Annotated in this window: 58 protein-coding genes, 1 tRNA gene and 1 riboswitch (1 of these 60 cut by a window edge); of the genes, 25 read left to right on the top strand and 34 right to left on the bottom strand. The window is 61.8% G+C overall.

What is annotated here, in order from left to right; all coding sequences use genetic code 11:
- A protein-coding gene (locus tag HY26_RS10600; RefSeq protein WP_158531472.1) for a lytic transglycosylase domain-containing protein crosses the window boundary here: on the bottom strand, positions 1-962 show its 5' end (the start). The gene continues 1,060 nt to the left of window position 1, outside the view; 962 of the gene's 2,022 nt are visible here — the first part of the coding sequence; it begins with the start codon at positions 960-962; its stop codon lies beyond the left edge, outside the window.
- 104 nt (positions 963-1,066) lie between these two features.
- Between HY26_RS10600 and dapA the strand changes: the two genes are divergently transcribed.
- Together dapA and smpB are read left to right on the top strand one after the other, a co-directional pair.
- Positions 1,067-1,948 (top strand): 4-hydroxy-tetrahydrodipicolinate synthase, encoded by an 882-nt coding sequence (gene dapA, locus HY26_RS10605; protein WP_034766343.1) that lies wholly within the window; start codon positions 1,067-1,069, stop codon positions 1,946-1,948.
- 9 nt (positions 1,949-1,957) lie between these two features.
- Positions 1,958-2,437 carry an SsrA-binding protein SmpB gene (gene smpB / locus HY26_RS10610; protein WP_034765996.1) on the top strand — a complete coding sequence of 160 codons (480 nt, stop codon included), beginning with the start codon at positions 1,958-1,960 and terminating at the stop codon, positions 2,435-2,437.
- A gap of 4 nt (positions 2,438-2,441) precedes the next feature.
- Here smpB and HY26_RS10615 read toward each other — a convergent pair whose 3' ends face one another.
- On the bottom strand, positions 2,442-3,098 hold the full coding sequence (locus tag HY26_RS10615; protein WP_112073559.1) for a uracil-DNA glycosylase: 657 nt from the start codon (positions 3,096-3,098) through the stop codon (positions 2,442-2,444).
- A gap of 71 nt (positions 3,099-3,169) precedes the next feature.
- Between HY26_RS10615 and recQ the strand changes: the two genes are divergently transcribed.
- Entirely contained in the window at positions 3,170-5,002 is a 1,833-nt protein-coding gene (gene recQ / locus HY26_RS10620; protein WP_034766000.1) for a DNA helicase RecQ, read from the top strand.
- Here recQ and HY26_RS10625 read toward each other — a convergent pair.
- The gene (locus HY26_RS10625; protein ID WP_146740207.1) at positions 4,999-5,799 is read right to left on the bottom strand and encodes a hypothetical protein; all 801 of its coding nucleotides are present in this window, start codon (positions 5,797-5,799) and stop codon (positions 4,999-5,001) included. The two genes, recQ and HY26_RS10625, sit on opposite strands and share 4 nt — an antisense overlap.
- Positions 5,800-6,018: 219 nt before the next feature.
- Here HY26_RS10625 and HY26_RS10630 point away from each other — a divergent pair, with 219 nt between their 5' ends.
- The 4 genes from HY26_RS10630 (at position 6,019) to HY26_RS10645 (ending at position 10,668) form a co-directional block, all read left to right on the top strand.
- Positions 6,019-6,627 (top strand): ATP-dependent Clp protease proteolytic subunit, encoded by a 609-nt coding sequence (locus HY26_RS10630; RefSeq protein ID WP_034766004.1) that lies wholly within the window; start codon positions 6,019-6,021, stop codon positions 6,625-6,627.
- Between the two features lie 108 nt (positions 6,628-6,735).
- Positions 6,736-8,364, top strand: a complete 1,629-nt coding sequence (locus tag HY26_RS10635) for an ATP-binding protein (RefSeq protein WP_112073561.1) — start codon at positions 6,736-6,738, stop codon at positions 8,362-8,364.
- Positions 8,365-8,547: 183 nt separating this feature from the next.
- On the top strand, positions 8,548-10,242 hold the full coding sequence (locus tag HY26_RS10640; protein WP_158531473.1) for a tetratricopeptide repeat protein: 1,695 nt from the start codon (positions 8,548-8,550) through the stop codon (positions 10,240-10,242).
- A 54-nt stretch (positions 10,243-10,296) separates the two neighbouring features.
- Positions 10,297-10,668, top strand: coding sequence for a DUF983 domain-containing protein (locus tag HY26_RS10645; protein WP_112073563.1), 372 nt, complete (start codon positions 10,297-10,299; stop codon positions 10,666-10,668).
- 52 nt (positions 10,669-10,720) lie between these two features.
- Here the strand turns inward: HY26_RS10645 and HY26_RS10650 are convergent, their stop codons facing one another.
- The 6 genes from HY26_RS10650 to HY26_RS10675 form a co-directional block, all read right to left on the bottom strand.
- Positions 10,721-12,208: a cobyric acid synthase gene (locus HY26_RS10650; RefSeq protein WP_112073564.1), complete on the bottom strand. Its 1,488-nt coding sequence runs from the start codon at positions 12,206-12,208 to the stop codon at positions 10,721-10,723.
- Complete coding sequence (locus HY26_RS10655) at positions 12,205-12,966, bottom strand: ABC transporter ATP-binding protein (protein WP_112073565.1); 762 nt, start codon at positions 12,964-12,966, stop codon at positions 12,205-12,207. Before HY26_RS10655 ends, HY26_RS10650 begins: the two co-directional genes overlap by 4 nt.
- Positions 12,959-13,948, bottom strand: a complete 990-nt coding sequence (locus HY26_RS10660; RefSeq protein ID WP_112073566.1) for an iron ABC transporter permease — start codon at positions 13,946-13,948, stop codon at positions 12,959-12,961. The genes HY26_RS10655 and HY26_RS10660 overlap by 8 nt, the downstream gene beginning before the upstream one ends.
- Positions 13,945-14,787 carry an ABC transporter substrate-binding protein gene (locus HY26_RS10665; protein ID WP_034766027.1) on the bottom strand — a complete coding sequence of 281 codons (843 nt, stop codon included), beginning with the start codon at positions 14,785-14,787 and terminating at the stop codon, positions 13,945-13,947. Before HY26_RS10665 ends, HY26_RS10660 begins: the two co-directional genes overlap by 4 nt.
- Positions 14,788-14,795: 8 nt before the next feature.
- Positions 14,796-16,643: a TonB-dependent siderophore receptor gene (locus HY26_RS10670; RefSeq protein WP_112073567.1), complete on the bottom strand. Its 1,848-nt coding sequence runs from the start codon at positions 16,641-16,643 to the stop codon at positions 14,796-14,798.
- Between the two features lie 165 nt (positions 16,644-16,808).
- Positions 16,809-16,997, bottom strand: a riboswitch (cobalamin riboswitch).
- A gap of 225 nt (positions 16,998-17,222) precedes the next feature.
- Positions 17,223-17,299: transfer RNA gene (locus tag HY26_RS10675), tRNA-Met, on the bottom strand.
- A 242-nt stretch (positions 17,300-17,541) separates the two neighbouring features.
- Between HY26_RS10675 and HY26_RS10680 the strand changes: the two genes are divergently transcribed.
- A complete protein-coding gene (locus HY26_RS10680) occupies positions 17,542-18,309 on the top strand; it encodes a hypothetical protein (RefSeq protein WP_112073568.1) in 768 nt (255 codons plus the stop codon).
- Positions 18,310-18,342: 33 nt separating this feature from the next.
- On the opposite strand, the gene trxB is transcribed toward HY26_RS10680, so the two are convergent.
- Together trxB and HY26_RS10690 are read right to left on the bottom strand one after the other, a co-directional pair.
- Complete coding sequence (gene trxB / locus HY26_RS10685) at positions 18,343-19,311, bottom strand: thioredoxin-disulfide reductase (protein WP_199288548.1); 969 nt, start codon at positions 19,309-19,311, stop codon at positions 18,343-18,345.
- 108 nt (positions 19,312-19,419) lie between these two features.
- The gene (locus HY26_RS10690) at positions 19,420-20,397 is read right to left on the bottom strand and encodes a cation diffusion facilitator family transporter (protein WP_112073570.1); all 978 of its coding nucleotides are present in this window, start codon (positions 20,395-20,397) and stop codon (positions 19,420-19,422) included.
- Between the two features lie 144 nt (positions 20,398-20,541).
- Here HY26_RS10690 and HY26_RS10695 point away from each other — a divergent pair, with 144 nt between their 5' ends.
- The gene (locus HY26_RS10695; protein ID WP_051599868.1) at positions 20,542-21,258 is read left to right on the top strand and encodes a VOC family protein; all 717 of its coding nucleotides are present in this window, start codon (positions 20,542-20,544) and stop codon (positions 21,256-21,258) included.
- Here the strand turns inward: HY26_RS10695 and HY26_RS10700 are convergent, their stop codons facing one another.
- Both HY26_RS10700 and HY26_RS10705 read right to left on the bottom strand, forming a co-directional pair.
- On the bottom strand, positions 21,259-23,193 hold the full coding sequence (locus tag HY26_RS10700) for a gamma-glutamyltransferase family protein (protein ID WP_081813065.1): 1,935 nt from the start codon (positions 23,191-23,193) through the stop codon (positions 21,259-21,261).
- Between the two features lie 134 nt (positions 23,194-23,327).
- Entirely contained in the window at positions 23,328-23,711 is a 384-nt protein-coding gene (locus HY26_RS10705) for a VOC family protein (protein WP_112073571.1), read from the bottom strand.
- 101 nt (positions 23,712-23,812) lie between these two features.
- Here HY26_RS10705 and soxR point away from each other — a divergent pair, with 101 nt between their 5' ends.
- Together soxR and HY26_RS10715 are read left to right on the top strand one after the other, a co-directional pair.
- Positions 23,813-24,262 carry a redox-sensitive transcriptional activator SoxR gene (gene soxR, locus HY26_RS10710; protein WP_034766037.1) on the top strand — a complete coding sequence of 150 codons (450 nt, stop codon included), beginning with the start codon at positions 23,813-23,815 and terminating at the stop codon, positions 24,260-24,262.
- Positions 24,263-24,282: 20 nt separating this feature from the next.
- Positions 24,283-24,717: a DUF123 domain-containing protein gene (locus HY26_RS10715; protein WP_081813066.1), complete on the top strand. Its 435-nt coding sequence runs from the start codon at positions 24,283-24,285 to the stop codon at positions 24,715-24,717.
- A 6-nt stretch (positions 24,718-24,723) separates the two neighbouring features.
- Here the strand turns inward: HY26_RS10715 and HY26_RS19020 are convergent, their stop codons facing one another.
- The gene (locus tag HY26_RS19020; RefSeq protein WP_158531474.1) at positions 24,724-25,128 is read right to left on the bottom strand and encodes a TIGR02301 family protein; all 405 of its coding nucleotides are present in this window, start codon (positions 25,126-25,128) and stop codon (positions 24,724-24,726) included.
- 66 nt (positions 25,129-25,194) lie between these two features.
- Here HY26_RS19020 and HY26_RS10725 point away from each other — a divergent pair, with 66 nt between their 5' ends.
- Positions 25,195-26,097: a D-2-hydroxyacid dehydrogenase gene (locus HY26_RS10725; RefSeq protein ID WP_158531475.1), complete on the top strand. Its 903-nt coding sequence runs from the start codon at positions 25,195-25,197 to the stop codon at positions 26,095-26,097.
- A gap of 17 nt (positions 26,098-26,114) precedes the next feature.
- Here the strand turns inward: HY26_RS10725 and HY26_RS10730 are convergent, their stop codons facing one another.
- Positions 26,115-27,098, bottom strand: coding sequence for a nitronate monooxygenase family protein (locus HY26_RS10730; protein ID WP_034766038.1), 984 nt, complete (start codon positions 27,096-27,098; stop codon positions 26,115-26,117).
- Positions 27,099-27,511: 413 nt separating this feature from the next.
- On the opposite strand from HY26_RS10730, the gene HY26_RS10735 reads away from it, so the two are divergent.
- Positions 27,512-27,826: a hypothetical protein gene (locus HY26_RS10735; protein WP_199288549.1), complete on the top strand. Its 315-nt coding sequence runs from the start codon at positions 27,512-27,514 to the stop codon at positions 27,824-27,826.
- A gap of 76 nt (positions 27,827-27,902) precedes the next feature.
- Here HY26_RS10735 and HY26_RS10740 read toward each other — a convergent pair whose 3' ends face one another.
- The 3 genes from HY26_RS10740 to HY26_RS10750 form a co-directional block, all read right to left on the bottom strand.
- Positions 27,903-28,688 carry an SDR family NAD(P)-dependent oxidoreductase gene (locus HY26_RS10740; protein ID WP_034766039.1) on the bottom strand — a complete coding sequence of 262 codons (786 nt, stop codon included), beginning with the start codon at positions 28,686-28,688 and terminating at the stop codon, positions 27,903-27,905.
- Positions 28,689-28,755: 67 nt separating this feature from the next.
- Entirely contained in the window at positions 28,756-29,196 is a 441-nt protein-coding gene (locus HY26_RS10745) for an NUDIX hydrolase (RefSeq protein WP_112073575.1), read from the bottom strand.
- Complete coding sequence (locus HY26_RS10750) at positions 29,193-30,464, bottom strand: class I SAM-dependent RNA methyltransferase (protein WP_112073576.1); 1,272 nt, start codon at positions 30,462-30,464, stop codon at positions 29,193-29,195. The genes HY26_RS10745 and HY26_RS10750 overlap by 4 nt, the downstream gene beginning before the upstream one ends.
- A gap of 72 nt (positions 30,465-30,536) precedes the next feature.
- Between HY26_RS10750 and HY26_RS10755 the strand changes: the two genes are divergently transcribed.
- Positions 30,537-31,541: a patatin-like phospholipase family protein gene (locus HY26_RS10755; RefSeq protein ID WP_034766042.1), complete on the top strand. Its 1,005-nt coding sequence runs from the start codon at positions 30,537-30,539 to the stop codon at positions 31,539-31,541.
- Here HY26_RS10755 and rsmD read toward each other — a convergent pair.
- The gene (gene rsmD, locus HY26_RS10760) at positions 31,538-32,098 is read right to left on the bottom strand and encodes a 16S rRNA (guanine(966)-N(2))-methyltransferase RsmD (RefSeq protein WP_034766043.1); all 561 of its coding nucleotides are present in this window, start codon (positions 32,096-32,098) and stop codon (positions 31,538-31,540) included. The genes HY26_RS10755 and rsmD overlap by 4 nt on opposite strands.
- 107 nt (positions 32,099-32,205) lie before the next feature.
- Between rsmD and HY26_RS10765 the strand changes: the two genes are divergently transcribed.
- The 3 genes from HY26_RS10765 (at position 32,206) to HY26_RS10775 (ending at position 34,229) form a co-directional block, all read left to right on the top strand.
- Positions 32,206-32,988, top strand: a complete 783-nt coding sequence (locus HY26_RS10765; RefSeq protein WP_112073577.1) for an enoyl-CoA hydratase/isomerase family protein — start codon at positions 32,206-32,208, stop codon at positions 32,986-32,988.
- A complete protein-coding gene (locus HY26_RS10770; protein WP_233351597.1) occupies positions 32,985-33,449 on the top strand; it encodes a nucleoside deaminase in 465 nt (154 codons plus the stop codon). Before HY26_RS10765 ends, HY26_RS10770 begins: the two co-directional genes overlap by 4 nt.
- A 102-nt stretch (positions 33,450-33,551) precedes the next feature.
- Entirely contained in the window at positions 33,552-34,229 is a 678-nt protein-coding gene (locus tag HY26_RS10775) for a crotonase/enoyl-CoA hydratase family protein (protein ID WP_034766044.1), read from the top strand.
- Here the strand turns inward: HY26_RS10775 and HY26_RS10780 are convergent.
- Complete coding sequence (locus tag HY26_RS10780; RefSeq protein ID WP_112073578.1) at positions 34,226-35,158, bottom strand: LysR substrate-binding domain-containing protein; 933 nt, start codon at positions 35,156-35,158, stop codon at positions 34,226-34,228. The two genes, HY26_RS10775 and HY26_RS10780, sit on opposite strands and share 4 nt — an antisense overlap.
- A gap of 120 nt (positions 35,159-35,278) precedes the next feature.
- A complete protein-coding gene (locus HY26_RS10785) occupies positions 35,279-36,025 on the bottom strand; it encodes a sulfite exporter TauE/SafE family protein (protein ID WP_034766048.1) in 747 nt (248 codons plus the stop codon).
- Between the two features lie 148 nt (positions 36,026-36,173).
- On the opposite strand from HY26_RS10785, the gene HY26_RS10790 reads away from it, so the two are divergent.
- Positions 36,174-37,475 carry an acyl-CoA dehydrogenase family protein gene (locus tag HY26_RS10790; protein WP_051599874.1) on the top strand — a complete coding sequence of 434 codons (1,302 nt, stop codon included), beginning with the start codon at positions 36,174-36,176 and terminating at the stop codon, positions 37,473-37,475.
- Positions 37,476-37,552: 77 nt separating this feature from the next.
- Here HY26_RS10790 and HY26_RS10795 read toward each other — a convergent pair whose 3' ends face one another.
- A complete protein-coding gene (locus tag HY26_RS10795) occupies positions 37,553-38,158 on the bottom strand; it encodes a 2-hydroxychromene-2-carboxylate isomerase (protein ID WP_112073579.1) in 606 nt (201 codons plus the stop codon).
- 68 nt (positions 38,159-38,226) lie between these two features.
- Positions 38,227-40,416: a sugar-binding protein gene (locus HY26_RS10800; RefSeq protein ID WP_146740208.1), complete on the bottom strand. Its 2,190-nt coding sequence runs from the start codon at positions 40,414-40,416 to the stop codon at positions 38,227-38,229.
- 264 nt (positions 40,417-40,680) lie between these two features.
- On the opposite strand from HY26_RS10800, the gene HY26_RS10805 reads away from it, so the two are divergent.
- Complete coding sequence (locus tag HY26_RS10805; RefSeq protein ID WP_139068832.1) at positions 40,681-41,352, top strand: hypothetical protein; 672 nt, start codon at positions 40,681-40,683, stop codon at positions 41,350-41,352.
- Between the two features lie 57 nt (positions 41,353-41,409).
- On the opposite strand, the gene nhaA is transcribed toward HY26_RS10805, so the two are convergent.
- The 3 genes from nhaA to HY26_RS10820 all read right to left on the bottom strand — a co-directional run bounded on the left by nhaA (position 41,410) and on the right by HY26_RS10820 (position 43,262).
- The gene (gene nhaA / locus HY26_RS10810; protein ID WP_112073581.1) at positions 41,410-42,633 is read right to left on the bottom strand and encodes a Na+/H+ antiporter NhaA; all 1,224 of its coding nucleotides are present in this window, start codon (positions 42,631-42,633) and stop codon (positions 41,410-41,412) included.
- Between the two features lie 203 nt (positions 42,634-42,836).
- Positions 42,837-43,046: a hypothetical protein gene (locus HY26_RS10815; protein WP_112073582.1), complete on the bottom strand. Its 210-nt coding sequence runs from the start codon at positions 43,044-43,046 to the stop codon at positions 42,837-42,839.
- A 33-nt stretch (positions 43,047-43,079) separates the two neighbouring features.
- The gene (locus HY26_RS10820) at positions 43,080-43,262 is read right to left on the bottom strand and encodes a hypothetical protein (RefSeq protein WP_112073583.1); all 183 of its coding nucleotides are present in this window, start codon (positions 43,260-43,262) and stop codon (positions 43,080-43,082) included.
- Between the two features lie 103 nt (positions 43,263-43,365).
- On the opposite strand from HY26_RS10820, the gene HY26_RS10825 reads away from it, so the two are divergent.
- A complete protein-coding gene (locus HY26_RS10825; protein WP_112073584.1) occupies positions 43,366-44,301 on the top strand; it encodes a LysR substrate-binding domain-containing protein in 936 nt (311 codons plus the stop codon).
- A 537-nt stretch (positions 44,302-44,838) separates the two neighbouring features.
- On the opposite strand, the gene HY26_RS10830 is transcribed toward HY26_RS10825, so the two are convergent.
- A complete protein-coding gene (locus tag HY26_RS10830) occupies positions 44,839-45,195 on the bottom strand; it encodes a VOC family protein (RefSeq protein WP_112073585.1) in 357 nt (118 codons plus the stop codon).
- 97 nt (positions 45,196-45,292) lie between these two features.
- Positions 45,293-45,442, bottom strand: coding sequence for a hypothetical protein (locus HY26_RS19235; RefSeq protein ID WP_233351598.1), 150 nt, complete (start codon positions 45,440-45,442; stop codon positions 45,293-45,295).
- On the opposite strand from HY26_RS19235, the gene HY26_RS10835 reads away from it, so the two are divergent.
- Positions 45,387-46,031, top strand: coding sequence for a helix-turn-helix transcriptional regulator (locus HY26_RS10835; RefSeq protein WP_370453442.1), 645 nt, complete (start codon positions 45,387-45,389; stop codon positions 46,029-46,031). The genes HY26_RS19235 and HY26_RS10835 overlap by 56 nt on opposite strands.
- Before the next feature lie 27 nt (positions 46,032-46,058).
- Here the strand turns inward: HY26_RS10835 and ttcA are convergent, their stop codons facing one another.
- Positions 46,059-46,952 (bottom strand): tRNA 2-thiocytidine(32) synthetase TtcA, encoded by an 894-nt coding sequence (gene ttcA, locus HY26_RS10840; RefSeq protein WP_112073587.1) that lies wholly within the window; start codon positions 46,950-46,952, stop codon positions 46,059-46,061.
- A 112-nt stretch (positions 46,953-47,064) separates the two neighbouring features.
- On the opposite strand from ttcA, the gene HY26_RS10845 reads away from it, so the two are divergent.
- Positions 47,065-47,847 carry a transglutaminase family protein gene (locus HY26_RS10845; RefSeq protein WP_034766066.1) on the top strand — a complete coding sequence of 261 codons (783 nt, stop codon included), beginning with the start codon at positions 47,065-47,067 and terminating at the stop codon, positions 47,845-47,847.
- Here HY26_RS10845 and HY26_RS10850 read toward each other — a convergent pair.
- From HY26_RS10850 to rnhB, 4 genes are all read right to left on the bottom strand, one after another.
- Positions 47,844-48,266, bottom strand: coding sequence for a GIY-YIG nuclease family protein (locus tag HY26_RS10850; RefSeq protein WP_051599878.1), 423 nt, complete (start codon positions 48,264-48,266; stop codon positions 47,844-47,846). The two genes, HY26_RS10845 and HY26_RS10850, sit on opposite strands and share 4 nt — an antisense overlap.
- A 52-nt stretch (positions 48,267-48,318) precedes the next feature.
- Positions 48,319-48,681, bottom strand: a complete 363-nt coding sequence (locus HY26_RS10855; protein ID WP_034766067.1) for a nuclear transport factor 2 family protein — start codon at positions 48,679-48,681, stop codon at positions 48,319-48,321.
- Positions 48,678-49,925, bottom strand: coding sequence for an NAD(P)/FAD-dependent oxidoreductase (locus tag HY26_RS10860; protein ID WP_112073588.1), 1,248 nt, complete (start codon positions 49,923-49,925; stop codon positions 48,678-48,680). Before HY26_RS10860 ends, HY26_RS10855 begins: the two co-directional genes overlap by 4 nt.
- Positions 49,926-50,024: 99 nt before the next feature.
- On the bottom strand, positions 50,025-50,609 hold the full coding sequence (gene rnhB, locus HY26_RS10865) for a ribonuclease HII (protein ID WP_112073589.1): 585 nt from the start codon (positions 50,607-50,609) through the stop codon (positions 50,025-50,027).
- 90 nt (positions 50,610-50,699) lie between these two features.
- Here rnhB and HY26_RS10870 point away from each other — a divergent pair, with 90 nt between their 5' ends.
- From HY26_RS10870 to HY26_RS10880, 3 genes are read left to right on the top strand one after another with little or no spacing between them, the layout of a single operon-like run.
- Positions 50,700-51,476, top strand: a complete 777-nt coding sequence (locus HY26_RS10870; protein WP_034766075.1) for a TerC family protein — start codon at positions 50,700-50,702, stop codon at positions 51,474-51,476.
- Position 51,477: 1 nt separating this feature from the next.
- On the top strand, positions 51,478-52,449 hold the full coding sequence (locus HY26_RS10875) for a quinone oxidoreductase (protein WP_034766077.1): 972 nt from the start codon (positions 51,478-51,480) through the stop codon (positions 52,447-52,449).
- Positions 52,446-53,060: a hypothetical protein gene (locus HY26_RS10880; protein WP_112073590.1), complete on the top strand. Its 615-nt coding sequence runs from the start codon at positions 52,446-52,448 to the stop codon at positions 53,058-53,060. Before HY26_RS10875 ends, HY26_RS10880 begins: the two co-directional genes overlap by 4 nt.
- Here the strand turns inward: HY26_RS10880 and HY26_RS10885 are convergent.
- Positions 53,041-53,922, bottom strand: a complete 882-nt coding sequence (locus tag HY26_RS10885; RefSeq protein ID WP_112073591.1) for a hypothetical protein — start codon at positions 53,920-53,922, stop codon at positions 53,041-53,043. The two genes, HY26_RS10880 and HY26_RS10885, sit on opposite strands and share 20 nt — an antisense overlap.
- Positions 53,923-53,986: the final 64 nt, after the last annotated feature.

A 53,986-nucleotide genomic window follows, 5' to 3' on the forward strand; every position in this document is an offset into this window, starting at 1 on the left:
CCGTGCGGCGATGCCAGCTGGTAGGCGCGGTTCCAGTTGCGATCCTTGAGATCGGTACGCAGCGCGATGGAACGCTCTTTCCAGAGTTTCGAACGGCCGGCGGCAGGAACATCCTTGCCGTCGATCTGGGTGAGCAGCGGAATGGCGCCTTCCTGGTTGCCATGGGTTCGGCGCCAGCGGGCCCGATCATACAGCAGGCCGGGATTGTCCTTCAGGCTGTCCGGCACGGCGTTGACCAGCGCATCGACGTTGCGCCCACGGCTCGCCAGCGCGATGCGGGCGTCGACCAGTTTGCGATAGTCGGAGCTGAGCAGGGATTTCAGGTTCGAGGCTGCGGTCCGCTGGTTGGTCCAGAGCAGGAATTCAACGCGGGCCTGATGATCGGCCTGGGTCAACTGGCCACCGAAGCGGGCCAGCACCTGGCGCTCCAGCGCGCGGTCCATGGAATTGTTGTGCCAGGCGTCGCGGACAGCCTCGACGGCTTCGTCCATCATGCCGACTTCGCGCAGGGCATTGGCCAGCGCCACTTTGCCTTCGCCGGTACGAGGGCCGGATTTCTTCAGCCAGTCGATCCGTTCTGCCGCCGACAGGGTTGATAGCTCGATGATTTCTTCGGCCCGGGCGCGCATATTTCCGGCCTTAGGCCAGTCATGCAGGCGGGTCAGGGCATCGTTGACCTCTTTGAAGCCCATGCCCGGAACACCCTCGCTGGCGCGTTTCCACATGATCAGGTCGCGCACGGCAGGATCGGTGGCCTGTGCCTGATAACGGGCGACTTCGTTCCACTGATACCGGCCCGCCGCGTCCAGCGCCTTGTGGAGGATCTCAGCGTTCCGCGAGTCGGTTGCCGTCGAGATGTAGGGACGATCAGGTTTCAGGCTGGGCGACTCCGGCAAACCGGCAGCTGCAGCACCGGAAACGGTTACGGCGGCAAACAGAGAAAGCGCGAAGGGTCGGATCATGTGAGTTGTCACCGGGTGTTTATTTATTGGCCAAAGCGTGGGAAGGCAGAGGCGATTCATATATGGATCATTCCAAACAACACCTGAATCGCGGCAAGAATACGATGTTTCATGGCTCAATCCCAGCGCTGGTCACTCCATTCAAGAACGGGGCCGTGGACAAGAAGGCGTTTGCTGAACTGGTGGAGCGCCAGATTGCCGGGGGCTCGGCGGGGCTGGTGCCTGTCGGCACGACCGGTGAAACCTCGACGCTCAGCACGGAAGAGCACAAGGCCGTCGTCTCGCTTTGTGTAGAGGTTGCTGCAGGCCGCGTGCCCGTGATTGCGGGGGCAGGCTCCAACTCCACCGACGAAGCGATCGACTTTGTCGGCCACGCCAAGGCCGCCGGGGCGGACGCGGCGCTGGTTGTGTGCCCGTACTACAACAACCCAAATCAGGATGGACTGTACGCCCACTTCAAGGCGATCAACGATGCCGTCGCCATGCCTGTGATCCTCTATAACGTGCCAGGCCGGACTATAGTGGACTTGCAGCCGTCTACAGTGGCCCGACTCGCGCGTTTGCCGAACGTGGTTGGCATCAAGGATGCGACCGGTGACATGGAGCGCGTCTCGCAGCATGCGGCCCAGATCGGCGAAGGGGAACAGTTCGTACAGCTTTCCGGCGACGACCCCTCTGCGCTCGGCCACCTGGCCATGGGTGGGGCGGGCTGCATCTCGGTGACCGCGAACGTCATGCCGGAGGCCTGTGCCGCCATGCACAAGGCGTTCAATGCCGGGGACTTCGAAACCGCCCAGACCATCGAACGCCGCCTCATCGCGCTGCACAAGTCGATGTTCTGTTCGCCTTCGCCGGGGCCGGCCAAATATGTGCTGCACCGCCTTGGCCTGTGTGAGCCGGACGTACGCCTGCCGCTGACCCCGCCGGACGCCGCCGCGCGCGAGCAGATCGATGCGGCCATGGCGCTTGCCGGGCTTCATGCCTAAATAGGGCCCATGTCTAAGAATACTCAAACCAAGGGCCGCTCCGACGGGATGATCGCGGAGAACCGCCGGTCCCGCCGCGACTATGAAGTGGAAGACACGCTCGAAGCCGGCATCGTGCTGACCGGCTCCGAGGTGAAATCCCTGCGCGAAGGCAAGGCCAACATTGCCGAGGCTTATGTCAGCCCCGAACAGGGCGAGCTGTGGCTGATCAATTGCGAGATCCAGACCTACAAGGGCGCCAACCGGTTCAACCACGAGCCGCGCCGCAAGCGGAAACTGCTCGTCTCGCGCCGGGAACTGTCGAAGCTTTCGCAGGAAGTTGAGCGGGCCGGGCGGACCATCGTGCCGCTGAAATTCTATTTCAACGACCGCGGCATCGCGAAACTGCTGATCGGTACCGCAACCGGCCGCAAGAATTACGACAAACGGAACGTCGAAGCGAAACGCGACTGGGCAAGGCAGAAAGCGCGGATCCTGAAAGAGGGGTAACGGCCTAGCCGATCGCCTCGCGCGCCATTGCGAACACATCCTCGAACATTTCCGCCGTCAGCCGTCCGGTGTTCGTGTTGTAGCGGGAGCAGTGATAGCTGGAGACCAGCGAATAGCCCCGTCCGCCGACAGTCACTTCATACCTTGTTCCGTGTCCAAACGGATGGTCCTTGAGCTTCAGACCGAGCGCGCGCACCGTCGAATCGTGCGAAATCTTCCCGAGGCAGAGCATGACTTTCAGCTTCGGCAGCGCCTCAATCCGGGAAAGCAGGAAAGGCCGGCAGGCATTGATTTCCGCCCCGACGGGCTTGTTTTCCGGCGGCACGCAGCGCACCGCGTTTGTGATCATCGCGCCGGTGAGGGCGAGACCGTCTTCCGGATCAGCGGCATAGGTGCCTTTGGAGAAGCCGAATTTGTCGATGGTCGCGTAGAGCAGGTCGCCTGCCCAATCGCCCGTGAATGGCCGCCCCGTCCGATTCGCCCCGGTCACTCCCGGCGCGAGACCGATGACCAGCAACTCCGCCTTTTCGTCGCCGAAGCTCGGCACGGCGCCATTGAACCAGTCCGGCTCCTTCACGGCGACAGCTTCACGGTACTCCACAAGGCGCGGGCACAGCGCACAATCCTTCGGGGCTTCGGGCGGGTAGGGCGTCTGTTTCATCCAGCCTATCTGGCCTGATTCGCGCACCCGCCCACTTGCCCCGACTCACGGGGCCCGCCACAACAAGAGCCATGTCTCCCACTCCCACTCTCGACGATGCCCGTGACCTGCTGAAACGGGTTTATGGCTATGAGGCGTTCCGGGGCCTGCAGGAGGATGTGATCTCCGATGCGCTGGCCGGGCGCGACGCGCTGGCCGTGCTGCCGACCGGCGGCGGCAAGTCGCTCTGCTACCAGATCCCGGCGTTGCTGCGCCCTGGCGTCGGCCTTGTCGTCTCGCCGCTGATCGCGCTGATGGCCGATCAGGTAGACGCGCTGAAACAGGCGGGCGTGCGGGCCGAGCGGCTCGACAGCTCGATGGACTTCACCGCACGCGCCGATGCGCTGGATGCGGCCCAGCGCGGCGAGATGGACCTGCTCTATGTTTCGCCCGAAGCGCTCGGCACCGGCCTCGCCGACCGGCTGGCGAAGATGGACATCTCCATCATTGCGGTGGATGAGACGCATTGCGTCAGCCAGTGGGGGCATGACTTTCGGCCGGACTATCGAGCCCTTGGCCGGCTGAAGGATTTGTTCCCCGGCGTGCCGCGCCTTGCGGTTACCGCGACGGCCGATGCGCGGACGCGGGATGACATCCTTGCCCAGCTGAACCTGACGAAACCCTCCGTCCACGTTGCAAGTTTTGATCGGCCGAATCTTGCCCTTGCCGCGGAGCCTAAAGAAGGCAATCGCACGCAGCGGGTGGTGTCGCTGGTGAAGGCGCGGCCGGGCCTCTCCGGCATCGTCTACTGCGCCACGCGCAATGCCACCGAAGATCTGGCCGAGGCGCTGGAGAAAGCGGGCATTCCGGCGCTCGCCTATCATGCCGGGCTTGAGGCGAATGTGCGGGCCGAGCGCCAGCGGCGGTTCCTGCTGGAAGACGGTCTGACCATGTGTGCCACGGTCGCGTTCGGCATGGGTGTCGACAAGCCGGATGTGCGTTTTGTGATCCATGCCGATCCACCGAAGACGATGGAAGCCTATTGGCAGGAAGTTGGCCGGGCAGGGCGCGACGGCGAGCCTGCGGAGGGTATTGCCCTCTACGGCCCGGCGGACATGCGCCGGTCGCTCAGCTGGACCTATGACGGCGACGCGCCGGACGAGGTGAAGCGGGTGCAGATCACCAAGACACGCCAGCTGTTCGCCTTCTTCGATGGCGATGAATGCCGCCGCCTGGCCGTGCGCCGCTATTTCGGGGAGGAGACGTCCGAAACGTGCGGGACGTGTGACATCTGCCGGGGCGAGGGCGGGGAAAGTCATGACGCGACCCGCTGGGCGCAGATGGCCGTGTCCGCCGTGCTGCGCTGCGGCCAACGCGTGGGGCGCGGGCGCCTGATCCAGCACCTGCTGGGGCAGGCGAAGGATGCCCTCGATGAGGAGCTCTCGGCGCAGTCCACCTTCGGTATCGGGGCGGAGCTGCCGAAGCAGGGCTGGAACCGGATATTCGATGCGCTGCTCTATGATGGCATGTTGGCCGAAGGCGGCGATGCGATGCGCCCCATCGTCATGGTGCCGGATGGCGACGCGGCCCGGGCCTTGTTCAAGGGTGAGCGGACGCTGTTCCTGCGGGCCGATCCTGTTGCCGCACGCCGCCGCAAGACGGGCCGGGTGGCTCGTGCTGGGGTGCAGGATAACCTTTCAGAGCGCGATCAGGTCCTGTTCGATGCCCTGCGCCTCTGGCGCACTGAAACAGCCAAGGCGCGCGGCGTGCCGCCCTACGTCATTTTCCACGACCGTACCCTCGCCGAAATCGCCCGCGAGCGCCCCGCGGACGCTGGAGCGCTGCGCGACATAAGCGGCGTCGGCGAGAAAAAAGCCCAGCGCTACGCCGAGGATGTCGCGAGAATCGTCGCGGAAGCGGCCTAGTCGAGTTGGGCTTCCTTTGCCGGGGCGACGCAGAGCGTCAGGCCGCCAAGTCGCAGGATCAGCGCATAAAGGAAATAGCCCGCGCCGACATATTCCATGCATTCCTGCGCGGTGGTCAGCATCGCTTGGCGGAGCGAAATATCGGCCAGTTTCTCACCGCCGGCCAGTAATTCGGGATCTGCCGCGCTGAAATTGGCGCTTTCAAGGATCTCGATGCCCAGTGCTCCCGAAACGAAGATTGAGCCCGCAACAACAAAGCGGATCTGCGAGGACCGTTCGATTTTCAGGAACCATGGCAGCAGCACAGCCGCTGCGATGACAAGCGCAACACTGTAAGGGATCATCCAGGCATATTCTGGCACCCATTCGGCCTGCAGCAGCTGTGAGGTCGGGCCACTGGTCATTTCGTGCAGGCCGATATTCTCGTCGAAACCGAGGAAGACGAAAATAGCGCAGAGGATCCACCAGCCTGGTACTTGTTCCAGGCTGCCAGGACGGAAATGAGCATTCACGGCCAATAAGGCACCGCAAGCCAACAGCTCAATCGTGGCGACAAGTGTGGGGAAGTTCATCTCTTTGTTCACATTGAACTTTTCCGCCAGGCCCCAAAGATAGTCCCGTCCAAAGCCGAAATTCATGACCAGCACGAACACGTGTGCCGATAGCAGCACGCCGCCTATCAGGAACAGGCCGCGCCCAACATGGCGTGGGCTGATGTGCAGCCCGGTTGCTGCATGTGCCGCTGATTGCGGAGAGAAATAACGGGTCTGCGAAGTCGTGGCTGAAAGTGTGGTCATGAAATAAGTTCGGTTCCAGTGTCCAAGTCTGTGGGCCAAAGCAAAAAAAGTGCCTGATTTGATACGATAGTCGGTCTTATTTCTGGACATCGGTTCCAGCTGCACACCCTTGGCATGCTTTGCAATTCTTCCCCAAGGTTCCCGCATCCCCGCCCTTGACCCGGGCCGCGTGGCACCGCACCTATGACTTCGTAAGAATCCCCGCGAACCGGAGACATCATGGACTATTCTGCCCGCGAGCCGCGCCTCGACGACGAGAATGACGAGAAAAAGGCTTCCGAGCCGAATGCTTTCCTTGAGGAAGCTCTGTTCAAGGCCCGCACGATCCTGCTGACCGGCGGAATCGACTTCCTGCAGGCCCGCCGCGTGTGCGAGCGTTTGCTGGCGCTGTCGTCCGAGAATGACAAGCCGATCCTGCTGGTCCTGTCCTCGCCGGGCGGCCATGTCGAATCCGGCGACATGATCCACGACATGATCAAATTCGTGCCGGCGCCGGTGAAAATCCTGGGCACCGGCTGGTGCGCCTCGGCTGGCGCGCTGATCTACGCCGCGGCGAAGAAGGAAAACCGGTACGCCCTGCCGAACACCCGCTTCCTGCTTCATGAACCGCGCGGCGGCGTCGGCGGCCAGGCAACGGACGTGGAAATCCAGGCCCGCGAAATCATCAAGATGCGCGAGCGCCTGAACCGCATTTTCGCTGAAGCCACTGGCAAGTCCTACGAGAAGATCAAGGAAGACACCGACCGCGACTTCTGGATGAGCGCCAAGGAAGCCGTCGAATATGGTCTCGTCCACAAGATCGTGAGCCATCACAGCGAGATTGTCTGAGCCTGTCAGAGCAGGGGCGGTTAACGCGCTGGTAACCAAAAGTTAGCGGCCTCTCAACAATTCCGGGCGATTGTTTCTCTTCTGTTTGACTGAAGAGAGACGGCCCGGATGCTCGCGCGCGTCGAAGACATTTCTTTGCCGATCCCGCCGGTTGCTGCGGATACCAATTGTGCCGCGGCGCTGAGCCTCTTCCTGTCCGATACGTCCCTGTTTGCCCTGCCGCTGCGGGACGAAGATAGCGCCTATTCCCTCGTGACGCGCGGTGCTGTGACTGAAGCCATGGTCGGCCCTGAAGGGCGTATGGTCTGGGCGTCCCAGCCGGTGTCGATGCTGGCAACCGGGTCTCCGTTCATCGTCGAAGCAAATACGCCCGCTGGTCTCGCTGCCGGGACGGCGGCCACGAAAAATCCGGCCGCCCTTTGCGAGGGCCTGATCGTCATGCGGGAAGGCGTCTATCTCGGCCTTGTCAGCCCGGCGGTCCTGAGCGCGACAATCGCGAAGGAAAATGCCATGCGTGCCCGTACGCTGGGCCAAGCGGCCCGGCGGATGGAGGCCGCCAGGGCGAAACTGAATTCCGCTGCTCGTGAGAAGGCCGATTTCCTCGCTTTCCTGGGGCATGAAATCCGCACGCCGCTGACCGGCATTCTGGGCGTCGCAGACCTGCTGCAGGACAGTGTGTCCGGCGGTGAGCCGAAGCGTCTGGCGCGGACCATCTCCGAAAGCGGCCACCACCTTGAGCGCCTGCTGAACGATCTGCTGGACCTGTCGCGTCTCGAAGCCGGCAAGATGCCATTGCGCGCCGCGCCTTTCGATCTGGATGAGTTTGCCTCCGAGGCCCGCGATGTCTGGCAGCCGCGCACCGAAGGCAAGCGGGTCGCCCTGCGCATCCATGTCGAAGACGGGACGCCGAGGATCGAGGCCGACGCCCTGCGCCTGCGCCAGATCCTGTTCAACCTGCTCAGCAATGCGCTGAAATTTACAGAGCACGGCCATGTCGATGTATCGCTCGCGACATGGCGCGATGAGTCTTCGCTCCGTTTACGAATGAGCGTGTCGGATACCGGCTGCGGTATCTCGGACGAAGACAAGGCGCGCCTGTTTGAGGCCTTCGAACAGGCGAGCGCCACAACCGTGCATACGCATGGCGGATCCGGGCTTGGCCTCGCGATCGCGAAATCTCTGGCGAAAGCCATGGGCGGCGAGATCACGCTGGCCGACAATCCTGACGGTGGCAGCGTGTTCATGGTGGACATCCCAGTCCGCAAAGCCGGACCTCGCCTCGTTGCCAGCCCCGCGCCGGAGAAAACAATCCGGCCTCAGATGGGTAAATTCGATCTTGGCCGGATCCTGGTGATCGAGGATCACGCGGCCAGCGCTCTTGTGATCACCGAAGCGCTGCGCGCAGCCGGTTGGGAAGTTGATCATGCTCCCAATGCTTCGGCGGCCCGGGAATATGTGTTCGATGTCGGATATCAGGCGATCCTGACCGATATTCACCTGCCGGATGAAAGCGGGGACATGATCCTGCGTACCTTGCGCATGACACCGGGGCCGAACTCGGAAATCCCGGTATTGGCCGTGACGGCGGACCTGACCGATGCCCGCCGTATGGCTTGCAAGGCAGCCGGCTTCATCGCCATGATCGAAAAGCCGATCCGTCCCCGTGCGCTTGTCGCAACGCTGGCTGACATCCTGATGATGGGCGATAGCCCCGATGCCTGGGCAAGGGTCGGCTAAGCAGCGCGTTCCCCCTATGTGTTTCTCGCTTCACGGTGTGGTTTTTTGATCACACCGGTTCATTTGCGATCGATCTGACGCGACGAAAAAACTAGCCATCTTACGCCGCATGCGCTGCAGTTTGCGTTTTGGACTGTGGGGATTCTGATGTCAGAAAAAAAAGGCTCACATACTGCGCTCATCGTGACCGGTATTAGTGTTATCAGCGGAATGGTCGGTATCTATGTCTTCCTGAATGACGAGATTCGGGGACGCCTTTTTCCCGACCAGCAGGTAGCGACAAGAAGCGATATCAAAGAACAGTTCCAGCTGAGTGAGGAGCGGATTGCGACGGTTGTGGCCGCTTCGGTTGCTGATGCGATCGGCAAGGCGCAGGCCCGCGGCGACGAAGTCTCTCAGGACGAGCAGGTGCAGTATGAAGCTGCGCTTACCAAACTGCTGACATCAGACGACCCGGCACTGAATGACGCGAAATTCCTCGCGGTTTCCGGAGACGCGGAAGCAGCTGCAGACAACATCGTCACCAGCGCCGGCGCGCCGGCTGAGGCGAGCGATACAGTGCCGGCGAAAACCCGGGCAGAACTGCTACGCAGCGCCGGTGACATTCTCGCCCCGTCCGACGCAGCCAAGGCGCTGGCCGCCTATGAGAAGGCGCTGGAGCTCGATCCCGACAATCAGGTGCTGCAGACCCGCATCCAGAAACTGAAAGCCGCCACCGCCGCGAAGAATGAGGTAAAAGCCATCCCGCGAGCGAGCTTCGAATTTGGCGGCTTGCAGTTCGAATTTCAGGGCTGTGACCAGCCCGAAACACCGCGCTGCGTCTTTTCGGTGATGAACCCGACACCGGATCCGGTCTACCTCAGGCTTGGTGAGCAGTGGGGGGTCGATGAGTTCGGTCGCTGGACGGAAGGAAATCGGAAAAAGATCGAAGCCAATTCGAACGATAATTGGACCGTTCCATCTCTGGAAACGACGCAGATCGAAATCACATTTCGTCGCGCGGCGAATATTTACCAGCTGCTTCGCTTCCGCTTCTCGGTTGGCGGTGTCGATTACAAGAAGGAGTTTCGCGACATTGCGGTTCGTGGTGGCAAGCAGGTCGAGATCAAGACCATGCGCCCGGTCGATCCTGCTCACCCGGAATACGCATATGAGGTCAACGGCCTGCAAGTACATTTCCTGGGATGCTCCAATCCCGACGCCCCCATTTGCCGGTTCGACATGATGAATACCGGAACCGACAATGTGAATGTGAATGTGAGCGACGGCATCATTGCCTATAATAGTCAGGGTGTCAGGGTCACTGCCGCAAAATCCTTGCTGAGCTTGGAAGGCAAGAATGAATCCAACGCCCCACAAGGAGTTGCGTTCACTTGGGAGGTTTCCTTCAATCGCGAAGCCGAAATGTTCCAGTCCTTCTGGCCACAATTGCGGCTGGACTATGATTCCTATGAGCGGGAATTCCGAAATATCATGATCGGGGATTCGCCCCCGGCAGTGAGAACGCCGCGTTATGATCAGGTTGCTTCGCCAGACGACATTTTTGATGTCGGTCCGCTCAAATTTGTCTTTCTTGGCTGTCGTAATCCCGTCAATCCGACCTGTACATTCGACATCGAAAATCCGTCTGATGAGGGCGTCCGGCTTAATATTGATCGACCCAAAGCAACTTTGGCTGATGGAAGCAGCGTCAATGCAAACTCCAGCGTTCTGGAAATGAGGCCGTCAGGGGACGTCTATTTTCCGGCAGGTCTGACGACGACCTATGAAATCGCATTCCGTCAGGAAATGGCTCACATGGATGCGTTGAAACTGGATATGTCGATTGACTATAAGGGGTATCATCCGGAGCTGACGGATATCACTGTCGAGGAGTAGCGGCGAAGGCATCCGGCCAGGCACGTTTACCCTGCGAGTTTAGGCCGATCACCCATGCCTGAGACTGCCCCTACGCCTCCCCGCACCGCGCTCGTTCGCGGATTGGCGCTGAAATGTCCTGCTTGTGGGAAAGGGGCACTCTACCGGGCGTACCTGAAGCCAGTGGACGTATGCGCTTGTTGTGGCGCACCGCTCGGACAGGTTCCATCCGAGGATGGGCCGGCCTGGCTGACCGTGCTGATGCTGGCGCCATTCCTCGTGGCGGTCACATTCTTTGTGTCGATGTCAGACCTGCCGCTATGGATCACCCTCCCGGGCGCGGCAATCACGGTCACCGGAGCCGTCATGCTGGCCCTGCCGCGTGTGAAGGCCGGTTGGATCGCGGTGCTTTGGTCGATGGGAAAAATCGGCTCAAGTCAGGAATAGCGTCAACATGGCCGGAATGCCCGGTTGGCCCATAACTGTGCGGACGTGCTTGTCAGCTTGCGGGATGCCAGCCAGCAGGTTGAGCCATTTGCAGCAGCGCTTCGAAATTCACGACGGCTTCAACTCCGTCTGCCAGACTGTCGAGTGCGTGTTCAACGATGGCGCTGTAACCGGCGCCGCCGAGATCGGCAGTACTGCCAGCACGAACGAGCCAGGCCTGCCGAAAGGCATCGTTCGTAAACGCGCCATGCAGGTAAGTACCCTCAACAAGGCCATTCGCGCTGCGGGCGCCGTCCGGCATGCCGTCAAGCCGGAACATTGGACGAGCGGTGTCCGTGCCGGTGGTCTGTCCCGTGTGGATTTCATAACCCGAGATGCCTGCGCCATTTATCGCGCACTCGCCGGTGGCCGGTTTGACCTTCTTTCGTGAGGCCATGAGCGTGTCGACTTCCAGCAGGCCTAATCCCTGAGCCTCACCGTGTTCACCGTCGGCTCCGTCAGGGTCCATGATCTGTTGACCGAGCATCTGGTAGCCACCGCAGATGCCGAGCACGCGCCCACCTGATCGGGCGTGCGCGACAATATCATGGTCCCAACCTTGCTGGCGGAGGAAGGCGAGATCACCCAGCGTGGATTTGGTGCCGAACAGAATGACTACATCTGTATCGCGTGGAATGTGCCGGCCCGGAGGGATCCAGCAAAAGTCCACATTCGGTTCCTGTTTCAACGGATCAGCATCGTCGAAATTCGCCATGCGCGACAGCATCGGCGCGGCGATCTTCAATGCGCCGCCGGAGGGGCGTGCAGGCCGGGAGAGCACCACGGCATCCTCGGCCGGCAGTGCGGCAGTTGCTTGCAGCCAGGGTATGACGCCGTGGCACGGCCAGCCCGTGCGTTGTTCAATCGCTCTTACGCCATCATCGAATAGCGCTGGGTCCCCTCTGAATTTGTTGATCAGGAAACCCGTGATCATCGCAGCATCGTCCGGGTCGAGGACCGCTCTCGTGCCGACAAGGCTGGCGATGACACCGCCGCGGTCGATATCGCCGATCAGGCAGACGGGTACGCCGGCGCGGCGAGCAAAGCCCATATTGGCGATATCCCTGTCGCGGAGATTGATCTCTGAGGGGCTGCCGGCGCCCTCCACAATGACGAGGTCATGTGACGCCGTCAGCCGGTCGAAGCTTTCGAGCACCTTGCCCAGAAGCTCGCCGCGGCGCGCCATGTAGTGGGCAGCATCCATCGACGAGACGGCTTCGCCGTGAACAACCAATTGTGCACGCCGGTCGGTCTCAGGCTTCAGGAGGACCGGATTGAAATCGGTGCACGGCTCCAGTCCGCAGGCCAAGGCCTGGAATGCCTGCGCGCGGCCAATCTCTCCACCGCCAGGGCAGGCGGCAGCATTGTTCGACATGTTCTGGGGTTTGAAGGGAGCGACGCTCAGCCCCCTGCGTTTGGCGATCCGGCAGAGCGCCGCGGTGAGAACGGATTTTCCGACGTCGGAGCCCGTTCCCTGCAGCATAAGGGTTTTCGCTGTCATAGAGTGCCTTCGATTTCGACTGTCCGGCCATCTATACGGGAGCGCACGCCATAGATTTCAGCAAGCCGTTCGGGCGTCAGCGTTTCTTCCGGTGGGCCATCGGCGACGATCCGCGACTCCTTCATCCACACCATGCGCGTTGCGTAGCGCGCGGCCAAAGCGATGTCATGCAGAACGACCAGCGCGCCACCACCGTCGTCGACGAACTGGCGGACAATATCCATCGTGCTGAACTGATGACGCGGATCAAGCGCGGCGACGGGCTCATCGGCGACAAGCAGTGGTGCATTGGCGGCAAAGGCGCGGGCACAATGGACGCGGGCCAGTTCTCCACCTGATAGTGTATCCGTGTTTCGGTCGCCCAGGTCTGCAAGACCGCATTGCGCAATCGCCCTGTCGACGGCTTCTGCATCTGCGGGGCTGAGTTTTCCGGGCGCTGCGCCATACGCAAACCGGCCGAGGGCCACGACATCGCGCACCGTGTTCGGCCAGGCCAGCGGACGTTGCTGGGGCAGGTAGGCAACACGGCGGGCGCGCTGCATGGGGGAGAGCTTTTCGCTGTCTGTTCCATCAAGCGTAGCCAGACCCGCTGAACGCTTCTCCAGACCGAGCGCCGCCTTGAGCAGGCTGGTCTTGCCCGCGCCGTTCGGCCCGAGCAGGGCAACAAGTTCCCCGGGTACGAGCCGCAAATTCGCCTCGCGCACCAGTAAAATGGTATCCGCCTTGACGGAGAGGTCTTGCGTGAGGAGCTCAGCCATTGAGTACGCGCCTCTGTACTGCGATCCAGACAAAGGCAGGCGCGCCGATCAGCGCTGCGACCACACCGAGTTTGAGTTCGTTCGAAGTTGGCAGGATACGAATCGCAATGTCAGCGATCATCAGGATAAGGCCGGCCAGCAGGGCGGACGGTATCAGGGATCGTGCCGGGTCGTGCTTGACGAAAGGCCGGATGATGTGCGGCGCGACGATGCCAACAAAGCCGATGGCGCCTGCGAGCGCCACCGATCCACCGGTCGCCAGGCCTGCACCGAGTACGGTCAGAATGCGCTGGTTGCTCAGATTGAGCCCAACGCCTGTCGCAGCTTCTTCTCCCAGTGTGAGCGCCGAGAGGCCTCGCTGGGATGCCAGCAGAATGCCCGCCCCGACAATTAGGAAGGGGGCAGCCAGTCCGATTTCCTCAAAACTTCGATTGGCAACCGAGCCGAGCATCCAGTTGATCATGTCAGACAAAGAGAATGGGTTAGGTGCGAGATTCATCAGCAGGCTCATCGCGGCACCTGAGAAGCTGGATAGGCCAACACCAATCAGGATCAGCGTAACAACGGACCGGGTACGGATGGCTGCCAGCGCAATAAGCGCGGTGGCGGCGAGTGCGCCGGCAATTGCCGAGATGGGCAGCACCCACGGGGATAGCGCGGCCAGCCCGTAATAGAGCGAAAATGTTGCGAAGAGCGATGCTGATGCCGAGACGCCGAGGACGCCGGGCTCGGCAAGCGGGTTCCTGAGCAGGCCTTGCAAGGCCGCCCCGCTAATACCCAGCGCTGCGCCGGTGAAGAAGGCTGCCAGCGCACGCGGCAGACGGATCTGCCAGACAACCAGACGGTCACCGATATCTGCACCTCCAAAGAAGGCGGCGAGAACGCGGTCCGCCGGCAAGGGCGTCGATCCGAGCAGGCAGGCCGTAAAGATGGTGATGAGGCACGCGAGGAGCAGGCCGGGAACCAGGAGCCGCTGCGTCATGACTCACCCCCTTCCGCCAGCGCTTCGATGGCGTCGATCATGAACCACGCGCTGCAGGAGGTCCATGCGCCTTGCAGCTGCACGACAGGACGGCCTTCCATCTGCTGTTTGGCCACGGGATGCTTCATCGCGCTCCACGAATCCGGCGCAGGGCCAGGCCGGTCAAAAAAAGCGGCGGCGATGACGTCCGGCTGCGCATAGGCGAGCCGTTCAAGCGGAAGCGCGCGCCAGCCAGGTTCCTGTTCGAAATTCTTGAAGCCTGCGCTGACGAGCATTTCGTGGATCATCGATCCCGGTCCGCTCGTGACGCCGGCCGGGGTCATGTAGAGTGCGGTCTTGCCGTCCGAGTGCTTCTCTATGGCGGCCAGACGGGCGCGGAACTCTGACACGAGTTCGCGTCCGCGCTCCGACTGTCCGAGGCCATCGGCCATTTGCTGGATGATGCTCGGGATCGAGCCGGATTCCTCGCTGTCGATATGCGTTGTCCAGCCGACGGTCAGCACGGGGATACCTGTCCGCTCGAAGAAGGCTTCAGCGTTTGGCCCGCCACCATACGAGCGGACGATGAGGTCCGGTTTGAGGATGAGCACGTCTTCCGTCACGGGACGAACGGTCTGCAATCCAACGGCCGCTTCGTGCATGTAGGAATAGTCTCTCGCCGCTTCAGGAGAAAGTGCGAGAATCTGGTCGCGGTCCGCGAGCTTCAGGACATACTGATCGGCGCAGTAGTCGAGACTGACGATCCGCATGGGCCGTTGGGCATTCGACGCCTGCGTCTGGGTGGGGACGCCGCAGGCAGCCAGGCCGAATAACATTAGCAGGATCATCAGTCTCGACATTGCGTCACCTAGTAACGCAACCGGATGCCGACAGAGCCGGACAGGCCAGGGGTGCCATAACCGAGAACCTGCTGGTATTCCTCGTCGAACAGGTTTTCAATGCGGCCGTAGAGTTCGACACTGTCAGTTAAGTCATAGCTGCCGGTCAGATCGACCCGCGTCCACCCGTCCAGCGTAGTGCCGTCCGTGTTCGCCTCGTCACCGTTGAACCTTATGAGAACCGCACCGGAGAAGGGACCTTCAGGGTCGAGCGACACGGTCACGTCGCCTGAGTTTTTCGGCAGCCGCGAGAGTTCATTGCCGTCTCCGTCCTCAGCATCGATATACGCATAGTTCGCCGCCACACCGATCCAGTCGGAGAACTGGTAGGAACCGTACAACTCGACGCCCTGTGACTTGACGAGCGCGATATTGTCGTACCCGGCCGTGTAGGAGAAATCGATCATGTTCTCCGTGTCCTGGTCGAACCATGTGATCCCGGCTTTCGCGCGGCCATCTTCGGATGTCCAGTCAAGGCCGATATCGAAGGCTTCAGAACTTTCGGGCTTCAGGTTCGCATTCGGCTCGGTCAGTCCACAGAAGGTACAGATATAAGTCGACTGGAAGATGCTCGGCGCCTTGAAGCCCTGTCCCCAGCTTGCCCGCACGACGACTTGTTCAACTGGATTGTATGCTGCTGCCAGACGGCCCGTCGTTTCCGACCCGAATGTCTCGTGGTCATCGACGCGGATGCCACCTGTCAGGGTCAGTTTCTCAACAGGTTTAAATTCATAGAGACCAAACACGCCGTCGATGGAGGAGTGCGCGTCATTGGCGGTGGTTTCTTCCCGCTCTGCACCAAAGGAAAGCTTGTTCATGTCGTTGACAGTGAACGTGCCCTGATAGCGATAGATCTGTCGATCTCCTTCAGCGGAATAGCTTTCGGCACCATTCGAGAAATTCTTGCGGGTGATGTCGGAATATCCGACCATCAAGAGGTTCTCGAACCGGTCATCGAAGAGCGGTACTTTCAGTGAGACGTTTCCTGACAGCGTTTCATTCTCGGTACGTTCGTCGCCATCGCCGACACTGCCTTCCGCGCCGAAAACATAGCTGTCATATTCGGCATCCGCGTCGTTCCAGAGAAGCGACGCTTCCAGTCGGGCTCTTTCCGGCAGGTTCAGTCCGCCTTTTGCAGACAGCGTCGTGGAATCGTAGGCATCTTCCTCTCCATTGCCATTGGCTTCGTCTGCCTTGGAGATTCCATCCGTGGAAATGCCGCTGGCTGAGAGACGGAGGTCGCCGGTCTCGTTCGCGCTGCCGATGGAAGCACCTCCGCGCAGCGTGTTGAAGGAACCGTATTCTGCATATGCGCTTCCACCGAGCCGTTGTTCCGGCTTTTTGGTCATGATGGAAACAACCCCGCCGATGGCATCGGAGCCCCATAGGGTCGATTGAGGCCCTTTCAGCACTTCAATTCGATCGATATTATCAGTATCAAGATAAGCGAAGTTGAAGCTGCCGTCCGTCACGGATGGATCACCGACCGGTACGCCGTCGATCAGGACCAGGGTCTGCCCGGACGAGGCACCGCGAATGCGCACGCTCGCAGCACCGCCATAGCTCCCATTTTGATTTATTGTGACGCCTGGCGCCGCCGCCACGGCATCGAGGGCAAAATCGAAATCCAGCTTTTCGAGATCTTCTGCGGTGATGATGCTGACGCTGGAGCCGATTTCAGTCTGGGTCTGATTGAGACGTGATCCTTCAACAGTGATCGCTTCCATTCTATTTTCTTCTGTGCTGGATTCTTGCGCGATAGCCGGTGTGATCAGGCTGATAGCAGCCGCACTAAGCAGAGCTGTCTTGTATGACATGGGGGTTCTCCTCATGAGCACCCCGCCGCCCGGAAGACAGGTGCCTATAACGACAATTGCTGGCCACATGGTGCGATCCATGCGGGCGGCCAGGCCGGTTTCCTTGATGTCGTTACAAAAGGAGAGGCATCAGCCTTCCCGCCCGCTGAGAACTATTCCCGGCCTCCGGACGAACGACGCGATGGCAGGTCTCCTGGCTCGCCGATCAATGCTTCAGGCCGCCTTCCCAGAACCCTGAGGTTCCAGTGACTTCATGGCCATCAGCTCCTGGCTGACAGTTGCGGGTACAGCGCCGGAATTACACCGGCTTCCCTCTAGGCCCTTGTTAAGGGCACCATCTGAGGTGCTAGTTGTTGCAGTTGCGAAAGCCTGTCAATAGCGGCTGCGGCAGCTGACGCAAAGGCAACCGCTAGAAGCTCATACCGATTGGGATAAAGTTATTCCCGCTCTGGACGGAGAGTTCGCCAGAAGTGTTCTTTGTTGATGGTTTCAAGAAACGGAAAGACTTGCCGTCCGGAAATTGGGCAAGCGCCAAAAACCTCTTGAAACGTCAAAGTAATCAAAGTGGAAGCTGGCAGATGGTGGTTCGGGGGAGACTTGAACTCCCGACCTCGCGATTATGAGTCGCGCGCTCTAACCAGCTGAGCTACCGAACCATTCGTCGAAACGAAGGGGCCTCATACACGCGGGCGGGCCAGCCTGCAAGCGGGCGATCTGCACCTCGATGTATCGCGTGATCCCAATGACTGCAGTGGCGGTACAGGCATGTGGCCTGCTTCTGTCGCAGCGCCCGGTTCGGCGGGAATATTCCCATGCGTCAAGCCCGGTATCGGCTGGCATTCCGCACCTTAATGGCGCCTCTTGGCAAGCTGGCAGCAAGCCCCGTAGACTTGATGGCATGAAACGCATTCTGATCGCGTTGATGTCTGCCGTGCTCACTGGTCTTTGCCTGCCCGCCGAGGGTCAGGAGGAGGAGGCGATCGAGGCCTATATGTCAGGCAACTATCCGGCGGCGCTGGCCCGGACCGCAAATGCGCCGGACGCCGACTCCCGGGCCTTCGCGGCACGGATCCTGCTGGCCGAGGCGATCAGCCAGAATGGCCAGCCGCCGGCCGCATTGCTGCAGGATGCCCTGGCCGAGGCCAACCAGGCCCTTTCCCGGCAACCGGGCCATATCGAGGCCCGGCTGCAGAAGGCGATCGCCCTGTCGCTCCTCAGCCGGCCCATGAGCGCCGGAGAAGTGCGCCGCAGCGGCTTTGGCAGCGAAGCGCGCGACCTTGCTGAAGGCGTACTGGCGGAAGAACCGGACAATATTTATGCGCATGCGTTTCTGGCGGTCTGGAACGCTGAAGTAATCCGGCGTGGAGGGACCCTTGGCGCTTTGGTCATGGGAGCTAGCCTCGACAAGGCCCGGCGTCACTATCAGGCGGCCGTGGCGCTTGCCCCCGGCGACGCGGCGATCCATTGGCAATGGGCTCGCGCGTTGGCAGCGCTGAATGCAAAAAAGTATGATGCGGAGATCAGGGCGGCCCTCGATGCGGCGCAGGCGGCACCGGTGAACAGCGATCTTGAACGGATTATGCAGGCGCGCGCCGGGCTGCTGAAGCAGGTGCTGGAGACTGATGGCACCGGGGCCGCAGAGGCCCGGGCACTGGACATGCTCTGAGCGTTCCGGCGGTCGTCCTGTGAACGTCTTTGTCTATTCCGCTGCGACGGATTCTGCAGCGGCTTCCTGTTCGGAGAGGAAGCGTTCTGCATCCAGCGCAGCCTGACAGCCCATGCCGGCCGCAGTGACGGCCTGGCGATAGGTCTCGTCGGTCACATCGCCAGCGGCGAAGACGCCAGGAATCTCGGTCTGCGGCGTGCCGGGCTTGGTGATGAGGTAGCCATTGTCTTTCATCTTCAGCTTGCCCTTGAACAGTTCGGTCGACGGTGCATGGCCGATGGCGATGAAGACACCGTGTACCGGCACGAGTTTCACTTCGCCGGTGTTCACATCCTTGATTTTCGCGCCGGTTACGCCGAGCGGGTTCTCATCGCCGACAACCTCTTCCAGCGTGTGATTCCAGACTACTTCGACCTTCGGGTTCTTCAGCAGGCGCTCCTGCAGGATCTTTTCGGCGCGGAAGCTGTCGCGGCGGTGCACGACGGTGACCTTGGAGGCAAAATTGGTAAGGAACAGGGCTTCTTCAACGGCGGAGTTGCCGCCGCCCACGACCATGACTTCGCGGCCGCGGTAGAAGAAGCCGTCACAGGTCGCACACGCTGACACGCCGAAACCCTTGAACTTCTCTTCCGTCGGCAGGCCAAGCCATTTGGCCTGGGCGCCGGTGCAGATGATGATCGAATCTGCGGTGTAGACCGTGCCGCTCTCGCCGATCGCCTTGAACGGGCGGCTTTCGAGGTCGACTTCGGCGATATGGTCGTTCTCGACCTTCGCGCCCATGGCTTCGGCATGTTCCTGCATCTTCACCATCAGGTCTGGCCCCTGAATCTCGGTGAAGCCGGGATAGTTTTCCACTTCCGTGGTGATGGTCAGCTGGCCACCGGGCTGGATGCCGGTCACCACAAGCACATCACGCAGCGCGCGGGCACCGTAGACGGCAGCCGTCCAGCCAGCCGGGCCGGAGCCGATAATCAGGATTTCAACGTGTTTCGTGTCGGCCATGTCGGTACTCCGGATGCGCCTTGTGGAATCGGCTTTTGCACATAGGGCGGGTCGGTCGAGGCTTAAAGGTCCCCGCCGCTCATATCAATGTGACACCGCGTGGAAAGCTCAGCAGGGCTTGGAAACGACTTCCACAGTGGCGTGGGAAACATCGAACCGTTCCGCGAGGCGGGCTTTTACGTCCCGGCGCAAGGTTTCGATACAGGCACCCTCGGCGGCGGTGACTTCCATCGTGATGAGCGGTTTCGATTCCGTCAGCGCCCAAGCATGGATGTGTGAAACGTTCATGACATGCTCAATATGCGCCACGAGGTCTTGCCGTATGTCTTCCGGCGACAGGCCCTCGGGCGTGCCTTCCAGCAGGATGTGGCCGGACTGGCGGGCGATGCGGACGCCGGCGACAAGGACCAGCAAGGCCACGAGAACAGACAGGATCGGGTCGGCAGGCGTCCAGCCCGTCGTGAGGATAACGATTGCCGCGGCGATGGCCGCGACGGACCCAAGCAGGTCTCCGATCACATGCCAGAGCGCGCCTTGCAGGTTCAGGTCGTGCTTGTCGCCGCCATGCAGCACCCAAGCGGCGAGAATGTTCACGACAAGGCCGCCAGCGGCCACCCACAACATGATCCCGCCGAGCACCGGCGCGGGGTCCAGCAACCGGTGAATGGCTTCCCAGACGATCCAGCAGGCCAAGGCAACCAGGGCGATGCCGTTGGTGAAGGCGGCCAGCACTTTCATCCGGCCAAAACCGTAGGAGCGGCTGGGATCTGCTGGCCGTTCGGCCAGCTTGTAACCGACCCAGGCCAGGATCAGTGAGGCAGCGTCCGTCAGCATATGTGCGGCGTCGGCGAGCAGGGCCAGGGAACCGGAGATGATCCCGCCCGTCACTTCAGCCATCATGAAAGAGGCCGTCAGGACCGCTGCGATTGCGACGCGCCGGCGTGAATCCGCTGTCGTCATGTCTGCATGGTCATGGGAGTGCCCATGTCCATGGCTGTGCCCATGATCGTGGCCGTGACCATGCGCGTGGTCATGCTCATGATCGTGGGCTTTGTCCGGCAGGTTGGTGTTCAGGTCGCAACTCATGTGCCTGAGGTGGAATCCTTTCGCGGGAAGGTCAATTCGAGTGTGATAGCGTTGCGTTGCCGGGCCGATTGATTTTCCGCCCTGCCGCTGAGGTTTGTGTGCTAGGTTACCTGAAAACATAACAAAAAAGCCCGGAGGAAATCCATGAGCCCACCCCGCCTGCGCCAGCTTGTGATTGCTGCCAACAGTCTCGACACTGCCGACACTTTGAAGAACGTCCTGGGCCTTGGGGAACCGTTTCCGGATCTAGGCGTGGCGGAATTCGGCCTGGTGAATGCTGTGTTCGCGATTGGTGACCAGTTCCTCGAAGTCGTCGTGCCGACCCAAGACAAGGCACCAGCCCGGCGGTTCATCGACCGGGGCGGCGAGGGCGGTTACATGGCGATCTTCCAGACGGACGATATGCAGGCGCTGCGCACACGTGTCGACGGGCTGGGGATCCGGCGCGTCTGGAACATCGACCTGCCGGACATTTCGGCGAGCCATCTCCATCCCGCCGATATTGGCGGGGCAATTGTCTCAGTAGATGAGCCACGCCCGGCCGGCAGCTGGCGCTGGGGCGGCCCGGGCTGGCGAGACCGGGCAGCACCTGGCCGGTTCACACATGCCGTTCTGGAAACGCCGGATCCGGATGCGCTGGCGCAGAAATGGGGGCTCGTCTTTGGCCTGACAGCCGACAAGCGCCGCCTGTTCCTTGCCGACGCGGTGCTCTACTTCAATGAAGGCCCCGCCGACCGGATGATCGAATTCGGTGTCGATCTTCCCCATGCAGACAAGGCACTGGAACGCGCCGAGGCTGCCGGGCTGATGGTCGACGGGAAAAGCACAAATGTTGCCGGCGTCAGGCTGGCATTCGCCTGACTAGTAACCGTCTGCCACTCCATCCTTGCGCATCTCGGTCGCGGCCAGATAGGCACCACTGTTGAAGTCACGCATAATGGCCTGATAGCCGCCGGCATTGGCGCCGCAGCACTCGATATTCAGACCACGGCGTTCCAGTTCGGCGCGCGTTTCCGGGGGGATACCGCTTTCGAGCGAGACCGTGCCGATATCGGCTTCGCATGCTGCGTCGTCGAAGTCATCGGTTGGCTCACAACCGCCATTATGCTCCCAGCGTGCCGCATCGCCGGCTTCCTGCAAACCCATGTCGAAATCGACGAGGTTCAGGATGACCTGGACATGACCCTGTGGCTGCATGCCGCCGCCCATAAGGCCGAAGCTCAGCCACGGTTCAAACGGACAGGCCTGTTCAATCGGCACCGCCCGGACCTGACAGCCCGGCATGTCCTTCTTGAAAGCAAAGGCCGGAATGATGGTATGGAACGGCCGCTTGCCCGGTTCCCAGACATTCGGGTGGGCCGGGTCGAGGCTGAACAACTGGCCGCGGTCCTGGAACATGAAGCCAAGGCCGTCCGCAACGAGACCTGACCCCATGCCGCGATAGTTAGACTGGATCAGCGATACCATCATGCCGTTCTCGTCGGCGACGGTGAGATAGGTTGTGTCACCGTCTTTCAGTTTGGCGTCAGCCGCAGGGAAATCCATACCGGCTTTTACATTGGTCATCGCCTTGCTGAGATCAATCAGACCCGCGCGTTCGGCGTTGTAGCCCTCTTTCAGGAAGACATTCGGGTCGATGCCGGAAAAGGCCGGATCGGCGTAGCCTTTGGCCCTGTCCGCAAATGCCAGCCGCTTGGCTTCCACCTGCGCCATGATCGAGTCCGCCGAGCCAAAGCCCATGTCGCGCAGGTCGTATTTTTCCAGCATCTGCAACATCTGCAGCGCGGCAATGCCTTGTGTGTTCGGTGGCAGTTCGCAGACCTTATAGTCGCCGCGATACGTCGCGCAGACAGGCTCAACCCATTCGCCTTCATGCGTGGCGAAATCCTCGTAGGTCAGAAAACCGCCGATCCGTTCGAAATAGTCGGCCATGATGTGGGCCGTCTCGCCGGTGTAAAACTCATCCCGGCCCTTGTAGGCGATACGCTCCAGCGTGTCGGCGAGGTCCGGATTCCGAAACAGCGATCCTTCTTCCGGTGCGGGCGAGAAATAGGTTTTCTTCGCGTTGTCGTATTCTTCCAACATGCCGCTCTCATAGGCGGGCTCGAAGCGCTTTGGACCGAAGCTCCAGTAAAAGGAGATCACTTCCGGGATCGGCGCACCTTCGCGCGCGTAGCGGATCGCGGGTTCCAGATCGGTGTTGATCGGCAGTTTGCCGAACCGTTCGTGCAGCGCGAACCAGCCATCGACCGTACCCGGAACAGTCACGGGCGCCGCACCGAATGGCGGGATTTCCTTGCCGTCCATAAACTCATCGGCCTTCGCCTGCATCTGTTCCAGCGTGGCGTTCTTCGCGCTGCGGCCGGACCCATTATAACCGTAAAGCTGCTGTGTCTCTGGGTCCCAGACGATTGCGAAGAGATCGCCGCCTATACCGTTTCCGGTCGGCTCCACAAGACCTAGCATGGCGTTCGCGGCAATGGCGGCATCAACGGCTGAACCGCCGCGCTTCATCACATCGAGTGCTGTCTGCGTGGCCAATGGATGGGCCGTTGCGGCCGCCGCATTCGGGGCAACAACGGCAGAACGAACGCCCAAATCCCGCCCCGTCGGCATCCGGTCACCCGGACCCGGCGCAGACAGCTGCAGCAGCGCGTTGCCAATTGTGCCTGCGCTGTCTGTTTCGGCCGGCGTAGGTGCTTCAGCAGAAACGCCGTCGCCAGCCGGATCGGGGGTTGCACATGCGCTAAGTCCTGCCGCCACCATGGCTGCCAGGAGTGTTCGGGCCATTTTCATGACTGATGCCTCCGCTATCTGGCGGTGACCTTAACGCCCTTCGCCGGGTTTTCGAGTCCCGGCCTGGCCAATAATAATCGTCATTCGGGCGCAGGGTGCGGCCGAGGGCTTCGATATAGCTGTGGATCAGACCATCAGACATAGCTGACAACCTCCCATTCGATGCCGTCATGATCATGGAAATAGAACCGGCTGCCGGGATCATATGTCTGGTGGCTATGCGTTTTCAGGCCGGACTTCAGGATCCGTTGTTCGGCGGCGTCCAGGTCTTCAACCAGGATGCCGAAATGGTTCACCGCACCGGTGCGGTAATAGCTTTCTTCATCCATACGGTCCTGCTTCGGCAGGGCATAGAGGGCGATATACTCATCATCGGTGCCGACATGGACGGTGTAGCCGTCGTATTTTGCCGGGCCTTCCCAGCGCACATGCCAGCCGAACAGGTCCACCAGCATGGCGGCTGTCTTCTTCGGGTCTGAGACCGTCACATTCACATGCTCAAACAGGGCGGGTTTCATTTTCTTGCTCCATTCGCTTCAATTCATTGAGTTCTGATTTGACGATCCTATTTCCTCAACTTAACTTGAGGTCAAGCATTTTGGACAAGGAAAAAATCGTTATGAAACAGGGGCTTTTGATCGGGGATGTTGCCCGTCGTACCGGGCTGTCGGTTTCTGCCATCCGCTTTTATGAATCACGCGGCCTCGTGAAGCCGGATCGTCGTCCCTCTGGTCAGCGGGAGTTTGCCCGTGCCGATATCCGCCGGTTGTCCTTCATCCTGATCGCCCAACAGATGGGCCTCACCATCGAGGAGATCGGAGACGTTCTCAGCGAACTGCCGGACAACCGCACGCCGACCAAGGCAGACTGGACCCGCATCAGCCAGCACTTTCGCAAGCGCCTCGATGATCACATCGCCATGGTGGAGCGCCTGCGCAACAGGCTGGATGGCTGCATCGGCTGTGGCTGTCTCAGCCTGAAGAGCTGCGCGCTCTACAATCCGGATGACCGCGCCAATGCCGCCGGACCGGGACCGCGCTTCGTGGTAACGGCGGAGAAGGTGGGGTGAGTCCCGGCGCGTCTTTTGAGATGGCGCAGGTCATTGTCGCAGCAGCCCGGCTCGAGGGACAATGGATCACACCCGACAACCTAAACACCCAGGCAAGTCAGAAAGGCGCCTATGTCCTCCTGGTCGGTCTGGACAGGGCGTTACCGGTTGGGGCTAGCCGGCGCAAATCAGGACAATTGCCAGCCGGAACCTATCTCTATGCGGGTAGCGCATACGGCGCAGGCGGCGTTGCGGCCCGCATCGGCCGTCATTTCAGAAAAGACAAGAAAGTTCACTGGCACGTCGATCGACTGACACTGGAGGCGAGCCGCCTTGCGGCATTCATTGTGGAGAATGGCAATGAATGCGCGCTGGCTGAGGCGCTGCTGGAATCGAACAACGTAGCGATCGCGATAGAGGGATTTGGCAGTACGGATTGCCTATCCTGCCGTGGTCATTTGCTGGCAATCGTCTGAGCGGACCTAGTTCGGCTTTTTCGGGAAATAGTGCATCGCCATGCGTTCCGCAATTTCCTGGCCTTCGCGGGCGAAGCGCGCTTCGGCTTCCACGGCGCGGTTGTCGCATTTCAGGTAATCGCGCGTGGTGTCCTGATAGGCCTCGTTGAATTGCGCCACGAGGCTGGAACGGAGGTTCCCGCGATTCGGAGCCTCATAGCTCAACATGTCGGACATGTACTGGCGCCAGTACTGGTCGTCCCGGCCATTGCAGCGGACCCGGATCGCGTGTGCCGAGCCCAGCGCGCCGGCCAGATCGGCAGCGTCGCGGAAATAATCCGGTCCCCGCATCGGCAGGCTCGATTGTGCAGTGCTTGCGCCACAGACCATCAGGGCGCTAAGCAGGACGACATGAAAACGTGCCTTGTTCATGAAAAGACCTTTGCCCGCATCCAGCCTCGGCTCAAGGATGTAGAACACAAACTTGATGTCCTCATTATGACCGATGAAGGACGCTTCTATCATGCGGGCAGCCGCGTGGTGACCGACAAGGTGGAGCCTGAGATCGTCTTCGGCAGTCTGGACTGCTTCTTTGGCCCCGCCGCCGGTGTATTCGTGAAGACCGTCACGACCTCGGACCGACTGGAGTGGTTCCAGTCTCCGGCAGCGGGCGTCGACAACGCGGTACTGAAAGCGATTGGCAAGGCGTCGAAACAATACACGACCAACCATACCCAGGCTGAATCCATGGCCGAGTGGGCCCTCTGGGCCGCGTTGGACTTCCTCCGCGAAGGGCCGCTGCACCGGGCCCAGCAGGAGGCGGCAGAATGGAAACGTGTTCAGGCACGCGAGATCGCCAGTAGCCGCTGGCTGGTGGTCGGCTATGGCGCAATCGGTGAAGCCGTCGGCAAACGCGTGACTGCGCTTGGCGGGCACGTCACCGGCCTGCGCCGTTCCCCTGGCCCGGCACCGGGCGCGCAGGAGATATTGCCCATCGGTGTGTTGCCGGATTTGCTGCCGGAAGCAGATATTGTGCTGCTGAGCGTGCCGCACACGTCAGAAACTGAAGGCATGGCCGATGCGGACTTCTTCTCGAAGATGAGACCGGACGCCTTGTTCATGAATCTTGGCCGTGGGGCTCTGGTGAACGAGGACGCGCTGGTCGCGGCGCTGGACAAGGGGCACCCGGCCTATGCCGCCCTCGATGTCACTGGTGTGGAGCCTCTGCCGGCGGAAAGCCCGCTGTGGCATCATCCGAAGATCATGATCACGCCACACGATTCGTCCCAGACCAATGGAACGATCCTTCGGGCGGATGGCACGTTCGTGGACAATCTTCACCGCTACCTGAACGGCGAGCCGCTCAGGAACCTCGTCGACCGGAAAGCCTTCGAGGACTGAGCGGCGATTTCGTCCGTTTACGCGGTTTCCTTCACTTTCAGCCCGGCAATTCGGTCAATCGAGGCTTCGGCATCGCGCATGATGTCGGCCACGATCTCAGCGACGGGTTTGACCTCGTGCACGCCGCCGGCCGATTGGCCCATGGCGAAGCAGGAATTGTCCATCGACAGTTTCGTTTCGTCCGTGATCCCACCAATACCGCCGATGACGCCGGTCTGCGTGGAGTGAATGGCCTGGAACGGGAAAGGCTTGATGTCCTGCGGACGGCTTTCCCAGTCATTGATGTAATCGTTCGTGCGGCAACGCATCGGCTTGCCTGAGTAACAGCGTGTGCGAGTCGTATCGGTGTCGCCTGCGCCGACGACGGCGTTCTTGTACATGTTGGCGGCGTGGGCCTCCTCCGAAGCGATGAAGCGCGTGCCCATCCACACACCCTGCGCGCCGAGGGCGAGGGCTGCTGCGAGACCGCGGCCATCATAGATGCCGCCTGCGGCGACAACAGGAATTTTCACCGCTTCCACGGCCTGTGCCACCAGCGGAAGTGTGCCGACGAGCCCGGTGTGTCCACCGCCTTCACCGCCTTGCAGGATGACAGCGTCGCAACCGGCCTGTTCTGCCTTGATCGCATGCTTCACGGCGCCGCCGACGACCATGACCTTCACATTGGCTTTCTTCAGGCGCTCCATGATCGGCATCGGCACGCCAAGACCAGCCACGAAGGAGTCGGCGCCGCCATTGATGATGACGTCCACGGATTCCTCAAGGCTTTCCGGGCTGGCGGCCAGGAGGTCAACGCCGAAGGGGCGGTCGGTCAGCTCGCGCACGCGTTTCATCTGTCCGGCGATGAAATCCGGCGAAGTACCGGCCATCCCAAGCACGCCATAGCCGCCTGCATTGCACATGGCAGCACAGACTTCGGCGTAGGAAACCCCGCCCATGCCGGCGAGCATGATCGGGTGCTGGACATTCAACATATCTGTCAGGCGGGTTTTCAGGGCCATTTGGGCTTCCTCTCTCTGAATGTTTTATGCATCCGTGCTTACGGCCCGGTCGCAACGTCAACGCAATAGCTGGCGCCACCCCGCCGCGTCTCTGCCCCATTCCCGCCGCGTTCTGCCGTCAGAATACCAGATGGACTGGCAGAATCGCCGGTCCGGCGTCACATGCGGAGACCAGACGGACCGGATCTTTAGATCAGTCCAACTTCGTGAAGGACGCGGCAACCGGCCGACGGGCTTGCCCGGGAACAGGTCCGGTTGCCCCAACTTCCGCCCTTTCCCGGGGGCTCTGGGAGAGGGGGCTTGATTGAGGAATTTGCAGGCACGCCTTGCCGATTTCTGAATTGAGCTATCCGTTTTGCTTGGCGGATGCTATGACGCCGTTCGGTCGAAAGGCCATTAACAGGGGTAAGATCATGAAGAATATCATCACTTTGGGCGCTGCAGCCCTGGCTCTCGCAGCTTGCGCACCGGCGGAAGCTCCGGCTGAAGATACGCCGGTTGTTGAAGAAACCACGGTCATCGAAGAGTCGGCTTCCGACGCTGCCGATGCCGCCGTTGAAGCAGCTGACGAAGCTGCGGATGCCGCTGCTGACGCTGCTGATTCGGCAGAAGAAGCTGCTGGCGAAGCAATGGACGCTGCTGAAGAAGCTGCTGCCGACGCTGCAGACGCTGCTGAGGACGCAGCCGATGCTGCTGCCGAAGAGATGACGGAAGAAACCCCGGAATAACGGGGCGTTCCTTCGGAATTAGATAGGGCCGCTCCTTGGGGAGCGGCCCTTTTGATTTGTGTCCTGAATGTCAGGATCAGAACTTCTGGTAGCCGCCATCGACCAAGAGCGTATCGCCCGAGTGGAATTTCGAGGCATCGGAGGCGAGATAGACGGCGATCCCGCCGAAATCTTCCGGCTCGCCCCAGCGGCGGATCGGCACGCGGGAGATCACCTTGGTCTGAAATGCCTCAGCGCCCTGTGCACCTTCCGTCATGTCGGTTGCGATCCAGCCCGGTAGGATCGAGTTCGCCCGGATCTGGTAGCGGCCATATTCCACGGCGATTGCGTTCATCATGGCGATCAGACCGCCCTTGGTGTGGCCGTAGGACTGGTTCCGTGCCGCGCCCGACAGGGCTGCCAGTGACGCCGTGCCGATCAGGCTGCCACCCAGGTCGCCGGCTTTCGCACGGGTCACCATGGACTTCGCGGCCTCGCGCAGGGTGAGAAAGGCGCCTTCGGAATTGATCCGCTGATTGTAGCGCCAGGTCTCCAGCGTCATCTCATGAAAATTCGGAGCGCCGCGACCAACGCCGGCATTTGCGATGCAGGTGTCGATGCGGCCGAACTCTTCTTCGGCTTCCTTCATCGCTTTGACGACTTCGGCTTCCTCGCCGACGTCCACCTTCCATGCCTTGACCTTGCCGGTGCCGAGTGCGTCGGCCTTTTTCACGGCGGCGTCATTGTCGGCTTCCTTGCGGCCCCAGATGACGACATCGGCGTTTGAAGCGGCCAGCGCCTCCACCATGCCGAGGCCGATCCCCTTGTTGCCGCCGGTGACGACGCAGACCTTTCCTGTAAGGTCGAATGGAGCATAGGTCATGGCTTCCTCCTGAAAGATTCTGGTTTGTTTGTCTGGTGTCACACAAGAGAGGTGACGCTGGGGCCGGTCAAGAGGCTGATTGGCTGGCGATCACGAGCTGCCGGGCCGCTTCGATGATGCGACGGGTCTCGTCCCAGATTTCAAGTTCTGCCAGACGGGCCGGGCTGATCCACTCGGCATGTGCCGCATCATCCCCCGCCATTACCGTACCGGAAACCCACACTGCAGCGTAGTCGAACAGGACGAAATGGCGGGTCACATCTCCCGTTGTGCGGGAGGTGAAGATGCCGTCCACCACATCCACCAGGCCGACCAGCCGGGCGGTGAGACCCGTCTCTTCCTTCAACTCGCGTAACGCCGCATCGCCAGCGCGTTCGCCGAATTCGATCTTGCCGCCGGGCAGGGACCAGCTCCCTGCCATCGGCTTGGTCCCCCGGCGGATCAGGGCGACGTCATCGCCACGGAAGCAGACCGTGCCGACGGCCGGGACGGGCTTCTGATCTGTCATGCACCGCTTCCCTGTTCCAGCAGGACGACCGTCTCCACATGCGCAGACCAGAGGAACTGGTCGACCGGCTGTACCAGCATGATCCGGTACCCGGCTTCGACCAGCACGCGCAGGTCACGCGCCAGCGTACCGGGATCGCAAGAGACGTAGGCAACCCGCCGCACGCCGCTATAGGCAATTTCCGCCACCTGCTTGGCGGCGCCGGCCCGTGGCGGGTTCAGCACGATGCCCTGGAAGCGCGCCAGCGTAGCGGACGGGACGGGGTTGCGGAATAGGTCCCGTACCTCTGCCGTAACGGGCTTCAAGCCATGTGCAGCACGGGCGGAAGATTCCAGCGCCTCAATCGCCACAGCATCACCTTCAACTGCGTGAACCCGGGACTCCTCAGCCAGCCGCAGCGCAAATGTTCCGCAGCCGGAGAAAAGGTCTACCACTTCCAGCGCATATTTCAGGTGCTGGCGCACAAGGCTTGCCATGAAGGCCTCAGCCTCAGGGCTTGCCTGAAGGAAGCCACCCGGCTTCGGACGCAGGAAAGCCCTACCGACCTGGATCTCGGGTGTCGCTTGCTGCAACGGAACATCATTTCCGATAGCAACGCGCATGAAACCCGCCGCCAGTGCCTTGGCCCCGGCCATCATCACATCGTGTGGGGCGGCAAAGGTGGCTGTGTCGGTGATGTGCAGGTCCAGCCCGTTCGGCATGGCAGTGACTTTCAGGACCATCTCGCCTTTCAGCGGCGCCAGCGGTCCGGCCAGTTCTTTCAGTGCGCTGATTTTCCGTGTAATCTCCGGCGAGGCGACCGGGCAGGTGTTGATGTCAACAATGTCGTGGCTGCGCCGGGAATGGAAGCCGAGCTGCACGCCGCTTTTGGTGCGCCGGGCGGCAAGAGAAATGCGGCGGCGCGTGCCGGGCGGGGTGACCCAGACTTCCTCGACATGCTGTTCCAGTCCGCGTGACTTCAGGGCGTTGATTACCAGGGACTGCTTGAACGCCCGGTAAGGCCCATCCGCCAGGTGTTGCAGGCTGCAGCTGCCGCAGCTGGCATAGTGCGGACAAACCGGGGACTGCCTCTCCGGTGAAGGCGTCACGATCTCCAGAAGTTTTGCTTTATCGCCGTTAACAGCGATGCGGACTTCCTCGCCAGGCAGGGTGCGCGGCACGGAAACCCAGTCTCCGTCAATCCGCACCTGGCCGTCGCCCTTCGATCCGAGGCGTTCGATGACCACAGTGCTGGCACCGCGGGCATCCGGATCAGGAATAGCAGGCATACCGGGCTCCCCACTGGTTGTGTCCCGATTCACGGGTTAGCACCCAAGGACGGTCGCGAATAGGAGGCTTGAATGGCGAAACCGGCGAAGCAGCCTCTGAGTCTCGCCCTGCAGGGCGGCGGTGCCCATGGCGCCTACACATGGGGCGTCCTCGACAGGCTGTTGGAAGAGAATCGCTTCGATATCCGAGCCATCACAGCGACGTCCGCCGGTGCCATGAATGCTGTCGCGTTTGCCGGGGGCTATGGCGCAGGCGGGATGGACGGCGCGCGGCAGGCGCTGGAATCGCTGTGGCAGGCCGTATCGCACAGCGGCCGGCACGTACGTGCATATGGCGCCAACAATGCGGCCGCCTTTGCCTATGCCTCCGCCCTGCAGAGCTGGGCGAGCCCTTACGACCTGAACCCGCTGAAGCTGAACCCATTGCGCGATGCCGTAGAGGAGGTGATCGATTTCGAGGCTGTCCACGCCTCCGGCCTGCAGCTGTTCCTCAGCGCGACGGATGTGGAGTCCGGCCATGTGAAAGTGTTCACGGGAGACGAGGTGACACTTGATGCCGTGCTCGCCTCGGCCTGCCTGCCACAGACCTTCCAGGCGGTGGAGATCGACGGTCACGCCTATTGGGACGGCGGCTATATGGGTAATCCCAGCATATTCCCGCTGATTTATGCAGGCGCACCGACAGATGTGCTGCTCGTGACATTGAACCCCATCGAGCGGCCCGGCGTGCCGAAACGGGCAGGCGAGATCCAGGAACGCGTCAACGAGATCAGCTTCAACGCTGCCCTGATCGGGGAGCTGCGCGCCATCGCCTTTGTCCAGCGCCTGCTCGATGACGGCATGCTGAAGGCGCCGATGCTGAAGAAATACCGCCGCTTGAACGTGCATGCGATCCGCGGCGGGCAGGACCTGGTGGACCAGAGTCTGCACACCAAATTTGACACCAGCTGGCGTTACCTCACCAACCTGCGCGACAAGGGCCGGGCAGCGGCAGAGACCTGGCTCGCAGACGACGCAAACCTTGTCGGCACGAAACAGTCGAACTGCGACCTGCGGGAGGAATTCCTGAAGGGCTAAGCTTGTTTCAGGAACCAGACCCGGGCCGCGCCATAGTCGCGGGTGTCCAGCACCTCCCAGCCTTCCGGTGAGATCAGCTCGTCCGAGGCGGTCTCCACCACGGCGATGGCATCCTCCGCCAGCCACTTGCCCTCAGCGAGGCAGGCGAGCGCCGGGAGCACAAGGTCCTTGTGGTAAGGCGGGTCGAGGAAGGCGATCGTGAACGGGCTGCCGACACCGGCCGGCTTTTCGCCAAGGTCCGTCGCAGAGCGCCGGTGGATGCGCGTATTCCCGTAAAGGCCCAGCGTCTCGATATTGTCGCGGATCGCCCCGCGCGCCGCATGGTCGGTTTCCACGAACAGGCAGAAGGCGGCGCCCCGGCTGACCGCTTCAAGGCCCAATGCGCCGGAGCCTGCGAAGAGGTCGATCACCCGCGCGCCTTCGATCTCCGGCGCCCAGGGGGCGTGGGCGAGCATGTTGAACACGCTCTCGCGCGCACGGTCCGCCGTCGGCCGCGTGCCCTGTCCCTTCGGCGCGGCAATCGCGCGCCCCTTGTGCTGTCCGGCAATGATGCGCATGGCCTCTCCGTTTTTCCGCCCGCGCCTTAGCACGCCGCGCCGCAAAACACATCCTTGCGCTGCCGCGCCTGCGGGCTCACTCTGCCAGAGAATAATGGGAGGAAGGCATGGCAAACGTAACCACGGAAACCTTGGGGGCGGTCCGCCTCATTCGGTATGCCAATCCGCCGCGCCACTACATGACCGCCGAAGGGTCCGGCCAGATGCTGGCCGCGATCACCGAGGCTGACAGCGACCCCGCCATCCGCGCCATCATCCTGACTGGCACGGACGACGTGTTCGTCCGGCACTATGACGTCAGCGAGATCGTCGCCATCGGCGAGGCGGTGCAGGCCGGGGCGCTGAAACCGGAAGACTTCGAACAGGGCGGCTTTGCCGATATGGTCCGCGCGGTGTTTGAAACGCCGAAGCCGGTCATCGCGGCCATCAATGGCGTCTGCATGGGCGGTGGGTTTGAGCTGGCGCTCGCCTGTGACCTGCGGGTGGCGGCCAGCAGTGTGTCGCTGATCGGCCTGCCTGAGACGCGGATCGGCATCTTCCCGGGCGGCGGCGGCACCCAGCGCCTGCCGCGCATGATCGGTGAGGCGCGGGCACTGGAATTTATCCTGTTCGGCCAGACAGTCGATGCTGCCGGGGCGCTCGAACTTGGCCTTGTCCATGCGGTGGCGAATGACGCTGTGGCCCACGCGACCGATTGGGCGACCGAACTGGCCGGGCGCGGGGCGGAAGGTCTTGCCCATGCCAAGCGTCTCGTCCGGGGTGCGCTGACTTGGGGACTTGTCGAAGGCACCCGGCAGGAACAGCATGGTTTCCACAACGTGCTGAAGGCAGCCTCCGCCATGGCCGCAATGCGGGAATTTCTGGAGACGGGAGAAGACATCACAAGATGAGCCTTGCGCTGACTGATCCGATGGAACGCGCCCTGGAACTGGCACGTGCCGCTGCCGACGCGGGTGAAGTGCCTGTGGGCGCCGTCATCGTCGATCCGGAAACGGGCGAGATCGTCGCCGAAGGTGCCAATGCGCCGATCAGCGGCCACGACCCCACGGCCCATGCTGAGATCATTGCCCTGCGTCTTGCGGCTGCGGCGCGCGGCAATTACCGCCTCACCGGCCTCATCATGTATGTCACGCTTGAGCCCTGCGCGATGTGCGCAGGCGCGATCAGCCTTGCCCGGATCGGCAAGCTGGTCTTCGGCGCCTGCGATCCGAAAGGCGGCGCGGTGATCCACGGCGCGCGCTTCTTCGAACAGCCGACCTGCCACTGGCGGCCGGAGGTGGAGCAGGACGAAGCACGCGGCGAGGCGGCCAGCCAGCTGCTGAAGGATTTCTTCAAGGCTCGCCGAAAGTAGCTGGGGGCTAGCTGAAACCCTGCCTTTCACCCCTGACGCGCCGGAAATGCTTGCTTTCCTTGAGGGCACGCGATGCCTTGTTGGCGAAACAGGGAGATCCACATGACCGCGACCGTCAGAACAGAAAACGATATTTCCGTCGTCACCATGGATGACGGCAAAGCCAATGCGATCAGCCTCGACATGCTGGAAGCGGTCAACGCCTGTCTCGACGAAGCCGAGAAGGACGGCAAGGTGCTGGTGCTGACCGGACGCGAGGGCAAGTTCTCCGCCGGGTTCGACCTCAAATTCCTGGCGACGTCTGATGGCGACGGTGTGCGTAAGCTGGTCACCGGCGGCGGCAAGCTGGCCATGCGCCTCTTCACCTCGAAGATGCCGGTCGTCATCGCTTCGACCGGGCATTCCATCGCCATGGGCGCGTTCATCCTACTGGGTGGCGACACGCGGATCGGTACGCGCGGTGCCTTCAAGATTGGTGCGAATGAAACGGTCAACGGCATGACCCTGCCGGGCTTCGGCGTCGAACTGCCGCGGGCGCGCCTCAACCCATTGTACCTGACCGAGGCTCTGGTGCAGGCACGCCTGTACACGCCGGACGAGGCGGTCCCTGTCGGCTGGCTGGACAAGGTGGTTGAACCCGGCGCTCTGATGGATGCGGCCATGGAAACGGCCACCGCGCTGAAATCCATCGCCAATGGCGCGTATTACGGCAACAAGATGCTGGTGCGGAAACCGGCCATCGACGCGATCATGCCAACGCTGGAACAGTCGACCGTCTAAACCGCGACTATGGGCTCTGCGGGGGCGGCCGATGGCGCTAGTTCCCGCGAAATCTCCCGGATGAGGTCCCGCAGCCAGGTCAGCGCAGGGTCCCCGGCATATTCGCGGTGCCAGTAGAGCGTCGATTCCGGCGCAGCGAAGTCGAATGGCAGCTCCTGCAGGACAAGCCCCGCATGTTCCACGATCTGGCGCGGTGCGACGAGCGCGAATTGTGTGTGCCGCACGATTTCCAGCGCCGGCATATAGTTCGGCAGACGGTGCGCCGGGGTGATGCGGCGGCCATGCGTGCGCGCCAGTTCCTCGATTAGGCTTCGGCCTTCCCGGCGGCTGGAGACGGTGATGTGGCGCAGCTCGAAGAAACGCTCGGCAGTCAGTGGTTGGTTCGCCTGCGGATGATCCGGCGACAGGACACAGACATAGGGCGTTTTCAGAAGCGCTTCGCGTTCCATGTCCATGCCGAGCAGGTCGGCCACGTCGATGGCGAGATCCAGACGGCCGGTGGCAAGCTCGGCCGCGACTGCTGATCTGTGCAGCTGGCTCCACGAAATCCGCACGCCTGGCGCGACCTGTTCGAGCCGCGCTGCCAGGATCGGGGCGATCAGGAAGGCGCCGGCATCGCGGGCCGAGAGATTGAATACGCGAGTCGAGCGGGACGGTTCGAACACCGAACGTGGCTCCAGCCCCGACCGCAACCGGTCGAGCGCCTCGCGCACGGCGGGCATCAGGGCTTCGGCCATGGCGGTCGGCTTCACGCCGCGGCCTTCGCGCACGAATAGCGGGTCTTCGAAATGGGTGCGCAGCCGGGAGAGCGCATTGCTGACCGCGGGCTGGGTGATGTGCAGGAATTCACTCGCTCGCGTCAGGCTGCGCTCGTCATAAACCGCTTCCAGTACCGGTAACAGGTTCAGGTCGATGGACCGTAGGTTCATGGCAAGCTCACAATCATCACCATCTGTGATGTTTGGGCTTCATATAATAAAGTTCCCGAATAGTCGAGCCTAGGGCATTGTCCGCTCCGTCGACAGTGGAGTAACCCAATGCGCGTGGCGCTACAGCCAGCCAGCCGCCTTCATCAGCATGACCGCGCCAATTGCGGTGACGAGGTATTTCATGCCGCGCTTGAAGTTCACGTCGCTCATCCGGTCCAGCACTTTGCCGCCAAGCGTGGTGCCGAGCATGGACAGGGGCGCCGCCGCCGCGATCAGCCACCAGGGCGGCAGGGCATGAACGCCCGCTGCCATGAGCACGGGCGTGCTCCAGAAAATGATTTTCACGAAGTGCGCCAGCACCTGCGTCACCGCCTTGGTCGCCACGATGGCGTGGCGCGTCATGTCGGTGTGGACGAAGAACTGGTCCAGCAGCGGGCCGGACACGCCGGCAATCGTATTCAGCGACTGAACGACAAAGCCCGCGCCTTCGGCCTGGAAGCGCTTCTGGATGTCGAGATCGAGCAGTTTTTTTGGCAGCCAGACCAGCATGGCAACGCAGCCCAGCAGCACATAGACCATTTGTTTGTCCGGCCGCCAGCTGAGCGCGAACAACAGGCCGACCGCCAGGACGGAACCCGTCGCGTAGCGGCGGAAGATGTGCCAGTCGATATGGTCCCGCCACAGGAAGGCGCGGTAACCGTTGGAGACCATCTGCACGGCGCCGTGCACGATCATCGCGGTCGCGACCGGCACCAGGGCTGCCAACACACCCATGAAGATGATGCCGCCCGCCATGCCGAAAATGCCCGAAATGAAACTGGTAACCAGCACAGTGACGAGAATGATGGCGGCAGCAATCGGGCTCATGCGCGCGATCTAGACCGGATTGCGATTCGGCGCAAAGCGGCGACCTTCCGCGCGGCCCCGTCAGAAAAGATTGCAAAGAAAGAATTTGCGGCCGGATGGCCGCACGGACTACCAATAGCTCAACGAAACGAAGTGAAGGAGGATAGCCATGGCTGATACTCAGCAATCCATGGACGCAATGGCCGAACTGAATGACCTGCGTATGTCGGAGGAGGCAAAGCCTCTCTACGAACATGTGAAGCGGTTCATCAAGGAAACGGTCGAACCGATGTATGAGGAATTCGAACGCCTCGGCGAGAACAAGACCGACATCTGGTCTTATGCGCCGGGCCAGCTCGAAGCTCTCGAAAAAGCCAAGGACGAAGCCAAGAAGCAGGGCCTCTGGAACTTCTTCCTGCCGGACGCCGAAACCGGCGAAGGCCTGAAGAACCTCGACTATGCCTACATCGCCGCCGAACTCGGCAAGGTGCCGCTGGCGTCGGAAACGATGAACTGTTCCGCGCCGGACACCGGGAACATGGAAGTTCTCGAACGTGTCGGTACGCCGGCCCAGAAGGAGCAGTGGCTGAAGCCGCTTCTCGAAGGCAAGATCCGCTCCGCCTTCGCCATGACCGAGCCGGCCCTGCCGTCGTCGGACGCCAAGAACGTCTCCATGAGCGCCGTTCTGGAAGGTGACGAGTGGGTGCTTAATGGTGAGAAGTACTATATCTCCGGCGCAGGCGACCCGCGCTGCAAGATCATGATCTGCATGGTGAAAACCAATGACGGCCCGGACGTGAACCGCCGTCAGTCGCAGATCCTGGTGCCGCTGCCGCATCCGGGTGTGACCATCGTCGGCCCGATGCACGTCTTCGGCGATCCGGATGCTCCGCATGGTCACATGCACATCCGCTTCGAGAACGTCCGTGTTCCGAAGGACAACATGCTGCTCGGCGAAGGCCGCGGCTTCGAAATCTCGCAGCTGCGTCTCGGCCCGGGCCGTATCCACCACTGCATGCGCTCCATCGGCGCGGCAGAGAAAGCCCTCGACCTCATGGTCGTGCGCGGCATGACGCGTCAGGCCTTTGGCCGCGACCTGATCAAGCTGGGCGGTAACCTCGAAAAAGTGTCTCGCGCACGGATCGAGATCGAAGCCATGCGCATGATGGTCCTCAAGGCCGCCAAGGCGATGGATGTCCTCGGCAACAAGGAAGCCCGCGTCTGGATCTCCATGGTCAAGGCCATGGTGCCGGAGCGCGTCTGCGATATCATCGACGATGCGATCCAGATCCACGGCGCCACAGGTGTGTCGCAGTGGACACCGCTGGCTCGCCTCTACGCCAACCAGCGCACGCTGCGTCTGGCTGATGGTCCGGATGAGGTGCACCATATGGTGGTGGGCCGCGCCGAGACTCGCAAGTACACCGGCGAAGAGGAAGATCCGGCGATGGCCGCTGTCTGGCGCAAATAAGCCAGCAGAGGCCTGATTGCAGGCCAGACTTCAACAAGGACAAATGGCGCGGCCCTCGAATGGGGACCGCGCTTTTTTTATGTTGCAGCGGCCTCCAGCGCGTCCTCCAGCCGGTCGTCACCCCAATAAAGCTCATCCTCGACGATGAAGCTCGGGGCACCGAAAATGCCGCGCTCGAAGGCTTTGTCCACATTCGCCTTGAGACGGTCCTTGTTCGCTTGGGTCTGCGCTCGGGCTAGCGCGTTCGGTCCGGCACCGGCCATCACGGCCAGCCGCTCCAGCAGGCCTGCATCGGCGATATCCTTTCCGTGCGCGAATTCTGCAGAATAGACGGCGCGCGTGAAATCCTCGCCCCAGCCTTCATCCAGTCCGACCAGCGCGATGCGCGCCGCGGCGAGCCCGTTTTGTGGGAAAGCACCAGGCCCCGTTTCCGGCAGGCGCTTAAAAGGGAGGTCATGGCGCTCCGCCCTGCGGGCCATGTCGCGCCACATATATTCGCCCTTCGCCTTGTAGATGTTGAAGGGGGACGTATCCCACCCCTGAGCGGAGAAAACCGGACCCAGCAGAAATGGCCGCCAGTGAACGGCCAGGCCACGCGCTTCGGCAGCCGCGCCGATGCGCATTGCTGTAAGATAGGAATAGGTCGATCCGAATTCGAACCAGAATTCGAGCGCGTGCGTCATCTGCGGCCCCGCTTGTCTCAAGCCGGCAAGCTAGAACCCTACAGGTCCGCAGGAAAGAGGGCGTTGTCCTAGAAGCGGAATGTATTGCCGAAGCGCAACACGGCGCTCGTCTGGACGGAGCGGAAGTTACGGCGGAAATCGTCGCCTTCGATATAGGCGCCGTGGCCGAGGGAAAAGAACACTTCGGTCTGAGGACGCAATTCCCAGTTCACCCGCCCGAAGAAGGACAGGCTGTTGCTGATATTGTCATACTGGGTCTGTGTCGTGACCGAGAGGTCCGTCGAGACGTTGAACACGGTTTCCAGCGATCCAATCTGTACACTGACATTTCCGGACGGTACGGAAATATCCTCCCGCTTGTAGCCGGCCTTCAGGTCGACATGCGGGTTCGGGCGGAAGTTCACATTGAAATCGTAGCGCTTCGAATCGCCGCCATAGAAATCCTTGAACTCGATCTCTGACGTCGTGCCCCACGAACGGACATAGGAGGACTGAACGCGGAACTTCACGCCATTGTTGTCATAGACGCCGACTGGCACGACCAGCCTGCCGGGCAGGAAGAAAGGCGTATTGATATGCTCTTCGTTCTGGCTGGCGGTGAAAGTCAGGTCGTCTGTCCAGATCGTGTTGGCGTTCAGGACAAGCGAATTGACCGTGGTCTCGGCATTGCCGTCGAGGTCGGTGATGTATTCATGGCTGGTGCCGAATTGCCACCAGCGGAAGTGTCCGCCCGACTGGCGAAACCGCCGGTGCCAGTCAGCACTGAAGGTGCGCGTGCCGGGCCGGTTCACGAAGCCGAGCGCCGGGGCGAAATCCTCGCCAATCTGGCGGGCTTCCAGGCTCCAGGCCCATTTGTCGTTCGGATAGTCGAACTTCGCCCCGAAGGAATCGTCGTCCTCCAGCGTCGAGGAGAAGGTGCGCTGGTAGAATACGTCCGCCTGCATCCGCCCTCCGCCGAAGAAGGACGGCACGCGATAGCTGAAATCGGCCCCGGCCAGCGTGTTGTCCGACAGGCCCGTCGGGTCGCCATTGGTGGCAATAAAGCCCACACGGGACTGGTCCAGCACATCGACGGTGGCGCGAGCGACTGACAGGTTCTGCGACCCGATGGAGCCGGTGCTGCCGGTCTGCGCTGACAGGACACCGATTTCGATGCCGTTGATCTCACCGCTCAGTTTGAGGCCCGCATCCACTTTTACGGACTGGCCATTCACGATGCCAATGCGGCGGGAGAAGAATGGCTGGCCGTTCGGGGCACCAGCAAAGGTCTGGCCTGCGAATTCGAACAGCGCTGCGTCCTGCAGGAAGAAGTCCCGCGTTTCGGGGAAGAAGAGCGAGAAGCGGCCCGTATTGATCTGGCGATCGTCCAGCGGCGTGTCGGAGAAGTCCGTATTTAGCGTCAGGAGGCCGGTCAGGGACGGCGTGAACTTGTACGAGATGTTCGCGCTCGGTTCGATCGTCAGGTCGTCGTCGCGCGGCTGGGCCCAGCGCCGGTTTCCGGCAAGGCCCGCCTGCAGCTGCACGTCGAAGCCCTTGCCTTTGTTGATGTCCTGAATGCCTTGGATATAGCCAGGACGGGCGAAGGCGAACTTGTTGACTGACTGGTCGATCCCGGCCCAGCGGATTTCCTCGTTCGCGTGGGCGTGTTCGCGCGTCATCATCAGGCCCCAGCCGTCGGAGGCCGGGTCGAAGCTGAGCGACCGGAACGGCAGGGAAATTTCTGCCGTCCAGCCATCTTCCGTCAGCACGCTGTCGGCGTCCCAGATGATGTTCCAGGCATCCACGGGCGCCTGTCCATACCGGATCAGGCGCTCGGTGCGGGCACCAAGGGCATTGATGTCGAACCCGAAGCCGGACGTGCCGGTGTTGAACGGGTCAATATAGAAGCGGAACATGTCGTCCCGCCAGATTTCGCCGTCGCGCTCCAGCACAGACGCCAGGATCGCCTCTGGCATGTCGTCCTGTGCATAGATGCCGACATAAAGATTGTTTTCGTCATAGGCGAAATAGACGCGCGTCTCGACGCTGGGCGGGCCGACATTCGGTTCCACCTGGTAGAACTCCGTCACCTCGGCCGACTTCGACCACATGGCCTCATCCAGCTTGCCATCGATGACCGGGGCTTCGTTCGTGTCGATCCGCACCGGGCGGACCGTGGGCTGATAGGTGGTGAAATTGCGGACCGGCGGTTCGTCTTCAGCCATGGCCAGCCCGGCGCCGGACAAGGCGATGTAGGCGCCCAACATCCATCGATGCACGTCGATTTCCTCCCGGTACTTTACCCGACCGCCTTTGACGTATCGTTCTCTCGCTGCCCGTCGAATAGGTAGCGTCGCGCGGCAGCGCCAGCCCTTCTTTCGTTGCAGCCCGACATTTCTGCGAGTGCCTGAATTTCAGGCATGACGCTGCCATGGCTCTCCCACCAGACCTTGCGGAAGTCTGCAGGGACGGCTCTAACTTTCCGATCAGGGGTATGATGGAGAGAGGGTAGACGGATGAAGGTGTGGCAAGTGAGCCGTCGCATGCGCCAGATACACAATGTGCTGGCTCTGGTCGTGGGCACCCAGATTCTCCTCTGGATGGTCTCGGGTCTCTATTTCACCCTCTATCCAATTGAAACGGTACGTGGCGCACATCTGCGGGCGCCGGTGGAGCAGGTGCTGAACGTGCCGCCGGGGGGCTGGGTGCCTCCTGGGTCGCTGGCGGAAGGGGCGCGGGACGTCACGCTCAAACCCTGGCTTGGCCGTGCGGTCTATGTCGTGGAGCGCGGCACCGGAGCACGAATGTTCGACGCCGTCACTGGCGAACAGCTGAGCCCGTTGGGCGAGGCCAGTGCCCGGGCCGTTGCACAGGCAAACTGGGGCGGGCAGGGCACGTTGGCATCCGCGGAACTGGTCGACGCCGCCCCCTCCGAATCCGGCCGCGAGGGCGAGCCCATGTGGCGGATCGAGTTTGAAGGCAAAGACACGGCCACATTCTGGGTCACGCCGGATACAGGCGAGGTCCGCGCTGTGCGAACCGGCGTCTGGCGGTTGTTCGACCTGATGTGGGGCCTGCACATCATGGATTGGTCTGCCCGTGTAACCATCGCCAGCTGGTGGATGAAGGCCTTCGCCTTTGGCGGGCTGATGATGTCGCTTGCGGGCGCCTGGCTGCTCGTGCGGCGCGTTTCCATGGGGACATTGCTCCGCTAGCACAGTTCGTCAGAAAGGCGCATTCCGGCAATCCTCGGGATTGCCGGAGGCGCGCAGTCATTTTTGCAACTGCATCCGTGTGTCCGGGATGTTCCGTGCCACCTGGGTTTCACCCAACCGGCTTGCGAAACGCAGCACGGTGAAGCCCAGCAGTCCGGACGCAACGGATCCCATCAGGACGCCCAGGCGGACCTGATCCAGCTCGGCGGCTGTGCTGAAGGCGAGGCTGCCGATGAACAGGCTCATCGTGAAGCCTACGCCGGTAAGACAGGCGACGCCATAGACCTGTACCCAGCTGACGCCGGACGGCAGTCGCGCAATGCCAAACTTCACCGCCACATAGGTCAGGCCAAACACGCCGAGTTGCTTGCCGAAGAACAGGCCAAGCGCAATACCGAGCGGGACCGCCCCGGTCAGCGCGTCCAGGTCGACCCCGCGAAGGTCCACACCAGCATTGGCAAAGGCGAAGACAGGCAGGATCATGTAGGCGACCCAGGGATGGAGACCGTGCTCCAGCTTGTGAAGCGGCGACTGCCCGCTTTCCTTGCGCGGGGACAGCGGAATGGCGAGCGCCGTCAAGACGCCGGCAAGGGTCGCATGCACGCCGGACTTCAGTACACAGACCCAGATGAACATTCCAACCAGGACATAAGGTGCAATACGCTTGACGCCCATCCGGTTCATGAGCAACAGGCCGGCAAATCCCATGGCTGCCAGGCCAAGCGCCTGAACCGAAAGCTGCTCTGTATAGAACAGGGCGATGATCAGGATCGCGCCGAGGTCGTCGATGATCGCGATGGCAAGCAGGAAGATCTTCAGTGCGACCGGCGCGCGCGTGCCAAGCAAGGCTAGAATGCCGAGCGCAAACGCAATGTCGGTTGCCGCGGGGATCGCCCAGCCGCGCAAGGTCTCCGGGGACGACATGTTGAGCATGACATAAAGCAATGCCGGCCCGGCCATGCCGCCAATGGCGGCCAGCGCCGGCAGCACGGCCTTGTCGAAGGACGACAACTCGCCTTCCAGGATCTCACGCTTGATCTCAAGTCCCACCAAAAGGAAGAAGACGGCCATCAGCCCGTCATTGATCCAGAGCAGCAGGGGCTTGGCGATTTCCAGCGCGCCAACCTGAACGGCCACCGGCGTCGAAAGAAAGCCGCCATACCAATGGCTGAATACGGTATTGTTCGCGGCAATCGCCAATGCAGCCGCCAGCATCAGAATGAGGCCAGCAGCGCTCTCAAGTCTGAGGAAATCCTGGATACGGGCGACAACTTTGGTCATGAACAATAATCCTTGTGCGCAGGGTAGCGGGGTCTGGTGATTGGCAAAAAAGCAAACGATCCCGCCGGCAGTCCCCCCTGCCTGGCGGCTGAGGGTGTCGGAGAGTAGGGACCGGACAGAGGGAGCTGCCGGGGGATCGTGACGGCCAGGAGTGTTGGTCCTGTCAGGGGCAGGTCCTGGACGTGTTCAGGTGTGTGGGAGGGCTAGTCGTCAAGAAAGCCGAAGCGTTCCTTGCGCCGCCGCAGGCGGCCGCCTTCGCCTTCCCACCGACCGATGGCTTCGGCATCCTCGCGGGTGCGAATGCGTGCCGGAGCCAACTCGCCTCTGCGGGGGCGCTCTTTGCGCTCCCTGGGCTCTGCAAAATCGGCCATTTCCTCGAGGAAGTTCGTAATCAGATCTTTGAGGACAGACATTGTCTTTACCTTTTTCTATGCGCTGATTGGAACTCAGGCGGCCCGCCGGATACGGCGCCGGCGGCGGCGGTACTGGGAGGGCGTTTCCGCGATACTCTTGCTGTACCCGTCCGCTTTCGGACTGTTGTCAGTGGCATCCACGAACCGGCCGCCACGGCCCGGACTTGCCGGGCCAATCTGGCTCCCCGTCCAGAGGTCGTCGGTCAGTCGATACATTTGATTTGTCTCCTTTTGGCTCTTGCGATGCACCGGATATGAGGCCATATCCGCGATAGCTCAAATCGAATGTATCTTTTTATCTGATAGGTTTTTCCGAAGTATGAGGCCAACCCTTCGCCAGCTCCAATACATTGTCGCCGTCGCGGAATCGGGCCGGTTCCGGGATGCCGCATTTCAATTGGGCGTCAGCCAGCCCAGCCTTTCCGAGCAGATTTCGGATGCAGAAGCGCAGCTGGGCGTGACACTGATCGAACGCGCCCGGACCGGTGCCGTGCTCACACCGGCAGGGGCGGAAGTCGTGCGCCGCGCACGGATTGTCCTGACTCAGGTGGAAGACCTGAAAACGGTTGCACGGCAGGTCGCCGGTGACCTCGCGGGGCGCTACAGGCTCGGCACATTGCCGACCATCGGGCCTTATCTGTTGCCGAGCGCCGTTCGGGAGCTGCACCAGCTCTACCCGGATCTCCGACTGGGCGTCCGGGAAGAGCGGACGATCGACCTTGATGAAAAACTCAATGACGGCCGGCTCGACATGATCATTTCGACGGCTGAGGATCATCTGAATTCAGAGTCCATGCAGCTCTTCGATGAGCAGCTCTATGTCTGTACAGCATCGGACGATCCGATCGGCGGAGGAGACGGGGCGCTGAAGCTTTCGGCGCTCAAGGGCCGGGAAGTGCTCAGTCTGGGGTATGGTCACCGCCTCAGTACGGTGGTGCAGAAACTGGCCGAAGCAGCAGGCGCCCATGTGTCGACGGAATACGAAGGCACCTCGCTTGACGCGATCCGGCAGATGGCAGGCATGGGCGCAGGCATTGCAATTGTTCCCAGTCTTTATGCCGTGATGGAGGCAAGCAAAGACCCGGACCAGATTGTTCGTCCAATCGATCATCCCCTGGCGCGCCGCCAGATCAGCCTGGTGTGGCGGTCCGGGTCTCCTCTTGAGCAAAACATCCAGAAACTGGGACTGGTTTTCCGGGATGTGGCGGCGGATCTTTTGCCGCAGGCAGGAAAATCGGTGAAAGGAAAAACCTAACCAGAATTCAGTTTCATTCGATTTTACTTATCGTGTCCTTGCGTCCACCTTCCGGTTACAGACAAAATGGAAGGAGCCAAAAGATTGGTGTACGGTATTGTTCAAGTTTTGCCGGCTCGGCCAGTTTCAGCGCGCAGTGAGTCATCGCGCACAAGTGCAGATGACCTGCGGACTGCGGCGTTTGAATGCCAGTGGCCGATAAGCCCGGACAGCCTGCGCGAGGTCATCCTGTCACGCGTTGACTGGGGTCCGTTTGACATTTCTTGCCGCAGGGACCCCGAGAGCGAAGACCTGTGTCTGTGTACCGTTCACTATACAGGCCCCCTTCGGGAGCGCCCGCACCTCATGGCCAGCTTCTGGCATGTGATGGAGCAGTTTTCGTTTTATGCGGGCCGGGTGCGCGAGCAAGAGGGGCGCATGGGATACAAAGATCGCATGCGCGTAACTGGTTCGCGCTAAAGGTCCGCCGCCGCTTTGGCAGTTTGTGCGGGCGAGGGCAGGCTCACGGCCTCTAACGTCCGGTTCCCCCGCAGGGGGTCAGTCGGAAAAGCACAGCTTGTTTCCATCAAGGTCTCTGACATAGGCGGAGTAACGCGGTCCACGCTGGCCCGGCGCACCTTCGCAGGTGCCGCCGAGGTCAATGGCCCGTTCATGAAATTGTCTGACCGCTTTGGCGGTTCCGACACAGAAGCCCACCATGGTTCCATTCCCATTGGTGGCAGGCTTCTCGTCAAAGGGCAGCGCCGCCGCAAATGCAAAATCCTCACCCAGCCAGTAGGTCATCCTGTCTGACGGGGAGACACGCTTCAGGCCGGACGGCACGAAGAGCGCATCGTAAAACTTCGTGGAGGCGGTCATGTTGTTTGTTCCGAGAACGACATAGTTCATTTTCATGGCGGGATCTCCTGTGCGCCGATGACAGGATGTCACCGGCCTGGTTCCTGGTGTGTCCACCTCTTATTGATAAATACGACATTTTATGTCCTATTTCTTAGATGGCGCGGACGAACACGACAGGCAGGTTGAGGAGGATGGAATTGCTGGCCGTCCGGCTGAAGCAGGACGCGCATTGCACGGTCAGCGATCTGGCACGCCAGTTCGGGGTCAGCGAGCGAACGATCTCGCGAGATCTTTCCCTCATGCGGGACCAGGGCATGCAGATCGACGCCGACCGCGGAAGGGGCGGAGGTGTCCGGCTGGACCGCAACTGGGGTGTTGGTCGGATCAACCTGGCCTATTCGGAGGCAGTCGACCTTCTGATCAGCCTCGCCGTCGCAGAGCAAATGAAATCGCCCATGTTTCTGGCGAATCTGGACTCGGTCAGGCGGCAATTGGTGGCCTCCTTTTCACCGGCAAAACGCGACACGGTGGAGCACCTGAAATCTCGCATCCTCGTGGGGGTTACGGCGTCGACCTATGTCCAGGCGGGGACCGCATCGCCGCCGAAGCCGGTCGTTCAGGCCTTGCATCAGGCGTTCACCGATCAGGAGATGCTAGAGATACGATATCAGAGAGAGGATGATGAGACGTCCAAACGGATCATCGAACCGCACTACCTTCTGCTGAAATACCCGGTCTGGTACGTCGTCGGATTTGACCATTTGCGGAAGGCGCCGCGCACATTTCGCTGCGACCGCATATTGGCCGCGTCAAGAACGGGTACCCATTTCCAACTTTTGCCCAAGGAAGACTTCCCGCTGATGCCGGATGGAGACGAATTGGTGATGTGATCGCCTCCGGCCTTGCAGACCGGTTCGTCAGAACGGCACGTTCGGGTCGTCCTCGCCTTCGCCACCGGGGGCGAGGCCGAGGAAGTCGAAGACTTTCGGATCGTGCAAATGGCTCGGCCGGACGGTGGCGAGGGCGTGGGCCATCACCTGGCGGACGCCGGGTTTCTTGCGTTCCCATTCGGTCAGCATCTGTTTCATCGCCACGCGCTGCAGGCCGTCCTGGCTGCCGCACAGATTGCACGGGATGATCGGGAAATTCATCGCGACTGAAAACTTTTCAAGATCCTCCTCCGCCGCAGTGATCAGGGGACGGAGCACCATGACGTCGCCCTCGTCGTTCAGCAGCTTCGGCGGCATCGCGCCGAGGCGGCCGCCATGGATGAAGTTCATCATGAAGGTCTCCAGCGCATCGTCGCGGTGGTGGCCAAGCACAATGGCCTCGCAGCCTTCCTCCCGCGCGATACGGTAGAGAATGCCCCGGCGCAGGCGCGAGCACATGGAGCAGAAAGTCCGCCCCTCGGGCACCTTGTCGGTGACAATGGAATAGGTGTCCTCGGTCACGATGCGGTAGGGCGCGTCTATCTTCTCCAGCCATTCCGGCAGGATGTGTTTGGGAAAGCCGGGCTGGCCCTGGTCGAGGTTGCAGGCGATCAGGTCCACGGGCAGGGCGCCCTGGTATTGCAGGTCCATCAGAACGGCGAGGAGGCCATAGCTGTCCTTGCCGCCGGAGAGGCAGACCAGCCATTTCGGCCGGGAGGCGGCACCGCTTTCCACCGCGCGCCGGTCAACCATGCCATAGGTGTCGATCGCCTGAAGGGCGCCGCGCACCAGTCGCTTGCGCAGCTTCTTGAAGCTCACCGAATCCGGCGTCTCCGCGAACAGCGGCGGCGCACCCGTGAAAGAGGTCACATCATCTGCCATGGCGTGCAGCTTTGCCATGGCTGGGCGCCAATGCACAAGCCCGGGAAGACGGCAAGCCCGGGCTGTGTCATGAGGGGATCCATCAGACTTGTTTCCAATTCCGGAGGCTTTCATGAAGCTGCACGTGTCGTCAGACCTGCGCTATTCTTTCCAGCCCGGGACAGGGGCCGTTGTTTCGGTTCATGCGGCGACCTCACCGGACCAGGCCGTCATATCGGAAAACCTTGAGATCGACCCGCTGCCAGAGCTGGTCTTCGATCCGGCGGATGCTCGCGGCGAGCGCCGGTTCCGGGGGGAGTTCTCCGGCGATGTACGCATCCGGTACGAAGCGATTGTCGACAATGGTACGCGATCTCTCCTTCCATCCGGAGCGACCCGGCACGCCTGGCCGGACCTTCCGACCGAAGCGCTCGTCTTCCTGTTGCCCAGCCGCTATTGTTCGTCGGACCGGTTCATCTCATTCGCGGAGAGAACGTTCGGAACGATCCCGCAGGGCGGCGCCATGGTGCAGGCGGTGCTGAACTGGCTTTCCGAAAACATCGAGTATGCGTTCGGCATCAGCAGTTCCGACACGACAGCCGAGCACACATTTGTTGAGCGCAAAGGCGTTTGCCGCGACTTTACCCATCTCGGCATCACGCTTTGCCGTGCGCTCAATATTCCGGCCCGCGCAGTCAGCGCCTATGCGATGGGGCTCGAGCCGCAGGATTTCCATGCGGTGTTCGAGGTGTATCTTGAGAACGCCTGGTGGCTCGTCGATCCAACCGGGCTGGTGCCGGTGGAAAATCTGGTCCTGATTGGTGTCGGGCGCGATGCTGCGGACATCGCTTTCCTGTCTACCTCGTCACCCTGCAGCCTGATCAGGCAGACTGTGAAGGTCTCGCCTGCGGTCTAGGTGAGGAACGGAATCCGGAACCAGCGCTTGATTTTCCACCAGCGGCGCAGGCGCTTGTTGTTCGGCGCGTCGTTGGCCCCGCGCGGGATCAGGATATCGTTCATCCGCGGCTGGTAATTCCGGATCAGGTCTTCCTCAACGCGCGCCCGGTCGGCCGGTTTTTTTACAACCATTACATGGCGTTCGGTCGCCCCGCGTTTCCACCACGCTTCCCACCAGCGCTCATGTCCGATCAGGCGCGAGCGGAAATTGGTGGCCTTGCCGATATACAGCGGCTCCAGGAAGAACACGAAGCGGCGGCGCACAAAGATGTAGATTCCGCCCTCATCCGGCAGGCCCTTGCGCGTCAGCGTAATATTGAATCGGTACGGCCGGCCGGACTCGCCCCACCAGGTATGCCAGCCAAACAACAGGATCATGGGTCCCTCCACGTCGATTCCGCGAAGCTCGGCTGAGACGGTTAATGGGCGGTTAACCCTCTGGCATCTGGTGAACGTAGACTTCGTTGTGCGTGATCAGGCCGTCTTCGATGATGACGAGGTCAAACCCACGCATCAGGCCGTCCTTGCCGCCTTCGCCGATATGGCAATACCAGCGGCCGCAATAGCCGCCGGGGATCGGCCAGGTTTCGTCAGGCTTGTAGACCATGGGCGGGGTCGCGCCGAAGAGGCCCGTCAGATAGGTCCGCAGCTCGTCCCGGCCCTGCAGGCCCCCGGCGGTTTGCGGATCCTTGTAGACCGTGTCCGGCGAATAGAAGCTGACGAGGCGCTCGACATCCTTGCGGCTCCAGGCATCCAGCCAGCCGGCATTGAAACCATCGATGCTGAAACTCATGCGGCGGTCTCCGTAGCTTCGCCCAGCACGCGGGCGCGGTGGGCTTCGGTAAAGAATTCCGGCGGCACGGTTTCGGGTCCGGCCATGATGGCGATACCGTGAATGCCGAGGCTCGGATCCTCGGCTTTCCGCGTGTGATAGGACAGGCGCCGGGCCTTGGCAGTCTCCCCGAACTCCATGTCGAGGATGGCCTGCAGTTGGCCTGCGAAGCGGAGCCGGCGCATGCGCTCTGCACGTTCTTCGGCATAAGAGCTGAAATCTGGTGCGGCGCCGTCTGGCGTCTCCTTCAGGATCTCAGACACGATACGCACATCGCGATAGGTGATCGAGAGGCCGAGGCCATTGATCGGGTCGTTCCAGCCCGCCGCATCTCCGATGAGCACGCAGCCCTGGGCAAACGGTTCATCCGTCCAGCTGTCATTGTTGAAATAAGAGTAGAGCGGCCCCGCGGGCGTACCGTCCGCGAGCGCGGCGTTGTGTGGGGCGCATTCCATCCGGAATGCCTCGAGGAACCGTGCAGGGCCCTCTACGCCCGCGAAGCGGCCTTTCTCTTCCAGTGCATAGCCGCCATAGACCCGCACGCGACCGTCGCCCTGCGGGAAAGCGAGGAAGCCGAAGCCGCCCTCGGTGCCGATGGCCTGCCGCTTCGGATCCCAGCCTTCAACGTTCTCGACCAGCAGGCCGGTGAACCAGTGGTGCGGCCGGTCCTGATGCAGCTGGATGCCGGCGGCGGCGCGCACCATGGATTGCCGGCCTTCCGCGCCGACGATCAGGCGGGCTTCAATCGTCTGCTGCTTGCCGTCATGCGTGAAGGTGACAGACGGCGCTTCGCCGAGCGTGACGGACTCGACGTTCACAGGCCGCAGGCAAGTCGCGCCCGCCGCCGCGGCGGCATCGTAGAGCGTCTGGCAATGATGCGGATGGCCGATGCAGAGCGGACCCGGAATATCCGGGATCAGCATGTTCAACGGCAGGGGCGAAGCCTCGCACAGTTCCGGCGGCAGGCTTTCGTCATAAGTGATGTGTTCCGACAGATGATGCCCGCCCGCCGCGATCAGCGTGTCGTAGAGGCCGACGCGTTTCGTCTCCACCACGCCCCAGGGCGCAATCCATTCGCCGCGCACGCGGTCTTCGAATTCTTCGGATTTCTCCAGAACCAGCACGCTGCGCCCCGCCCGGGCCATGACGGTGGCCAGCGCGCTGCCGCCGATACCGCCGCCCACAATGACAAGATCGTAAAACATCGGTTTCCTCCATCCGGCCTCTGACGGGCCTTCAAAATGGAAGATGCCTCGAAGGCTGAGGGCTGACAAACCCTGACGCGGGGGAGGCCTGACGGGGCGTCAGGCTGACAGGCTCGCCTTGCGCACCGGGGCAAAGCTCATTCGGTGGCAGGGCGCCGGGCCGAGACGCGTCAGCGCTTCGGCGTGCGCTGCCGTGCCATAGCCCTTGTGCTGGGCAAGGCCATAGCCGGGATGCGCCGCGTCCAGATCCTGCATCAACGCGTCGCGGACGGTCTTGGCGAGGATGGAAGCGGCGGAGATCGCAGGCTCCTTCAGGTCGCCCTTCACGATCGCGCGGGCATCGCAGGTGAGACCGCCGGGCAGGGCGTTGCCGTCGATCAGCGCGAGGGACGGCGCGTGCTGCAATCCTTCCACCGCGCGCCGCATGACAAGGAAAGTCGCCTCGCGAATGTTCAGCCGGTCAATCTCCTCGACGCTCGCATGCGCCACACACCAGGCCATCGCCCGTTCGCGGATCAGCGGAGCGAGGGCTTCGCGCTTTGCTTCGGACAATTTTTTTGAATCCGTCAGGCCTTCGATCGGTTGGGCAGGATCAAGGATCACGGCTGCTGCCGTCACCGGCCCGGCCCAAGGGCCACGGCCGGCTTCATCCACGCCGCAAATGAGGTTTCCGAACAGGTCCATGGGCCGAACAGATCGCGAGTCGGGCTTGCGCTCCACCGCGCAGCACGGTTCAACTGCCGCGAACGGCGGCTACCTCCGGAGACCAATCCCATGACCGAATTACTTGCTTCACCGGCCTTCTGGGGCAGCCTTGCCACCCTGACCTTCCTGGAAATCGTACTGGGCATCGACAATCTGCTGTTCGTGTCCATCGCGACCGGCAAGCTGAAGGGGGACCAGAAGCGGACGGCCACCCGCATCGGCGTCTGGGGTGCCATGGTGCTGCGCATCGCGATGCTGGGCCTGATCTTCTGGATCCTGCAGCTCGACAAGTCGCCTCTGTTCCACCTGCCGCATGCGCTGGCCGTCTTCGTGGCGAACGGCAGCACGGAGGTCATGCATCACGTCGAAGAAGTAACGCTGAAGGACCTCATCCTGTTCGGTGGCGGTCTGTTCCTTCTGTGGAAAGGCACGCAGGAAATCCACACCGCCGTGGAGGGCACCGGCCACGAAGAAACGACGGCGCAGGGCAGCTTCAGCAGCGTGGTCATCCAGCTGTTCGTGATCAACATTGTCTTCTCGCTGGACAGTGTGATCACCGCTATCGGCATGACGGACCTGCTGCCGGTGATGATCGGGGCCGTCGTCCTGTCGACCTTTGTCATGGCCGTCGCCGCCACCCCTCTGGCAAATTTCATTGCAGACCACCCGACGACCAAGATGCTCGCGCTGGCCTTCATCCTTCTTGTCGGGGTGGCGCTTGTGGCCGACGGTCTCGGCTTCCATATTCCGAGGGGCTATCTCTACTTTGCTATTGCATTCTCGCTGGCGGTGGAGCTGCTCAACATTCAGGCGCGGAAACAGGCGCCAAAAGCTGGAGGACACTGACATGCACGAGCCTTACCGGATAATCATGCACGAAACCGGGGGCACGGACGTGCTGAAGGTGGAGCACTTCGAACCACGCCAGCCGGGCCCCGGCGAAGCGCTGGTCAAGCAGGCGGCCTCCGGCCTCAATTTCATCGACACCTATTACCGCACCGGGCTCTACCCGGTGAAGCTGCCCTTCGTGCAGGGCTCCGAAGGGGCCGGCACGGTGGAGGCGGTCGGCGAAGGCGTCACCAATGTGAAACCGGGTGACCGCGTCGCCTATCTCGGCGCCGGCACTTACGCGACGCACTTCACCGGTCCCGCCGCCCGCATGGTGAAACTGCCGGACGGGATTTCGGAAGAGGACGGCGCGGCCGTCCTTCTGAAAGGCCTGACCGCCTGGATGCTGTTGTTCGAGATTCGCCCGGTGACCGACCGCGATACCGTGCTGATCTGGGCGCCTGTCGGAGGCGTCGGCACCGTGCTGACGCCATGGGCCGCCAGCCTCGGCGCGCGTGTGATCGCAGTCACCTCGACACCGGAGAAGGCCGAGAAGGCCGAAGAGCTGGGCGCGAGCGACACGATTGTCGGATACGAGGATGTCGCAAAGAAAGTTCGTGAACTGACGGGTGGTGTTGGCGTCGATGTCTCGCTCGACAGCGTCGGCAAGCGCAGCTTCGAAGCCTCGCTGTCCAGCCTGAAGAAGCGCGGCTGGATGATTTCCTACGGCAACGCGTCCGGCGCGGCAGACCCGATGCCGCCGGGACGTTTAGCCGCCGGTGGGTCGCTGATCCTGACCCGGCCGTCCCTGTTCAGCTTCATCGAGTCTCCGGAAGACCTGGCCCGCGGCGCACGCCATCTGTTTGCCGCCATGAAGACCGGCACTTTCGGCGCAGACATCGGCCAGCGCTTTTACATGAAGGAAGCCGGCAAGGCGCACGAAGCCCTCGAAAGCGGCAAGACCACCGGCGCCACGGTGCTGATGCCATGAACCGGGCCGGTCGTCTGGCGGCCGGTCTGATCTTTGCCCTGCAGCTGGCCTATGCCATCGTGCTGGCCGCAGGACTCGCGGCGCTTCCTTCGGCGGAGGCGCCGATTCCAGACCCGTATTTCACGGCGATGGAGCTCCTGATCCTGCTGATCGCGCCGCTCCTGGTGATCCTGATGGCGGCTTTGCATTCAGCGGTGCCGCAGGCGGAAAAGCTCTTCAGCCTCTGTGCGCTGGTGTTCATGGCCATGTGCGCGGCGGTCACCTCGCTCGTCCATTTCCTGATCCTCACTATCAGCCGTGACCTGCCGGGAAACTGGGACAGTGTGTTTGCCTTCCGCTGGCCATCAGTGGCCTACGCGGCGGACATTCTGGCATGGGATGTCTTCTTCGCCCTGTCGGTGCTGAGCGCTTCGCGCGTATTCCGGTCTCCGGGATTGTCCCTGTGGACGGGCCGGGTATTGCTGGCCTCCGGAGTCTTGTCCCTGCTGGGCCTGCTCGGCGTTGCGACGGGCGACATGCAGGTGCGTAATATTGGCATTCTCGGCTATGCGGTGGTCTTCCCGGTGGCCGCCCTGATGATGCGGAAAATGTTCAGCCAGCAGAATTTCTGACGACTTTCCGGTCTTCGTCGATGTGGATCTCCGCGCCGGGGCGCCGTCCGCCCGCCAGCATGCGCCGGGTAAGGCGCTCGTAGTGTTCGACAAAGCGGCGGACCCAGTCGCGCCGTTCGTCCGGCATGGGTTCGCCGCGGGCCGCCCACAGCCCGGCTTCCTGCTGAAGGCGCCAGCCGAGGATGCAGTCAAAGTCTGGTGGCACGATATGGCAGAAGCCGTCCGCCTCATCCCAAAGGTCGCTATAGGTCCCTGCCAGCGCCGATTCCTGATGCCGCCGCCAGTCGCCTGTGCGGTCTTCCGCCTCGACCGGGTTGAGCGGCGCATCCATGGCCGCGCGGGCATCCGGCACCGCTCCCATCAGCCAGCCTTCGATCACGATGGCAGCCGGGCGTCCGGTGAAACTGTTCCAGTCAGATACTGGCGTGCGGTCATCCTTCAGCTTGTTGAACACCGGCAGGAGGGTTTCCGTTTCGCAGACGGCCGAACGCAAGGTGGAGACCGTCTTGGCCAACAGCGTGAGATCGTGCGTGCCCGGCGGTCCGCGCGTCATGAACAGGGGGCTGATGCGGCGGGCGAGTTCCATCCGTTCGGCGTGGGTCAGGTAGAAATCGTCTATACTCGCACCGGCAATGGGCAGGGATATCGTTTCGGTCGCCTTTGCCAGTGCCGTCGATTTACCGGACCCTTGTGGACCGGACAGCATCAACAGCGGAACATGGCCTTCAGGTGCGGCCGCAATCGCGCGTTCGATCCATGCGCGTACGGCGCTGGCAATTGTGTTCACGGCGCGGCCCCCCTTCCGTCCGAACCCTCTGGCTTTGGCCTCATCGACTTTGGCATGGCACCATCCGATCACCATGCTAAGGTTGATGAGAACCAATCTCAAAAAGAGCCTTCTGCGTGCGAAGTGCATAGTCAAGGGC

The sequence above is a fragment of the Hyphomonas sp. GM-8P genome (assembly GCF_003263315.1).
Lineage (GTDB): Bacteria > Pseudomonadota > Alphaproteobacteria > Caulobacterales > Hyphomonadaceae > Hyphomonas.

What these genes read in the sequence shown, in the direction of transcription:
- HY26_RS10670 (WP_112073567.1), bottom strand. Translation starts at nt 16,643, where the DNA reads ATGTCATACAAGACAGCTCTGCTTAGTGCGGCTGCTATCAGCCTGATC.
- HY26_RS10650 (WP_112073564.1), bottom strand. Translation starts at nt 12,208, where the DNA reads ATGACAGCGAAAACCCTTATGCTGCAGGGAACGGGCTCCGACGTCGGA.
- HY26_RS10745 (WP_112073575.1), bottom strand. Translation starts at nt 29,196, where the DNA reads ATGACAGATCAGAAGCCCGTCCCGGCCGTCGGCACGGTCTGCTTCCGT.
- HY26_RS10785 (WP_034766048.1), bottom strand. Translation starts at nt 36,025, where the DNA reads ATGAGCCCGATTGCTGCCGCCATCATTCTCGTCACTGTGCTGGTTACC.
- recQ (WP_034766000.1), top strand. Translation starts at nt 3,170, where the DNA reads ATGTCTCCCACTCCCACTCTCGACGATGCCCGTGACCTGCTGAAACGG.
- HY26_RS10715 (WP_081813066.1), top strand. Translation starts at nt 24,283, where the DNA reads ATGGCGCAGGTCATTGTCGCAGCAGCCCGGCTCGAGGGACAATGGATC.
- HY26_RS10825 (WP_112073584.1), top strand. Translation starts at nt 43,366, where the DNA reads ATGAGGCCAACCCTTCGCCAGCTCCAATACATTGTCGCCGTCGCGGAA.
- HY26_RS10750 (WP_112073576.1), bottom strand. Translation starts at nt 30,464, where the DNA reads ATGCCTGCTATTCCTGATCCGGATGCCCGCGGTGCCAGCACTGTGGTC.
- HY26_RS10880 (WP_112073590.1), top strand. Translation starts at nt 52,446, where the DNA reads ATGAACCGGGCCGGTCGTCTGGCGGCCGGTCTGATCTTTGCCCTGCAG.
- HY26_RS10660 (WP_112073566.1), bottom strand. Translation starts at nt 13,948, where the DNA reads ATGACGCAGCGGCTCCTGGTTCCCGGCCTGCTCCTCGCGTGCCTCATC.
- HY26_RS10725 (WP_158531475.1), top strand. Translation starts at nt 25,195, where the DNA reads ATGACCGATGAAGGACGCTTCTATCATGCGGGCAGCCGCGTGGTGACC.
- rsmD (WP_034766043.1), bottom strand. Translation starts at nt 32,098, where the DNA reads ATGCGCATCATTGCCGGACAGCACAAGGGGCGCGCGATTGCCGCGCCG.
- HY26_RS10765 (WP_112073577.1), top strand. Translation starts at nt 32,206, where the DNA reads ATGGCAAACGTAACCACGGAAACCTTGGGGGCGGTCCGCCTCATTCGG.
- HY26_RS19235 (WP_233351598.1), bottom strand. Translation starts at nt 45,442, where the DNA reads ATGAGGGAAAGATCTCGCGAGATCGTTCGCTCGCTGACCCCGAACTGG.
- HY26_RS10805 (WP_139068832.1), top strand. Translation starts at nt 40,681, where the DNA reads ATGCGCCAGATACACAATGTGCTGGCTCTGGTCGTGGGCACCCAGATT.
- nhaA (WP_112073581.1), bottom strand. Translation starts at nt 42,633, where the DNA reads ATGACCAAAGTTGTCGCCCGTATCCAGGATTTCCTCAGACTTGAGAGC.
- HY26_RS10705 (WP_112073571.1), bottom strand. Translation starts at nt 23,711, where the DNA reads ATGAAACCCGCCCTGTTTGAGCATGTGAATGTGACGGTCTCAGACCCG.
- HY26_RS10735 (WP_199288549.1), top strand. Translation starts at nt 27,512, where the DNA reads ATGAAGAATATCATCACTTTGGGCGCTGCAGCCCTGGCTCTCGCAGCT.
- HY26_RS10690 (WP_112073570.1), bottom strand. Translation starts at nt 20,397, where the DNA reads ATGAGTTGCGACCTGAACACCAACCTGCCGGACAAAGCCCACGATCAT.
- HY26_RS10815 (WP_112073582.1), bottom strand. Translation starts at nt 43,046, where the DNA reads ATGTCTGTCCTCAAAGATCTGATTACGAACTTCCTCGAGGAAATGGCC.
- HY26_RS10780 (WP_112073578.1), bottom strand. Translation starts at nt 35,158, where the DNA reads ATGAACCTACGGTCCATCGACCTGAACCTGTTACCGGTACTGGAAGCG.
- HY26_RS10665 (WP_034766027.1), bottom strand. Translation starts at nt 14,787, where the DNA reads ATGTCGAGACTGATGATCCTGCTAATGTTATTCGGCCTGGCTGCCTGC.
- HY26_RS10645 (WP_112073563.1), top strand. Translation starts at nt 10,297, where the DNA reads ATGCCTGAGACTGCCCCTACGCCTCCCCGCACCGCGCTCGTTCGCGGA.
- HY26_RS10625 (WP_146740207.1), bottom strand. Translation starts at nt 5,799, where the DNA reads ATGACCACACTTTCAGCCACGACTTCGCAGACCCGTTATTTCTCTCCG.
- HY26_RS10755 (WP_034766042.1), top strand. Translation starts at nt 30,537, where the DNA reads ATGGCGAAACCGGCGAAGCAGCCTCTGAGTCTCGCCCTGCAGGGCGGC.
- HY26_RS10730 (WP_034766038.1), bottom strand. Translation starts at nt 27,098, where the DNA reads ATGGCCCTGAAAACCCGCCTGACAGATATGTTGAATGTCCAGCACCCG.
- HY26_RS10695 (WP_051599868.1), top strand. Translation starts at nt 20,542, where the DNA reads ATGAGCCCACCCCGCCTGCGCCAGCTTGTGATTGCTGCCAACAGTCTC.
- HY26_RS10635 (WP_112073561.1), top strand. Translation starts at nt 6,736, where the DNA reads ATGCTCGCGCGCGTCGAAGACATTTCTTTGCCGATCCCGCCGGTTGCT.
- HY26_RS10655 (WP_112073565.1), bottom strand. Translation starts at nt 12,966, where the DNA reads ATGGCTGAGCTCCTCACGCAAGACCTCTCCGTCAAGGCGGATACCATT.
- HY26_RS10790 (WP_051599874.1), top strand. Translation starts at nt 36,174, where the DNA reads ATGGCTGATACTCAGCAATCCATGGACGCAATGGCCGAACTGAATGAC.
- HY26_RS10680 (WP_112073568.1), top strand. Translation starts at nt 17,542, where the DNA reads ATGAAACGCATTCTGATCGCGTTGATGTCTGCCGTGCTCACTGGTCTT.
- HY26_RS10740 (WP_034766039.1), bottom strand. Translation starts at nt 28,688, where the DNA reads ATGACCTATGCTCCATTCGACCTTACAGGAAAGGTCTGCGTCGTCACC.
- HY26_RS10885 (WP_112073591.1), bottom strand. Translation starts at nt 53,922, where the DNA reads ATGGTGATCGGATGGTGCCATGCCAAAGTCGATGAGGCCAAAGCCAGA.
- ttcA (WP_112073587.1), bottom strand. Translation starts at nt 46,952, where the DNA reads ATGGCAGATGATGTGACCTCTTTCACGGGTGCGCCGCCGCTGTTCGCG.
- HY26_RS10820 (WP_112073583.1), bottom strand. Translation starts at nt 43,262, where the DNA reads ATGTATCGACTGACCGACGACCTCTGGACGGGGAGCCAGATTGGCCCG.
- HY26_RS10850 (WP_051599878.1), bottom strand. Translation starts at nt 48,266, where the DNA reads ATGATCCTGTTGTTTGGCTGGCATACCTGGTGGGGCGAGTCCGGCCGG.
- soxR (WP_034766037.1), top strand. Translation starts at nt 23,813, where the DNA reads ATGAAACAGGGGCTTTTGATCGGGGATGTTGCCCGTCGTACCGGGCTG.
- HY26_RS10870 (WP_034766075.1), top strand. Translation starts at nt 50,700, where the DNA reads ATGACCGAATTACTTGCTTCACCGGCCTTCTGGGGCAGCCTTGCCACC.
- HY26_RS10630 (WP_034766004.1), top strand. Translation starts at nt 6,019, where the DNA reads ATGGACTATTCTGCCCGCGAGCCGCGCCTCGACGACGAGAATGACGAG.
- HY26_RS10770 (WP_233351597.1), top strand. Translation starts at nt 32,985, where the DNA reads ATGAGCCTTGCGCTGACTGATCCGATGGAACGCGCCCTGGAACTGGCA.
- rnhB (WP_112073589.1), bottom strand. Translation starts at nt 50,609, where the DNA reads ATGGACCTGTTCGGAAACCTCATTTGCGGCGTGGATGAAGCCGGCCGT.
- HY26_RS10700 (WP_081813065.1), bottom strand. Translation starts at nt 23,193, where the DNA reads ATGAAAATGGCCCGAACACTCCTGGCAGCCATGGTGGCGGCAGGACTT.
- HY26_RS10795 (WP_112073579.1), bottom strand. Translation starts at nt 38,158, where the DNA reads ATGACGCACGCGCTCGAATTCTGGTTCGAATTCGGATCGACCTATTCC.
- HY26_RS10855 (WP_034766067.1), bottom strand. Translation starts at nt 48,681, where the DNA reads ATGAGTTTCAGCATCGATGGTTTCAATGCCGGCTGGCTGGATGCCTGG.
- HY26_RS19020 (WP_158531474.1), bottom strand. Translation starts at nt 25,128, where the DNA reads ATGAACAAGGCACGTTTTCATGTCGTCCTGCTTAGCGCCCTGATGGTC.
- HY26_RS10615 (WP_112073559.1), bottom strand. Translation starts at nt 3,098, where the DNA reads ATGAAACAGACGCCCTACCCGCCCGAAGCCCCGAAGGATTGTGCGCTG.
- HY26_RS10875 (WP_034766077.1), top strand. Translation starts at nt 51,478, where the DNA reads ATGCACGAGCCTTACCGGATAATCATGCACGAAACCGGGGGCACGGAC.
- HY26_RS10775 (WP_034766044.1), top strand. Translation starts at nt 33,552, where the DNA reads ATGACCGCGACCGTCAGAACAGAAAACGATATTTCCGTCGTCACCATG.
- dapA (WP_034766343.1), top strand. Translation starts at nt 1,067, where the DNA reads ATGTTTCATGGCTCAATCCCAGCGCTGGTCACTCCATTCAAGAACGGG.
- HY26_RS10860 (WP_112073588.1), bottom strand. Translation starts at nt 49,925, where the DNA reads ATGTTTTACGATCTTGTCATTGTGGGCGGCGGTATCGGCGGCAGCGCG.
- HY26_RS10845 (WP_034766066.1), top strand. Translation starts at nt 47,065, where the DNA reads ATGAAGCTGCACGTGTCGTCAGACCTGCGCTATTCTTTCCAGCCCGGG.
- HY26_RS10830 (WP_112073585.1), bottom strand. Translation starts at nt 45,195, where the DNA reads ATGAAAATGAACTATGTCGTTCTCGGAACAAACAACATGACCGCCTCC.
- trxB (WP_199288548.1), bottom strand. Translation starts at nt 19,311, where the DNA reads ATGGCCGACACGAAACACGTTGAAATCCTGATTATCGGCTCCGGCCCG.
- smpB (WP_034765996.1), top strand. Translation starts at nt 1,958, where the DNA reads ATGTCTAAGAATACTCAAACCAAGGGCCGCTCCGACGGGATGATCGCG.